This is a genomic window from Rhizobium sp. 62_C5_N11_2, assembly GCF_051811185.1.
Classification (GTDB): Bacteria; Pseudomonadota; Alphaproteobacteria; order Rhizobiales; family Rhizobiaceae; genus Rhizobium; species Rhizobium leguminosarum.
The window spans coordinates 1-56,752 of sequence record NZ_JBPWPW010000002.1 but is presented as its reverse complement, the minus strand read 5'-3'; the positions used below and the strand labels follow the sequence as shown (position 1 = coordinate 56,752).

Below are 56,752 nucleotides of genomic sequence, written 5' to 3'. Positions count from 1 at the left end.
AATAACTCACTCAATTGAACTCGGTCATATGGCGCGTCCTCTAAGCGAAGAAAAACGGCAAGCCTTGCTTGAGGCGGCATGCGATTTTGTAGCCCGCTTGGGAACTGAGGCGTCGACCGCGAAGATTGCAAAGGCTGCGGGCGTGTCCGAGGGAACGCTGTTCACTTATTTTCCAACCAAGGACGATCTACTCAATCAACTCTTCATGTCGATCGAAATCGATCTGATGGAGCGGATGCTTGCTCCATATCCGGATGGGGACGCTCCTCGCCAAAGGCTAAGACGCGTGTGGGACCGTCTGGTGGATTGGGGATTGACCAATTCGACCGCTCGAAAGGCTGTCAGACAGCTCAAGGTTTCAGATCGGGTAACCGCGCAGAGCAGACAAAAAAGCAAAGCCATGGTCCACGATGCACGGGCAATCGTAGCGGCATGTCTTGCCGGACGTGCCGATCCTGAAAGGATTGACTTCTATATCGATACGGTCCTGTTCGGCCTTGCCGAAATCACGATCAACGCGATAACCGCCAACCCGAAACAGGACAAGAACATCCGACAGGCTGGTTTCGACCTGTTTTGGAAAGGTACTGCCGCATAAAATTTGACTCATTATTGAGTGCCTAAATACTCATTCAAAAGGAAAGCGACATGGCTCATTCTATTGGTTTCACGGAAGCGAGTGTTCCCGACCAAACGGGAAAGACCTTCATCGTCACAGGTGCCAACGCAGGTATTGGCTTTGAAATCTCACAAGTGCTTGCTGCAAGGGGCGCTCGTGTCCTACTGGCATGCCGGGAACGCGCTAGGGCAGAGCAGGCAATAGCGCGGATCAGGCATATCACGCCAAAGGCTGATCTAGCCTGGTTGCCGCTTGATCTGGGCGATCTCGACAACGTTCGAGCTGCGGCTGAAATTGCCGCGAGAGAGCCGCGCATTGACGTGTTGATCAACAATGCAGGCATCATGAACCCACCCTTGACACGCACCGAGCAAGGCTTCGAGTCCCAGTTCGGCGTCAATCATCTTGGCGTTTTTGGGCTGACAACGTTGCTCTTGCCAAAGCTGGCAGAAACGCCGGGATCGCGTGTCGTCGTGACATCCAGCATTGCGCACCTGAAGGGGAGGATCGATTGGGACGACCTCAACGCCGAGAAAAGCTATAACAAGAACGGCCGCTACGGCGGCAGCAAGTTGGCAAACGCACTGTTTTTTTTCGAGTTGGATCGGCGCCTACGGTCGGCAGATTCTCCAGTTACGGCTGTCGGGTGCCATCCGGGCGTTGCGAGTACCAGTCTTGGGCGGCACATGGGGATCATCCAACTCGCGGGTCCGATCGTCGGTCTGCTCCTCAACAGCGCGGCTAAGGGGGCCTGGCCTGCGCTGCAGGCGGCGACAGACAAGGTGATGCCGGGTGGTTACTACGGGCCAACCGGGTTTGGCGGAATTCGGGGTCCGTCCGGTGAGGCGAAACGTGCCCCCGATGCCCAGGATCCAACTCTGTCAAAGCGTCTCTGGGACGTCTCTATTGCGATGACCGGGATCGATCCGGGCTTGGCCCCCGCCTGATAGAAACACTAGCCCGAAGCAGATGCTTCAAGCAGAATGCAAGGGAAAAATCAGGGCCGCACTCACGGAGCCACATCTATGATCGCCGAAGTTTTCGTCCCGCTGCACCTTTGGGGCACGCGTGCAAACAGCCATGTTCTACCTCTCTCGAGGTAGTTCCATAAACTACGTTATGCGATCGATTGATGTTGGGGGGTACATTCTATTTCCAAGTGCGACATGCTTATAAAAACAATGGCTTCGCCTTGGAGATATATGCATGTCCCTTTGCTATTCGCAGCTCACCCTGCCTGATCGCAAGCGTCTTTTTCATCTTAGAGAACGCAAGGTTTCCGTCTCGGAGATTGCCCGCCAACTCGGTCGTCATCGTTCGACGATCTATCGCGAGCTTAAACGCAATACGTTCCAGGATCACGAATTTCCGGAATACAGCGGCTATTACAGCGGTATCGCCAACGACATGAGCAAGGAGCGCCGACGACGGCTGCGCAAACTCAGACGCCATCCGCATCTGCGCGATCTCGTCATCGACCGGCTGAAGGCGCATTGGTCACCTGAGCAGATCGCTGGCCGGCTTCTCGCCGATGGCGTCAGTCCTGTGCGCATTTGCCCGGAAACGATTTATCGTTTCATCTATTGCAAGGAAGATTATCCGCTCGGGCTGTATCAGCACCTGCCGGAACGACGGCGCAGGCGTCGGCGCCGCGGCGCACGCAAACCGCGCGACGGCTTAATCCCGCTCGACTACAGAATCTCCCAACGACCTGATTTTATTGATGATCGATCACAGTTCGGGCATTGGGAGGGCGATCTCCTGATCTTCCGGCGTGAACTCGGAGAGACCAACGTCACCTCTCTCGTCGAGCGCAAGAGCCGCTATACGGTGATGATCAAGAACCGCAGCCGTCACTCGCGACCGATCATGGACAAGATCATCCATGCCTTCTCACCATTGCCGTCTTTTGCACGCCGAAGCTTCACCTTTGATCGCGGCACGGAGTTCTCCGCTTTCAGGGCTTTGGAAGATGGGATCGGCGCCAGGAGCTGGTTCTGCGATCCCAATTCGCCTTGGCAGAAAGGCGCTGTCGAGAACACCAACAAGCGCATTCGACGCTTCATGCCTGGCGATACGGATCTGTCCAATGTCGCTCAGAAGCAACTTGTCGACCTCGCCCATCAGCTGAATTCGCTGCCAAGAAAGTGCTTGGGCTACAAAACACCGGCCGAGGTCTTCATGGCGCATTTGCGTGAATGCGGCTGATCCCCTACCCTTCAAACGCCCATGTTGCACTTGGTGTAGATTCTCCAGGGCTATTTAGTAATGCGACAGTTGGGCCAGTTAGAGATGCGACAGTCTCGCCTCTCGACGTTCTGGTCAATGCCAACGTTGGGAGCAAGGATGACGACCTTCAGCCTGGTCGAGACCATGAGCGGTCGGAGTCGTCATGCCCTGTTTGATCACCATGTCGCAGAAAGAATTGCATCGCCTCGAAGTCATTCAGAAGATCCGTGATCGACGCCTAAGTGTTGTCCAAGCCGCCGAGCTGCTTGGGCTCAGCCGACTACATTCTTGCACAATTGATGCTGCCGAGACATTCGGCCGAGCCCGTCTTGCTGCCCGCCCCTACTGGCAGCAAAGACTGACAATTCCCGGGAACGGCAGCATTGCCTGCCGTTCCCGGCACGCCTGCGGATTGGAGCGCCTGCTCGCTTGTTGGCCAGCAGGTGGAAAGATTCATCGTCGCTATCTGCGGCTGGATGCCTTAATCAGACGGATTCCCTTACGATCTGGCGAGTCCCTGCATGATCCAGGCGAGCATCCCGGTCTGCAACCGAACGTCTCGATGTCAAATATTGACATCGAGGTATGGATACACAACAATTCATTCAGAAATTTGAAGGAAGGTGCGGCATGACCAGCAGCCTGCATGTGAGCTTGCCCGATGAAATGCGCGCCTTTGTCGATATGCGCGCCAACGGGAAGAGCCAGTACACGACCCCGAGTGAATATGTGCGCGCCCTTATTCGCGAAGATATGGCACGCGAAGAAGACCGCCGCTATGCCATCCGATCACTGCTGCGGGCGGAAGGGGAATTCCGGCGCGGAGAAATGCTGCCCCTTTCGGCTCTTGATGCCGTCGACGCGGAACTGGATGAAGAACTGCGCTAGTGGCTCCACGCGTTCTCATCCTGCCGGCCGCACTTGATAACTATCGTTTGGCCGTCCGCGAAACGGCGCGCAAATGGTCCCCCGAACAGGCAAAGGCGTACGGCCGCCTGCTGCGGGCAGGATTTGAAGGCATCCCCGAAGCCTATGCCCGCGTGAGGACAAAGAGCGACGAGCGCGTCGGGAACTCACTCTTCCGATTGCACAAAGTCGAGCACCATTACGCCGTCTACATTGTCGCTGACGATGCAACCTTCGTCATTGCCGCGGTCTTACACGAGCGGATGGACATTCCCGCACAGCTGCGGGCAGTCGAACGATTGACCGACAGAGAGTATGAAACGTTGATGGGACACCCTCGGTCGAAGTCCTGAGGACGGTCGACCATGAGCAGCCCACCGGACACAATAGTCTGGCATGCGCGGCCTCTTCCCTCGTCTGCCTCCGCACGAGCAAAGCGGCGCTCGCGCGCCATCCCCGACGACGATGCCGGCCGGTATAAGCGAGAGATGTCGTCGTTTCCTAATTGACGCCGAGAAATTGCTTCAGCTCGGCCGTCTGCGGATTGGCGAAGACTTCCTCCGGCAGGCCTATTTCGTGAACGCGGCCCTGGTGCATAAAGACGACGCGACTGCAGACATCGCGGGCGAACTTCATCTCGTGCGTTACCATCAGAAGCGTCATTCCCTCGGCGGCAAGCTCGCGCACCACGGCCAGAACTTCGGCGACCAGTTCCGGATCGAGTGCGGAGGTAATCTCGTCGCAGAGAAGTGCGGTCGGCTGCATGGCGAGCGCGCGGGCGATGGCGACGCGCTGCTGCTGGCCGCCCGAGAGCTCGTCGGGATAGGCGTCGAACCTGTGGCCCAGCCCTACCCGCTCCAGCATCTTGCGGGCGGTCGCCTCGGCTTCGGCTTTCGGGGTCTTCTTGACCACGGTCTGCGACAGCATGACGTTGCCGCCGACGGTCAGGTGCGGGAAGAGGTTGAACTGCTGAAAGATCATGCCGACCTTGAGACGCAATGCCTTCAGATGCACTTCGTCATCGAGGAGCTGCGCGCCGGCCACGGAGATCGAGCCGTCGGTGATGGCCTCCAGGCCGTTGATGCAGCGAAGCAGGGTCGATTTGCCCGAACCGCTCTTCCCGATAATGGCGATGACTTCGCCGGCCTCCACATCGAGATTGATGCCTTTCAGCACCTCGGTGGTGCCAAAGCTCTTGCGGACTTCAGTGATTTCGATGAGCGACATTGAGCTTCCTTTCCAGGATCTGGCTGCTTTTTGACAAAGGCCAGCAGAGGGCGAAGTAGATGAGGGCGACGAGCCCGTAGACGGTGAAGGGCTGGAAGGTGGCATTGGTGACCACCGTGCCGGCTTTCGACAATTCGACAAAACCGATGATCGAGGTCAGCGCCGTTCCCTTGACGATTTGAACGGAGAAACCGACCGTGGGCGGTATGGCGACCCTCAGCGCCTGCGGGAGGATGACGTAGCGCATTTGCTGCAACCGCCCCATGCCGAGGCTGGCGGAGGCTTCCCATTGACCCCTCGCCACCGCTTCGACGCAGCCTCGCCAGATTTCGGCGAGGAAGGCGGCGCTCCACAGAGTGAGCGCCAATCCCGCAGCAAGCCAGGCCGGCACATCTATCCCGAAAAGGCCGAGACCGAAAAAAGCGATGAAGAGCTGCATCAGCAGCGGCGTGCCCTGGAAGAGCTCGATATAATATTTCGCAAGCGCCCTGAATGCCTTGCGCTTGCTAATGCGCAGGAAGAGCAGCCCCAGTCCGACCGCACCGCCGCCAATGAACGAGACGAGCGAAAGCAGGACCGTCCAGCGGGTGGCGAGCAGCAGGTTGCGCAGGATGTCCCAGAGTGTGAACTCGATCATCGCGCCGCCCTCCTCGGGAAAATGAACCCGCCGACCACCGCCAGCACCTGCCGGAGCAGGATCGCCAGCACAAGATAGATGGCTGTCGAGACGATGTAGGCCTCGAAGGCGCGGAAGGTTCGCGATTGTATGAAGTTCGCGGCAAAGGTCAGATCCTCGGCGGCGATCTGCGACACGACCGATGAGCCGAGCATGACGATGACGACTTGCGACGACAACGCCGGCCAGATGCGCTGCAGGGACGGCACGAGAACGACATGCCGGAAGGTTTCGAAGCGCGTCATGGCAAGGCTCTCGCCTGCCTCGAACTGGCCCTTCGGGGTTGCCTGGATTCCCGCGCGGATAATCTCGCAGCTATAGGCGCCGAGGTTGACGACCATCGCAAGGTTGGCGGCCGTCAGTTCGGAAAGCTTGAGGCCGAGCGACGGCAGACCGAAAAAGATGAAAAAGAGCTGGATGAGGAACGGTGTGTTGCGGATCAGTTCGACATAGGTCGCAACGACAGGCTTCAGCCAGGCCGGGCCGAGTGCGCGCACCCAGGCACAGAAAATGCCGAGCGAAATGCCGAGCACTCCGCCGATCGCGATGAGCTCCAGGGTGATCAGTATGCCCTTGATGATGTCAGGATAATATTCAAGCAGCCAGCCGAATTCGAAATGGTAACTCAAGGAATTGTCCCCTCTTGCGGTGACGGAGCGTCATGTCATCCCGCGCGCGGCGCGGGATGACATCCGTGAGACCGGGTTCCTTACAGATCCGACGGGAGATCGGCGCCGAGCCACTTCTGCGATATGGCGTTCAGCGCGCCATCGGTTTTGGCCGCAGCGATAATGCCGTTCACCTTCTCCAGAAGGGCTGCCTGTTCCTTGTTGAGACCGATGTAGCAGGGTGAGTTCTTGATGAGGAACTTCATCTCAGGGCGCTTGGGGGGATTTTTGGCGAGGATCGCAGCAGCCACGACGTTGCCGGTCGCAATGGTGTCGACCTGGCCAGACAGGAAGGCCGAGATAGTGCCGTTGTTGTCTTCGTAGCGCTTGATCGTCGCGTCGGCTGGCGCGATCTTCGTCAGCTCGAGATCTTCGACAGCGCCGCGCGTGACGCCGATGCTCTTGCCCGCGAGATCTTCCACCTTGGCGATCGAAACATCGGCCGGCGCGAACACGCCGTTGAAGAAGGGTGCGTAAGCTACGGAGAAATCGATCACCTTTTCGCGCTCGGCATTCTTGCCGAGGCTTGATATGACCAGATCGACCTTATTCGTCTGCAGATAGGGGACGCGATTGGCGCTGGTGACCGGCACGAGTTCGGTCTTGACGCCCAGCTTTTCGGCAATGAGATTGGCGACATCGATATCATAGCCCATCGGCGCCATATCGGTGCCGACACTGCCGAAGGGCGGAAAATCCTGCGGGACGGCGACACGCAGCGTACCGCGCGCCGTGATGTCGGCGAGAGCATCGGCGTGAGACGTGGAGCCGAAGCCAAAGGTTGCAGCCAGGGTCGCGATTGCGAAAAATACTCGTCTTGTCAGCATGTTTTAATTGCTCCTTTGAAGTTGCGGTTTTTTGGGTTTGACAGTTGGGCCGGAGGACACGGCCTTGGGAGGGAGTGACAGGGAACTGCGCAGCTCCGAGAGCGGATCCGGGCGCGTGGTCAGGTCGAGGCCCATTTCCACTTCGTCCAGATGTTCGACGGAGAGCTCCGCAGCCCTGACGAAATCGCCCGCTTGCATGGCCTCGAAGATGCGGCAGTGCCCATCATGGGACTGTGCTGCGTGAAATTCAGACTGATAGAGCATCGAAATAAGGATCGTCCGCGCGGTGAGATCGCGAAGGATATCGACGATGATGGCGTTACCGCTTAATTCTGCGATGCGGATGTGGAAATCACCCATCAAATAGGTCAGGCGCTGGCGGTCGCCCGCAGCCATTGCGGTCTTTTCCTCGTTCAAATGCGCGTCGAGAGCTTTGCGTCCCTCGTCCGTCAATACGCGCATGCTGCGCAGCAACCCGGCCTCGATGACACGCCGTGCCTCATAGACCGCGATCGCCTCTTCAGCGGACGGCTCGACGACAAACCAGCCTCGTCTTGGACTTACATGCACAATGCCGCGTGTTTCCAGGCGCATCATGGCTTCACGAACGCGGGTTCGAGACACGCTGAAGAGCGTTGCCAGCTGGTTTTCGCTGAGACGCGTCCCAGGCCGAATTTTGGCTGAAAGAATCCCGGAGACGATGGTCTCCTCGATGGTCTTCTGCGTGGTCTCAGATGTCTGGCTATCTTGCATACAAGACAGGAAAGCAAAGCTCGTGCCAAAATTCTGCGTTCAGGATTTCCAAGATGTCTCGGATCCCTCCCCCTGGAATTTGCACGCTGGGAATGCAAACTGAGCGCAAATTGAGCGAGCCCACAATGCCTTGCGAACCCAGATCAGCGTCGGCCGCCCAAAGCCGACAAAGCCCCTTCCCTATCGAAAAGTTGCTTGCGGCTAGACCGGTTCGGCTTATATAGTCAGGATAGTCACTATAGTCAGGATAAAGCGAATGCAGCCATCACGACCAGAGGATAAAAGTTGGACCGTCGCCAGTGCGAAGGCCAAGCTGTCTGAGGTTATCGAACGCGCGCAAGCAACGCCGCAAACAATCATGCGCAATGGCAAACCAAGCGTCGTCGTCGTTTCGGCCGAGGAATGGCAGCGGAAGACCGCGCGCAAGGGCACCCTTGCAGAGTTTCTGATGCAATCGCCGCTGCGTGGCGCTGATCTGGACCTCGAACGGCAGCGCGACGAACCGCGTGATCTTCAGCTGTGAGACTTCTGCTGGACACTAATGTGCTTTCCGAGGTGACAAGGCCGCGTCCCGATGCACATGTCCTACAATGGCTGGACAGTCTCGACGAGGATCGCTCATTCATCAGCGTCGTATCGATCGCGGAGATCCGGCGTGGTGTTGCATTGATGGAAAGCGGCCGGAAGCGCGACGCGCTGGCTGAATGGCTTGCCCAGGACCTGCCGCAGCGCTTCGAGCAGCGTGTCATCCCTGTGGATCAGCCGGTTGCGATAGCTTGGGGCGACTTGATGGGGCTCGCAAAGCGAAGCGGGCGCGGCTTGTCGTCAATGGATGGCCTGATTGCCGCCACCGCGATTGCTCACGATCTCACCCTCGCCACTCGCAATATAAAGGATTTCGAGGGCTTTGAGATCGAGCTTGTCGACCCTTGGACCGAGCGCCCGTGACGATCCGCAGAGCGGACCGTCACGGGATCATTCTTTAAGTTTTGTTGATGCAAATCGTTATCCCAAAACCGCTGCGCACTTTTGGGCGACATGCATTAGTTGAAACTCGAGGTTTTGAGGAATTCCGCCAGCCGTTCAGTCTTCGGATGCACGAACATGTCCTTCGGATCGCCCTCCTCGCAGATGACGCCCTGGTTCATGAAGATGACCCGTGACGAAACGTCGTAGGCAAAGCGCATCTCGTGCGTGACGAGCAGCATGGTCATGCCGTCGGCGGCAAGCCCCTTGATCACCTGGAGCACTTCGCCCACCAGTTCCGGGTCGAGCGCGGAGGTCACTTCATCGAACAGCATCAGCCTCGGCGACATGGCGATGGCGCGAGCAATTGCGACGCGCTGCTGCTGGCCGCCGGAAAGCTGTCCGGGATAGTGGTTCGCGCGGGCGGAAAGGCCGACACGATCGAGCCATTTTTCCGCGATTGCGCGCGCATCCGGCTTCGTCATTTTCTTCACCTTGACGAGGCCGAGCATGACGTTTTCAGCGGCGCTCATATGCGGGAAAAGATTGAACTGCTGAAACGCCATGCCGGTCAGCGCGCGTTGGCGTGCAATCTCCTTCTCGCTCTTGCGGCGCCGCGTTGCTCCTTCGGCGCGATAGCCAATCTCTTCGCCGTCGAGGCTGATCGTGCCGCCCTGGAATTCCTCGAGCATGTTGATGCAACGCAGCAAGGTGGTTTTTCCGGAGCCGGACGAGCCGATGATGGAAATGACTTCGCCTTCCTGCACGGCGCAATCGACGCCTTTGAGGACTTCGTGGATGCCGTAAGTCTTGCGCAGGCCCTGGATGTCGAGAATGGTCTTGGCCATCGGGGTGTCTCCTCAGGATGGCAGGGCGGTCTTGCGCTCGACATATTTGCCGAAGTGCTCGATGCCGTAGTTGATGATGAAATAGAGACCACCGGCCAGGAAATAGAACTGGAGGCTCATGAAATTGCGGGAGATGATCTCCTGCGTGCGCAGGAGAAGCTCGGCGACGCCGATAACGGAGAGCAGCGTTGAGGCTTTCACCATCTCGGCCGCCGTATTCACCCAGGCCGGCAAACACTGGCGCATGGCCTGCGGCCATAGCACCGAGGTGAAGGTCTGGGTAAAGGTCAGGCCGATCGCCTTGGCGGCTTCGGTCTGCCCCTTGGGGATCGCCTGAAGCGCTCCGCGCACGATTTCGCCGACATGGGAGGAGCAGAAGATGGCAAGGGCAAGCACGCCGGCCGAGAACGGCCCGAGATCGAGGCCGACGGCGGCAGAGACATAGTAGCTTGCCAGCACCAGCACGAGCACCGGCGTGCCGCGGATGATATCCGTATAGGCGCGCACGGCCAGACGCAAAACAACGCCGCCATAGACGAGCGCCAGACCGACGAAAACGCCGAGTATGGAACCCGCGAGGATGGCCAACAGGGAGATCGACACGGTCACGCCGATGCCGTTCATGATGACGTAGCGGGCGATCCAGAGTTGTTCGAGAAAGGTGTGGGACATCCGGGTTTATCTCGGCAGGGCCAGACGGCGCTCGACGAAGCGCATTACGGCGGCGATGAGGAAACAGGTCGCGACATAAAGGGCTGAGGTGACCATCCAGGTCTCTATGACGCGGAAACTCTCGACATTGATCTTGCGGGCAGCAAAGGTCAGTTCCGGCACGGCGATGGCGGCGGCGAGCGAGGTGTCCTTGAAGAGCGAGATGATCGTCGAGGACAGCGATGGCAGCACGTTGCGCAGCATCAGCGGCGCGATGATGGAACTGCGGATCTGCATCCCCGTCAGGCCGATGGAAAGACCCGCTTCCGTCAGTCCTCTCGGAATTGACAGCAGCCCGGCGCGGAATACCTCGGCCAGATAGGCGCCGGAATAGAGGGATAGAACCAGGACGAAGCTTTTTATCTTGTCGAGGCGCAAACCCATCTGCGGCAGCGCGAAAAAGGCAAAAAGCACCAGGACGAGTATCGGTAGGTTGCGAATGACAGTGACATAGACCCGCGCCGGCACGATCGCAAAACGGCTTTTGGACGTCAGTGCGAAGGCCACGACCAAGCCGATCGCGGCCCCGATCAGGATCGAGATCACCGCAAGACCGAGGCTGAGTACAAGCCCGCTCAAAAGAAAATCGAAATTGCGCCAGACGGCGGCGAAATTCAACGTATAACCCATACGGGCCGCCCTTTCAGACCAGAGCATGATGCCGAAAAGTGTGAGCTCTTTTCGGACAACATCATGCTCTCACTCCTCAACTGAGAACAGGATTCAGATTTTAGGCCGACCCGGCCTGAAATCATCCTGCTAGTGGAGCGGGAGAAAAGTCCCGCTCCACATGGCTGCTACTTGAACTCGACGGGAAAGCCGATCTGCGGCGGCGTCAGATCTTTGCCGAACCAGGTCTTGAAGGACTTGGCGTAAAAGTCGAATTCAACGCCGGTCATGGCTTCGTGCAGGGCGGTGTTGACGAAGTTCAGCCAATCCTGATCGCCGCGCTTGACAGCGCAGGCATAGGTCTGCGGGTTCCAGCCGAAGCCGGCATCTTTATAGCGGCCCGGATTCTGCGTCATGTACCAGGCGAGCGACGACTGGTCGGTGGCGACTGCATCGGCGCGTCCCGATTCCAGCGCCTGATAGATCAGGTCGACGGAATCGTACTGGTCGACAGTCGCCTCCGGCAATGCGGCATGCACCATCGCCTCGGCGTAGACGTTCTGGAGAACCGAGATGGTAACGGAGGAACCGGCCGCCTTGAGGGCTGCGTAGTCGGCATATTTGCCATCCGCCTTGAGCATCAGGCCGACACCCTCGCGATAATAAGGAATGGTGAAGGCAACCTGCTGGGCGCGCTCGCCGGTAACGGTCATGAACTGGCAGGTGATGTCGACTTTGTCGGTGGTGATGTTCGGGATGCGGGCGTCGGAGGACTGGTTCACATACTCGATCTTCTCAGGATCGCCGAAGAGCGCCTTGGCGATGATGTGGCCCATGTCGACGTCGAATCCCTGAAGCTTGTCGTCGGCACTCTTGAAGTGCCAAGGCGCATTGGTGCTGCCCGTGCCGAGGACGAGATGGCCGCGGGCCAGCACTTCATCGAGCTTGCTGCCGTCCGCCAGCGCAGGCGTGGACAACAGAGCGGCGACAGCCAGCGACATCACGCCGGTGCGAAAGGAAATGGTCATGGCGTTCCCCTTATGGATGGTTCCTATTGTTCCAGTATAATGGACGCATGTCTGTTTTACTGGAACAATGTTATGAAGTGCCATCAAGGATGAATTGTCAATGGGTCATGCCGAAAAAACGCGCAGTGGTGCGTGTGGTGATTTTTTCGGCAGTGCAGCATTGTTCTCTTGTTTCAGAGGCTCAACATCATGCCTTCTCGTTCGGCGACCTGACAGCCAAGCCGAGGCGGAAGATGTGGCCTTCAGAGCGAGCGCCTCAGGAACCGCCCGCCTTAGGCGTTTGCGGTCGCAGCGCGGATCAGCGAACCAGCCGCCTCGCCTGCGGCTTCCATATAGGTCGGGTCGCGATGCAACAGAACGACGGCGAACGAGCCATCGAGCAGCAGGACGATCTGCCGAGCGAGCTGCGGCGCTTCCGTCTTGATTCCGGCCGCCTCGAACGTAACCTGCAACCAGGCCTCGACCCTCTTCTTGTGTTCAATCCCGACTTTCATGGCTGGATGGCCAGGCATATTGGCGAGTTCCGCAGAGGTGCGCAGGAAGCCGCAGCCCTTCCATTTCGGATGGCGGGCCGCGCGGGCGAGATTGCGAAAGATGCCTTGCACCTTATCCGCCGGCTCGCCCGTCGTTTCCGCGTACCAGCGCTTGAACAGAGAGAGGTTAGGCTGGTCGCGCGCCTCCAGATAGGCCCCGATGAGATCGTCCTTGCTGGCGAAATGGTAGTAAAGGGTGCGTTTCGTGACACCGGCCTCTTCAGCCACCGCATCGACGCTGACGCTCCTGATGCCCTCGTTGTAAAACAGTTTGGCGGCCGCCGAGATGATGCGTTCGCGCGTCGGGACTGGCTGTGAGATCATGTCGCTATGTATACCGACTAGTGAATATACACAAGCATCGACCGGCGGCATACTTCTCCTGACGCAGCATAGCGGAAAGGAAAACCGAATGGCCGACACTGTTTTGATCGACAGCTACGACGGAATCGCCACGCTCACTCTCAATCGCCCGGAAAAGCTCAATGCGCTGAATTATGCCTTGATAGACCGCTTGCTCGCGATCCTCGACGCCATCGAAACCGACAGTTCAATTCGGGTGATCATCCTCACCGGCGCAGGCGAGCGGGCATTCTCGGCGGGTGGCGATATCTACGAATTCTCGGAAAGCGTGGCGCAGGGCGCCGATGTCGCCATGCGCGATTTCGTCGCGCGCGGACAGCGATTAACTGCGCGGCTGGAAGCCTTCCGCAAACCCGTCATCGCCGCCGTCAACGGCCTTGCCTTTGGCGGAGGCTGCGAAATCACCGAGGCTGTGCCCCTCGCCATCGCCAGCGAACGCGCCCTGTTCGCCAAGCCCGAGATTAATCTCGCAATGCCGCCGACCTTTGGCGGAACGCAGCGTTTGCCAAGGCTGGCCGGGCGCAAGCGCGCCCTCGAATTGCTGTTGACGGGCGACGCATTCTCCCCGCAGCGCGCCCTCGAACTCGGCCTTGTCAACCAGCTTGTCCCGCATGACGCTCTCATGCCGGCCGCCCACGACCTCGCGCGGCGCATTCTGCGTCATTCAGCGCTGGCAGCGGCGAGCATTCTGACGGCGGTGACGCGCGGCATCAACCAGAGCATTGCGGAGGGGCTCCTGATCGAAGGCGAACAATTCGCCCGCATGGCGCCAACCGACGATTTGCGCGAAGGGCTCGACGCGTGGATCGAGCGTCGCAAGCCGAACTATCCCGGCTCGTGGTCGCTCGATTGATTGTCGCCAATACTGCTGAGAATGGCTCAGTCAGAGTAATCAGAACTCTTCCCAATCGGACTTCAGCGCGACGGAGGCTGACCCGTGCTGGATGGATGCGAGGGGCGAAGTACGAACGACTTTCAAAGCCGTCGGTGCGACGGGGTGACGATCGGCCTGCGCAAACGAAGACCTGGATCTCGGCGCATCATTGAAACGGAACTGTTCAAGAAGCTCGAAGAGAGCGGCAGCCTCTCGGGCGAGACCATGGCTCGCAGCCGTCTGCTCCTCGACCATTGCGGCATTCTGCTGCGTTCCCTGGTCGACGGTGTTGATGGACTGGCTGATCCCGCCAAGCGCAGTCGATTGCTCGCGCGCCGCCTCCACGATCGCTGTGACGTTGGTATTGATTTCGTGAACCTGACTGGCGATTTCCTGGAGCGCGGATCCGGCATTCGTCACGAGGGCGACGCCGTTTGCGACATGGGAACCGGACGCTGTGATCAGGCTCTTTATCTCCTTCGCAGCTTTCGCCGACCGCTGCGCCAGCTCACGGACCTCCTGGGCAACGACCGCAAACCCCTTGCCGGCCTCCCCTGCTCGTGCCGCCTCTACGCCGGCATTGAGCGCCAAAAGGTTAGTCTGGAAGGCAATCTCATCGATGACACCGATGATGTTGGAAATTTCGCGTGACGAGTTTTCGATCTGGTCCATCGCTCCGATTGCGTCACGCACCACCTGGCCGGAATGCTCAGCGTGATTTCTGGCGCGCGCCACGAGTTGACCGGCCTCCTCGGCGCGGCGGCTCGAATCCTTGACCGTCGTCGTGATTTCCTCAAGCGCGGCTGCCGTCTCTTCGACGGATGCCGCTTGCTGCTCGGTACGCTTTGCCAGGTCGTCGGCCGCCGTGCGGATTTCGTTGGAACCGGCTGATATCGCCTTGGCATTTTCGGCAACCGTTGCCATTGCGCCCTTCAACTTCTCCGAGGCGCTGTTGAAGTCGGCACGCAGCCTTTCCAGCGAAGGAATGAAAGGCTTCTGGATCGTCTGCGACAGGTCGCCATCCGCAAGGTTCGTCAGGCAACGGGCAAGTTGTTCGACATTTTCGACGCGCGCCGTGACATCGGTTGCGAACTTCACGACTTTGAACACTTTGCCGTTCAGGTCGAAAATCGGATTGTAGGAAGCCTGGATATAGACCTTTCGTCCGCCCTTGCCCACACGCATGAATTCGTCGGCAACCAGCTGGCCGCTCGCAAGTTTCCGCCAGAATTCCTTGTAAGCCTCCGATCTCGAGTAGTCGGCTTCACAGAACATCGAATGATGTTTGCCCTGGATTTCGGCAAGCGAATAACCAAGCGCGGAAAGGAAATTGTCGTTCGCGGTCAGGATTTCGCCGGCCGGCGTGAATTCGATGATCGCCTGAGCCCGGGACAATGCGTCGATCTTGCCCGAATCCTCGGCAGACCTCAGTTTCTGCGCAGTGATATCCGTTGCAATCTTGATGACCTTGACCGGCTTCCCGCGTCGGAAGACGGGATTGTAGGATGCCTCGATCCAGACCTCGCGCCCGCCTTTTCCGACGCGTTTGTATTGTTGTTGATCGAATTTCCCGGCTGCGAGCTTCGTCCAGAAAGCCTTGTATTCCGTTGAGGATGCATAGGCAGGCTCGACAAACATGCTGTGATGTTTTCCGACAATCTCCCTCAACTCGTAGCCGAGCGCCCTGCAGAAGTTTTCGTTAGCGGTGAGGATCCTGCCCGATAGATCAAACTCGATCATGGCTTGCGAATTCGATAACGCGGCAAGAGCCGCGACAGCATTTGCACCACGATCAAGAATACCCACGCGTCATCCCCCTAGATTTCGTCGCCGTCGATCCAGCCATGTCGTGAATATTCGCTTGTCCTTATTAACGGGGATTTAATTATGAATATAACGTGCAGTAAATTTTATTTTCAACCAGCGTTGCGTCCATGAGGCACATCCGTCAGGTTCTCCGGGACCGGCGGCCTACCGGCCACTCAGCCGCTTTTCAATTGCGCCATCGCCAGCAGGGTGTCAGCGCTAATCGTCGCTGATCCGGTCAGGATCGAAAGGGCTGTCGAGGTGGTGCCCGTGCCGTTGGCCATGTCATACATGGCAGTGAAGCGTTTGATCAGATCGTCGACTTTTTCCGGATCCGACAGATCCTTGATGTCGATAAAATTGCTGATCATCTCGGCTTGCTTGTCGACGTCCATGTTCGAAACATAACTGGACAGGTTGAATGTCGTCGTAAAAAACTCGAAGAGCGCGCTATCGCCCAGAATGTCATAGGCGTTCGAGATCTCCGGCGCCTTGCGCTCGAAGTAGAGGGCGAGGCGCACGCCGGTGTTGCTGTCGCCCTGATCATCCTCGAGCGTCAGCCTGACATAGGCGTCGATCGTCTCCAGCACGTCGCCGCGCTGCTGCACCGTCCCGGTGGGCTCGTCGGAAATATTGCCGTCCTGGTCGAAATTGAACGCACCGACGAGTTCGGCGAAACGATTGTCGTCCAGCTTGTTGACATAGCTATCTTCGTCGTCGAGATCGGAAGAAAACATCTTCTCCAACTCCTCCGACGTGACATCATCAGGATCGAGCCCCTTCGCCTCGAGCGCGAAGGAAACCAGGCGATCGTCGGCCAGAAATTCGCTGGCCGTGGTGATCGTCGCCATCTGCTCGCGAAAATAGGTAATCTCCTCGTCCGCCGCGTCGGTTGCTTCCGTCAGCTCGTCGCCTTCGAGGTATCGGATCTTGTTCTGCTTGTAATAGGCAGCATAGTCGTCGATGACGGATTCCGACATGGCCTGCAGCGGAACGGTAACGTCGCCATTGCTGTCGAAGTTGAAGGCCTTGCGAAAGGCTACGAACCGATCGTCGTCGAGGCTGTTGACATAGCTTTTCGAGTCCGAGGGATCGCTTTCGAGAATTTTCCGGACCTCGCTTCTCGAAACGCTGTCCGGGTCTATGTCATAGGCTCGCAACGCCATTTCCCACAGTTCCGGGAGATCGTCGTTGTCGTCATCGTCGTCGTCATCGTTCGAGACCAGGAAATCATCGATCGAAGTGACGCTGGCGATGCGCGTCGTATAGTTGTCGACGGCGTCTTCGGTGTCGGTATTGGCGATCAGCAGCTGATAATTTTCATCGAAGGCCGCCGTGGTCGCGGCCGTCTGTTCCGATGTCTGGGCCGTGTCGCCATCGGCAAGCGCGCCGTCCTCATCGAAATTAAAGGCATCGTGCAGTTCGGATAAGCCGATCGCGTCGGCGACGTCGGCGCTTTTCAGCGCCGCGGAAATGAAGTTATCGGTCTCGCTATCGGTAAGCCCGTAGGCAGTTCTCAGATAGGAAACCAGCTTGTCGTCGCTCATCAACTCATCGACGGAGGTGATGTTTCCAAGTTGTGCAGCGAAATAGGTGTCATAGGCCTCCCCGGTTTCCGAGGAAGCGATCGTCGCCGAGGCCACCGCATAAGCGCTTGTGACCAACGAGAGCTGATCTTCCGACATCACGTCGCCGTCGGTCGAACCATCCTCGTTGAAGTTGAAGGCCTTCGCCAGGTTGACATAGACATCGTCGTCGAGCTGGTTGACGAAACTATCGGCATCGTCGAGATCGCTCGTCAGAACACTCTTCAGGAAGCTGGTTGAGGTGTATTCGGTGTTGAGGCCGAAAGCCGTCAGCACATAGTTCTTCAGCTTCGAGCTCGACAGGAGATCGTCGACCGAGGTGATCGACGAGATATTCTCTTCGAAATAATCCGTCTGGTCTGCGATATCGTCAGCCTCGGTGTCGAAAGATTCCTCATAGGCGTCGAGCAGGCTGTCCCGCTGCGCATCCGACTGGGCTGTCTCCGTCTCGCCGGAAAATTTGAAAGCGGCCGCAAACTCGGCATAGCGGCCATCACTCAGACTGTTGGCAAAGCTGGATGAATCGCTGAGATCGCTTTCCAGCACCTTCTTCATGAACGCCTTGGCATATGTCATGTCTTCAAGGCCGTAGGCCTTCATGGCATAGGAGTAGAGCTTATAATCGCCCATGAATTCATCGACTGTCGTGACCTTGCCAATGTTTTCCTTGTAATAGCTGCTGTCGCGGGCAACCGTTGCCTGAGAAGCTACACTCGAGAGACTGGCGCCCAGATTTCGCGCGACCGAGAGATAGCTCACATAGGTGGAAACCAACTTCTGTCCCTTTCATAAGCACGCGCGCGCGAAAGCCTGCCGGCAGCCACGGTTGAAACTTTTCATATTTGCTGAGATCTTGCCGCCGCTCATGGCGCATACGGACCGCACTCATGCGGCCGAATCAATTTAATAGAACTATATGGTACTATAATTCGTCCAAAATGCAACAGGACGTCAAAAGTCGAGGGATCGCGGCTTTATCGGGTCAGGCGGCGCCGACGCCCGCGGCAAAGATGGCAATGCAGCGCCGGAGATGGGCAAGCAGCGCCGCCCGGTCGGGCCAGGCCTGAGCGCGTCCTTCCGGCGGTCCCATGCCACCAAAGATCATATCCATCAGCATGCGGGCTCCGCTGGCCGGATCGTCGAGCGACAAACGGCCTTCCGCCCTACGGTCGCTCAGCCAGTTGGCAAGTTGCTGCCGGCTGGCAAGCATGCCTTCGCGCTGCAGAATGTCCACGAGTTCGGGAAACTGCCCGGCTTCGCGAAAGACGAGCTGCAGGAAACCGGCACGATCCGCATCCTTGTCCTCATCCATATCGATCATGAAGATGCGTTCGAGGCTCTCGGCGATCGAGAGATCTTCCGGAGGCCGAGGCAGATCGAGCATCATGCGTCGATGAGCACCGACCACAGCGGCAAACAGCTCTTCCTTGCTCTGAAAGAGCTTGTAAAGCGTCTGTTTTGAAACTCCCGCCTCGGTGGCGACGACCGCGGTCGTGCTTCCGGCATACCCGTATTTTACAAAAACGCGGCGGGCAATCTCGACGATATGCACTCGCTTGTCATCGTCGCTCGAGACTTTCGGCCGGCCCCGTCTGCGCGGCTCATCTACAGGCTCGTCGGCAACATCCATGATGGTCTAGACCGCCCCGTTAAAGCACAAGCCGACAGCCGCAGAAAGGAAACTACGATTTCTGAGGGACGATTTTTTCGGTTGTGGCATTAGCAATTTCGATTTAGAGAACTCATCAGTTCTGTAATGCGTTGCATCCCCACCCTCTAGCGATGGAGCGCTTATGACGACCATTTCCGCCGCAACATCAATTTCTTCCTATTCCTATAGCAAGAATTCGACGTCAGCATCCCAGGACGCCCTATCCTGTAATACGATTTCGGCAAAAAAATCAACCACAACCCAGCAGCTCGACGAAGACGCGACCAACAGCGCCGAGAAACTCATGTCGCAGTTGATGTCGCTGACGATGAACGGCCTCGCCGGTCAGTCCGGCTCCGGCGAGCAGCAGGACGGCGGCGCAGACATGGACGTTGCGCAGCTGGACAGCGATGGCGACGGCTACGTGAGCAAGGCCGAGTTCGTCGCAGCCCGGCCGTCGGATGTGTCGGAGGATCAAGCCGGCACGCTGTTCGACAGCTTCGATAGCGAAGGTTCCGGCTCGCTATCTCTCGATGCGCTGACCGATGCCATGTCCGCCCAGCAGTCGGAACGTGCCGAGGGGCCGCCGCCCCCGCCACCCTCCGACGATGACGACCTTGCATCCCTGCTCTCCGATCTCGATACCGACGGCGACGGGCTTGTGAGCAAAGCCGAGTTCGTTGCAAGTCGGCCGTCCGATTTGAGCGAGGAGCAGGCCGGCACGCTGTTCGACAGCTTCGACAGCGAAGGTTCCGGTTCGCTATCGGTCGATGCGCTGACCGAGGCCATGTCAGCTCAGCAGTCGGAACGTCCCGAAGGACCGCCGCCGTCCGCTGACGACGACCAGTTTGCATCTCTGCTCTCCGATCTCGATACGGACGGAGACGGGCTCGTGACATTGGACGAATTCATGGCGGGTAAGCCGGACGACGTCACCGAAAGCCAGGCAAGCCAGCTCTTTAGTCTGCTCGACACGTCAGGCACCGGTTCATTGTCTGCACAGTCCGCGAGCTGACGGTCGTTAAGCCGTCGCCATTGCGGTCGCTGGAGGATCTGCACTGAGACGGTTTGAAAGCGACCCGGCAGTCGAGCCGGCAGAGCCTTCAGTCGGGTCGCTACTGACATGTGGAACCACTCGAATGGTGCGCCGTCACAGGCGCACGGATAACTAGCGCGCGGATGAGCCGAAGCGCCTATCGCCATCACGGGGTTAGTCCAGGCAATCAGATCATCGACCGGTGTCGGCCTTTGCCCGGCGCCCGCGATGTCGTGCGCCCGCCATCCGGGCTCTGGAAGCCCCTCGTCACATGGCATGTTCCCAAACCTTAAAGGATCGAGCCATGAGCATTTTTGGAAGCATGAAAACCGCCGTCTCCGGCATGAGCGCCCAGGCAAACCGGCTGAGCACGGTTTCCGACAATATCGCCAATGCGAACACCACCGGCTACAAAGCCGTTTCCACGTCCTTCTCGTCGCTGGTTTTGCCCTCTTCCTCGGGCAATTATAATTCCGGCGGCGTCCAGACATCCGTGCGCCAGGCGATTTCTCAACAGGGCGACATCTCCTATACGACCTCCGATTACGACCTGGCGATATCAGGAGACGGCTTCTTCATCGTGGAAAGCGCCGACGGCACGCCGGTGCTCACCCGGGCCGGCGACTTCTCGGTCGACAGCGACGGCAATCTCGTCAACGGCGCCGGTTTCACGCTCATGGGATACTCCTATGATTCCGGCGTACCGGCGGTGGTGGTCAATGGCTTCGACGGCCTGGTGCCGGTCAACGTATCCCAATCGGGCTTGAGCGCTGTCGCTTCGAGCAGCGCCTATTTCAGCGGCAACCTGAATTCCGAGGCAACTGTCGTCACCGATACCACGACGCTGCCGAGCGCCAACACGGCGAGCGTCACCGACGACACGCAGAAGATGTCGCTGGTTGCCTATGACAGCCTCGGCGGCACCGTCCAGTACGACTATTACTTCACCAAGACCGGCGTCACGACGGACGCGGGCGGCGCAGTCACCGGCAGCACCTGGGAGGTCGCGGTTTACCGCAATGCCGATGCATCCACCGGCAGCACGACGTCCTTTCCCTACTCTTCCGATGCCGTCAGCGTCGCGACGCTCTCCTTCGACGCCGACGGGCAGCTCACCTCCGCGACCGACACTGATATCGTCGATCCGGTGACGGCAAAGACGATCACCATGGACTATTCCGATTTCACCCAGCTCGCCTCCGACTTCTCGGCGACGGGCTCCGCAGACGGCCAGGCCGCAAGTGCCGTGAACTCGGTGTCTATCGGTGCGGACGGCGTGGTGTCGGTCTCCTATGCAAACGGCGCGACGAAGGCTCTCTATCAGATCCCTCTCGCGACGGTCGCCAGCCCCGACAATCTGACGCTGCTCAGCGGCAACGTCTACAGTGCCAACGGATTGTCCGGGGTAACGGTCACCGGCTTCCCGCAGACGAACGGGCTTGGTTCCATCCAGTCCGGTGCTCTCGAAAGCTCGAATGTCGATCTCGCCGGTGAACTGACGGAGATGATCGAGGCGCAGCGCAGCTATACCGCCAATTCGAAGGTGTTCCAGACCGGCTCCGATATCATGGATGTCCTCGTCAATCTGAAACGATAGGGAGGACGCCGGCATGTCGCTCACCTCCGCCTTGAACAGCGTGCAAAGTATTTTCAACACGACCGGCCAACAAAGCAGCGTCATCTCGACGAATATCGCCAATGTCGGAAATTCCGACTATGTGAGACGGGAGGCGTCGGTTACGACGTCTCTTTCCGGCGCCCAAGTTGTCAGCATCAGCCGGGCGCAGGAAACGGCGCTGCTTGCCCAGTATCTGCAAACGAATGCCAAGGACAGCGCCCAGCAGACGCTGGTGACCGGCCTCGAAAGCCTGAAGTCGCTGGTGGGCGGCAATGACTACGAGACCTCGCCGAGTACCTATCTCACAGCATTCCAGCAGGCGCTCCAGACATTCGCCACATCCCCGAGCAGCACGACATCAGCGCAATCGGCCGTGACCGCCGCGCAGGATCTTGCCAATTCGTTGAATACCGCAAGCGACGGCGTCCAGTCGATCAGAGCCGAGGCGGATGCGGAGATCGCCACACAGGTCTCCACCCTGAACACGCTGCTGTCGCAGTTCGAGGCGGCCAACAATGCGGTCAAGCTGGCGACATCGACCGGCACCGATACATCCTCGGCGCTCGACGAGCGTGAAAAGCTCCTGAAGCAGATCTCCTCGATCGTCGGCATCACCTCCACCGTGCGCGACAATAACGACATGGCGCTCTATACCTCTGATGGCACCGTGCTGTTCGAGACCATTCCCCGCACCGTCACGTTCGCGTCGACGGCAACCTACGTTGCCGGAACGGAAGGCAATTCCATCTATATCGACGGCGTTGCACTCGACGCCGGCGAAGGATCGACGACGAGTGCATCGGGTAGCCTGCAGGCGCTGCTGCAGCTTCGCGACGAAATCGCCCCGACATTCCAGGACCAGCTCGACGAGATCGCCAAATCACTGGTCCAGATCTTCTCGGAAACCGACGGCAGCACGAGCGCACCGGGACTTTTCGTGTGGACGACGGCGTCGGGCACAACCGGGGGAACACCTGCTGCTTCCGACGATACGACAGGGATCGCCTCCACTATCTCGGTCAATTCAGCCGTCGTCACAAGCGAGGGCGGCGATGCGACGAAGCTGCGCGACGGAACGATCAGCGGCATCACCGATCTCAACACCTCGGGAGACAGCGGCTTCTCGGACAATCTCGACGCCCTGTATCAGGCGCTGACGGAACAGCGTTCGTTCTCTTCCGACGCAGGTCTCTCGACGTCGCAAAGCCTGACGGACTACGCCAGCGCCTCCATCGGCTGGCTCGAACAATATCGAAGCGATGCAACGGCGGCTTCCGAAACCACAGCTGCGGCCTTGTCACGCTCCGACGAGGCCTATTCCAACGAAACGGGCGTCAACCTCGACGAGGAACTGACGCTACTTCTCGACATCGAACAATCCTACAAAGCAGCGACGAAGATCCTGAACGTCATCGACGAGATGTTCCAGTCGCTCCTCGACATAGCGAGCTAGTCATGAAAGCATCTTTTGTCTCATCATCGGCGATGCAGAATGTTTTGCGGCTCACCATCAGCCAGTCCCAAAACAAGCTGCAGCAGGCCTCGACGGAAGCGACCACAGGAACCTACGCCGATATCGGCGTATCCCTCGGCGCCGGCGCTGCAAAGTCGATCAATCTCACCAGCGCCATCGCCCAGGCCGCCTCGTTCAAGACGAGCAATGCCGTCGTCGAATTGCGCATGAACGCATCGCAAACCGCCCTTTCGAGCCTGAAGGATGCCGGCGACAGCCTGGTCTCGAACCTGACCGCGCTCCAGGCGAGCCAGGATACGACGAGCATCGCCGTTGCCCTGCAGACGGCGAGCGCCACGATTTCGCAGCTGGTCTCGACGGCAAACACGTCGGTCAATGGCGAGTTCCTGTTCGGCGGAACCAACCTCGACAGCCAGCCTCTGACCGATCAATCCTCGGCGGTCTCGGATACGATCGTTTCGGCTCTGAACGATTATGCAACCGGTCTCGGAAAAGACGTCAACGAGTTGACAGGCGAGGAAATCGGCAGCTTCATCACCGACACGGTCGAGCCGATGTTCTCCGAGAGCGCCTGGACGGACGCTTCCGAAGGCTGGTCCACCGCTTCCAGCACCGACATGACGAGCCGGATCAGCGGATCGGAAACCATCACCTCGTCGACCAATGCCAATTCCGAAGGCATGCGCTATCTCGCTCTTGCCTCCGTCGTCGTCTCCGCCCTCTTCGGCCAGGATCTCAGTTCCGACGCGCAGAGCACCGTCGCATCCAAGGCGATCGCCTATGCGGCTCAGGCCACCGCCGGCATCGTGACGCAGCAAAGTGAGCTCGGCCTTTCACAGGAGCGGCTCGAAAAGGCAAATGACGCCCTCGACGCTCAATCCACTCTGCTTCAGGGAAACCTTGTCGATCTCCAGGGGGTGGATGCCTACGAGGCTTCGACGCTCGTCAACCAGCTGCAGACGCAACTGGAGACAGCTTACACGCTCGTCTCGAAACTCCAGGGTCTGAGTCTGGTCAACTATCTCTGACGGGTTGAACATGCGGGAATTCAAGCGGATGCAAATACCGGCCCTAACGAGGGAACCCAACACGACGTGTTCCGAAATCGTGGCGGAGGCGGCCTTCGCGCTCGCCTCTGGCATCATCGATACGATCCCTTTCGTCGGCAGCAAACTCGACGAACAACAGACGCGGGCATGGCCGCGATCGGGTGTCTTCACGGATGACGGCGTCGAGATGACGGGTACGCCCCCTGAAATATTCGAGCTTTGCGAGTTGCTGGCAGCCCATATCGAGAAAGGCACGTCATTCGACGTTTTCGAGGTTTTCCACAAGATTGCGCGCATCGACCGGCTGATCGACTGGCGCCATGGCGCAGTGCTGTCGCCCGAGCCGCATCCGGTAACTCATTAACGGAACACGCTAAAATCTCTTCTCAAAGGCGGCGCTATACGGCCGCGCCGCTCGGGAGCATGGCATAGGCTGGGCTTGCATGTGGCTTGTCCGTTGCGGCAGTCTGGACTTTACCATAGGGAGGCTGAGGGCGACTGCCGAAGTCTGCCGGCAATGGTCTTTCAGAGACCGAGTGTGTTGTTAATGTCAAAGCCGCGCGCGAAGCTTCCATTCTCCGAAGAGACTTTGCAGGCCATGCTGATCCGCGTGCTTCGCCCGCTGGTCAAGCTCGCACTCGCCTCCGGCTTCAACTTCATCTCCTTCTCGACCGTTCTTCGCCGCCTCTATATCGAGGTTGCGGAGAAGGAGTTCGCGCTACCGAACAAGCAGCAGACGGATAGCCGCATCTCGCTTCTGACCGGCATCCACCGCAAGGACGTCAACCGGTTGCGTGGACAGGCACTCACGGCATCGTTTCTGACCGTCGGCGTTTCACAGACAAGCCGCATCCTTGCAAGATGGCTTGCCGATCCGCTTTATTGCGATGCGGAGGATAGGCCAAGCGCCCTGCCCCGGACCTCCAGCGACGGCGGTCCGTCATTCGAGAGCCTGGTGAGCGACATCACCAAGGACGTTCATCCCCGCTCCATCCTGGACGACTGGCTGGATAAAGGCATTGTCGTTCTCGATCAGGACGGCCAGGTCCAGCTCAACCTCTCATCAATTGTTCCGAATGCCGGTGACGAAGCCCGTCGGCACTATTTTACACGCAATCTTCGTGACCATGTGCAGGCAGCGGTCATCAATCTGATGAACGACCCTCCCCCCTACTTCGAACGCGCGGTTCACTACGACGGGATATCCCCTGAGCTGGCGGCCCAACTCGACGAGATTGCGCGTGAGGAAGGGATGGCGCTGCTCCTGAAGCTCAACAAGATCGCCCATCGGGCCATCACGGATGATCCCGGCGGCAATAGCCGCTGGATTGCGGGGGTCTATGTCATGCCCGAGGCGGCTGAGGCCGATCTTCAGCCAGACGCCGCTTCCAGGACGGAGACAGACGAATGAGCCCGTCAATGATCTCCAGGAGGCAATTTCTGCTGGGCGGCATCGCACTTCAGATCGTGCGACCGGAGACCGTAGCCGCGCAACCGACGGGGACCAGCGATCATGGAATCGGCGGGTCCGGTCTTTCCATTCAGGGAGGTGGGGAGAACGAAGATCACGGGATCGGCGGAACCGGCATCGTCGGGACCATCCAGGGCTTTGGAAGCATCATCGTCAACAACGTCCACATACCTTTCAGCGCGACGACCCCGATCGAGATCGATGGACGGCGCGCTCCTGCAAGCGCGATGAAGGTCGGTCATGTGGCCCGGGTGCTGCTGACGGGAAAGCGTGCTGCCCGCATCGCGATCGTCAGCGAGGTTCAGGGCCGCATCGACCGGATTGACAAGACCGGTATCACCATATTGTCGCAAACCGTCGACACGACAGGTTTGGTGACGAAGGGCTTGCGAAAAGGCAATCGCGTTGCCGTGTTCGGCATCCGTAAACCGGATGGCACCATCATTGCTCGGCGTATCGAGCCTCGTTCCGTTTCCGATGGCGCCCATGTCCGAGGCGTGCCATCGAAGAGCGGTCATCGCGTCCGGATCGGCGGCCTTTCGCTTGGCAACACGCATGGATATCTGGTCGGCAAGCAAACGCTCGTACGTCTTCAGACAGTCGCCGACCGATTGATGATTATACGCATTCAGGCCGAGCCTGTGGTGCCGGGTCTGAAACGCGGCATCGTCAACGTCGAGACCTTCAGGTCCGCGGACAAAGGCGGGGCTGGCTCGGGACCCGGGGGCTCAACGCCTTACGGCTCGATGCGAATGTCCCCTGACGGCCATGGGTTTGTCGACGTCACCGTACGCGATTCAAGCAGAATGACGGGCTTTGCGGACAGGCAGGGCCCAGACGGCTTTGGTCCTCGCCCGCCGGATGGCCCTCCGGACGGGCCGCCGCATGATCGCCCCTCCTTCGGCAGAGGCGGGCCTGGTGGAGATTATCCCGACCCGAACAGGCGAGGTCCGCCACCGGGGGATACCGCGCCTCGCGGCCCGCCGCCTCCAGATTTTCCAGGTCCCCGCTGAAAGGCTCAGTCGAGCACATTGACATATGGGAAAATTTCCCATTTATTGTTCCTGCGATTCCTGATTTGGATTCCCAAGAAGGACTTGCCGATTGTCTATCGGGTCCGCCCCACACCCGACAGACAATCGTTTGATTTTCAATCGCTGCTGACTGCCGAACCAACCCACCATCGCCAAGAGGAATCAGGAATTGCTTTTGCTGGAACGCGAACCGGACATGTCGATGGGAATGGACCAACCGACGGTCGTTGCAACCTGGGAAAACCGTACGCAAATCATCGAAATCATGGGCATCGCGCTACAGACGAGCCAAGAATTTCAACATCTTTGGAAAAGCAGCGGCGGAACGGGCCGGCTCAGTCAAGACGACACGGATAAGTTGGTCGAACTGCTCCGCCAGATCGGCAACCTGAATGAAATGCTCATGCGATTGGCCTGAAAGGTGTCGATACCCAAGTACCAGCGCCCACGCATTTCCGAGACGTCAAAACTCCCATGGCGAGATCAATTGAAGACCTGAGGTCGCAAAATTGCCCAGATTTCGCGTCGCAAGTCGCCCACCATTGACCCGCGCGATAGCGGCGATCATGCCATCCGGCACTGACATCCCGCGCCCCTGACGAGCGGCCAAACCCATAATGTCACCATAAGCAAGAGCGGCCTCTTCGGTCAGGCCAAAAATCCGGGCTGCAAAGCGACGACGCCAGTCGGACAGTCCCTGCTCGAGGCGTTCGGCTCGCTGATCAGGCCGGATCTTCTGGATACCGAAAGCGATCTCGGCAATCGTTACTGTCGGCAGCGCCAATTCAGCATCATGGCGGACGAGCCATGAGATCACAGCTTCATTGGGTGATTTTATCAAAGTTTCCGAAACAATGTTGGTATCGAGAAAAATCAAAGCTCGATGCCCTTATGAACCTGCCTGCCTTCGTTGATAACGGCTTCGAGGTCGATATCCGTCCCGCTTTGCTGCGAAAGCCCTGGCATAGAAGGACACAGCCGGCTCTCTTCCGGCTTCGCGTATTTCATACGATTCGAGGGCCCTTTCGACAATGTCGGCTATCGAGCGGTTTTCACGGCGGGAAAGCCGGTGAGCAAGATCACGCGCTTTTGCGCTCCGTACAGAAAGCTGAGGTTCGGCCATGCCGATCTCCTTTGCGATAGGATATAAAGGCAGCGTTAGCCATCAAGATGGCAAGTGATGGCTTGATACCATTGCTTTTCGTAAATCATCAACCCAATAATGGACGGCTGCCGCTAAGCTCCAATGTCAGAATAATTAACCACATTTCAGTGTTCTTGCGAAATAATGCCATACGTAGATCAGGTCTCTCGAAGTAGAGAAGCCAAAGTTATTTGGAGACAGTCTTGGCATTTACCATTGCTCGCAGTTTGGTGGCGTTCGGCGTCGCCGTTTCAGTCGGTCTTTTCATGTCGATCGGATTGCAGCAATCGGCGCTCGAACGGCTCAAGGTCAACGGGCCGGTTTACGAGCAGGTCGTCTACGGCAAGGATTTGATTGCCGATATTCTGCCGCCGCCGCTGTTTGTGGTCGAATCCTACATGCTCTCCTTCGAGGCGAGCAAATTTCCCGAACTCACCGACACCAATCTTGCCAAGATCGCAAATCTCAAGGCCGCTTACGACGACCGCCGCGCCTATTGGAAAACCACCCGGCTGCCGCAAGCCTTGAAGGACGAGCTTGAAAACGATGTCATCGCCAAGGGCGATGAATTCTGGGAAGTGATGAACCATGAGATCATCCCGGCCTTGAATGCCAGGGATGAAGACAAGGCGCACGGTGCAATCGAGCAGTTGCGCGTCGCCTTTCATTCGCACCAGGACGCGGTCGAGAAACTCGTTGCCAATTCCGACGCCTTCCTGAAGGGTGAGGAACGCAATGCAGCCTCGGAGATCGTGACCTGGACGATCTATGCGGGTGCTGCGGGCTTCGGATCGTTCGGCCTATTGCTGGTGGGACTGTATCTCTTGCGTCGCCGGGCGATCGTGCCCCTGGATGGCATGAAAGCCTATATGGGCAATCTTGCCGAAGGCGATTTTTCGACCGACGTTCCCTACGCCAACCGTTCCGACGAGATCGGCGCCATGTCCAAGGCCGTCGCGGTATTCCGCCGCAACGCACTCGAGCGGCAGGACGCACAGAAGCGCGAGACCGCACTTCGCGATGCGGAATTCGAGCGTGAACGCAGTCAGCTGGCCGAAAGGGCCGCAGAGGAGCAGATCCGCGAAACGGTGATCGATCAGCTGACATACGGACTGGAACAGCTATCGACCGGCAACCTCGATTGCCGGATCAAGACACCCTTTGCCGCTGCCTACGAGACTTTGCGCGCGAAGTTCAACGATAGTATGGACGCGCTTTGCGCTTCGATGGCGGAGATCGCCCAGACCTCCAAGCAAGTGGGCAGCTCCTCGGCCGGCATCACCGATGCAGCCGACAGTCTTGCGTCGCGCACGGAACAGCAGGCCGCGATGCTCGAAGAGGCCACAGCCGCGCTCGATGAAATGAATATCAAAGCCAAAGACGCCTCCGACCATGCCGGCAAGGCAACCGGCATGATGGCGCAGACCCGCACCAGCGCCGAACATTCGGCAGCCGTCGTTCGCGAAGCAATCGCCGCCATGGAAAGGATCGAAGGCTCGTCCTCCCAGATTGGCGCCATCGTCAACGTCATCGATGAAATCGCCTTCCAGACCAATCTTCTGGCGCTCAATGCCGGGGTTGAAGCAGCGCGCGCGGGCGAAGCAGGCAAGGGTTTTGCCGTCGTGGCGCAGGAAGTGCGTGAACTTGCCATGCGCTCGGCCAACGCCGCCAAGGAGATCAGAGCTCTGATCTCCACCTCCTCGGCCCAGGTCTCCACCGGTGTGGAACTCGTCAACCGCACCGGCAAGGCGCTCCTGGAAATCGAGGGCCAGGTCGAGCAGGTTGCCGGCCTGATCGCCCGCATCGTTTCGGTATCCTCCGAACAGGCGGTAGCGATCGGCGAGATCAACACCTCCGTCAACGCCCTGGATCAGGTAACCCAACGCAACGCTGCCATGGCCGTCGAAACTGCCTCGGCCTGCCGCGCCCTCGGTAGCCAAACGCAGACACTGGAGGGGGTCGTCAACCGCTTTCAGGTCGATGCGGGAGCCAGCACGTCCAGACCGCAGAAAGCTGCTTGAGGCGGGAGCGGCAACGGAAGCCCCTGCTCTTTCGGCAACCTTAGTCCAAGACAATCGCCACGACGGCAACGCAATCGCCGGCCTTGAAATTGATCGTGGTTCCCGACGAGAGATGATCCTTGCTTTCGCGGCGAACCTTATCGGGTTTGCAGCGTTTCACGGCAATGGAAAATCATGATGGCACCGGCCTTTCGTTGCGTCGGACTATTTCGCGGCAATGCGACCAAATCGCTCCCACGCCCCTCTTCGAGGGGGCGGAGCGATCGTTCGTGCCAAAAGGCTGCTGATGCCAGCTTCCGCCAGCATGAAACACCTGACGTCCGTGGAAATTGGAAAAATTCGGCGCGCTGTCGGCATAGCGCGCATGATGGATACTGCGGTCAGATTGCCTGTCATCGGCGTGCGGATCGGCGCGGACTCAATTCTCGGCCTTATCCCGGCCGTCGGCGACATTGCCGGATCTCTGATCGGTCTTTTCATCATCGATGAGGCAAGACGCCTCGGTGTTCCCACCCATAAGCTCGCCCGTATGGCCGTCAATCTCGGGATCGACGCCGCCGGCGGAACGGTTCCCCTCCTCGGCGATCTTTTCGACGTCTATTTCAAGTCTCATCGCCGAAACGTCGGTATCATCCTCGACCACTTTGGGATTAGCGAAGACGAGCTGAATCGGCACATCTGACGAAGCCGATCGCTTCGCCGGTCTGGATCACGTCCGAGCGCCCTTTCTCGTCAGAAACGCCAGGGCCGCCGCGCCGACGAGGCCAGAGTTCTGATCCAATGCTGCCAGCATCACCTTGACGTCCTTGAATGCCGGCATGGCCCATTGCGTGATGTAGGCTTGAATGCCCGGTTGCAGCCGATCGAACTCGTGGGAAAGCCCGCCTCCCATTACAATGATATCGGGACTGAAGATATGGATCAGGCTGGTGAAGCCGCGGCCGAGAATTTCTGCTTCCTCGTCAACCAGTTGATTTGCCAGACGATCGCCATTTCTAGCGGCCGCGAAGATGCTGCGGCTGTCGATGGCACCGCCATCGCTGCCTATCGTCGTCCCGCTAGATTCCATGGCCCTTATGCGGGCGCGTCGTGCAAAAGCCGGTCCGGATCCATAGGCCTCGAAGCAACCCCTGTTGCCGCAAGGGCAAGGCTCGCCGTTCGGCACGACCGACATGTGGCCGACATGAGCCGCCATGCCCTTGCGGCCGCGCACCACGCGACCATCCGAGATAACGCCGCCGCCGATTCCGGTGCTGACCGTGACATAGACAAGGTTATCAAGCCCCTTGCCGATACCGAACTGCCACTCACCAATGGCAGCGGCAATAGCATCATTCTCGAGGTCGACAGGAAACGGAAACCGCTTCTGCAACTCCGCCTTCAGCGGAAAATCGACGAAGCCGGAGAGGGTCGGGATATCAGTCGCGACACCGGCAACCGTATCGAGTGGGCCCGGAGCGGATACGCCGACGCCCACCACCGAAGCCGGGTTCGATGCTGCAAGCAGTCCATCGGCCAGGCCGCAAATCTGGGCGAGCACGCGGTCGGGACCCGCCAGCGCATCCGTCGGTTCGGCTGCGCGCGCCAGAATCCGGCCTTGCTCGTCGACAAGGGCAGCGCGTACCTGCGTCCCACCGAGGTCGATTCCAATGGCAACCTGCTGCATGTGAAGACCATCAGTTAGAGTGCGCGGACCCATGCCATCCGCTCGTCGAGCGACGGCGCATTGAAAGCCAGGGAACCGAGAACGACCGTCTCCGCACCCGATTGGCGCAGGTGAGGCACGGTGTGCTCGCGAATACCGCCGTCGGCCGCAAGCACGATCCGATGCGCCGCGCCGCAGCCGGCGATGATCTGCTTGGCCTGCTGAAGCCGGGCGCCGGCCTTTTCGTCGAGGCCCTGGCCCTTCACACCGATCGCCGTGCCGAGCAGCGTCACGAAACTCAGCCGGGAAACGTATCTTTCGACCCGCTCGACGGGAGTATCGACTTTGAGGACCATGCCGGCGGCGACGCCGCGGCGATCGAGGAGATCGAGCGCCTGGTCTGCGACGCTTTCGTTTTCAACATGCAGGCTAATCAGGTCGCTGCCCGCATCGGCGAACTGCTCGATCTGCGACAGGATGATGCTGTCGGCGACCATCAGGTGAACATGGATCGGGCGTGCGGAAATTTTGCGCACCCCGGCGACGAGATCGGGGAAAAACAACATTGCCGGCGCGAAATGACCATCGGCGACATCGATATGGAGGATGTCGACGTGCGGATCGACACGCATCAGATCATCGGCGAGACGCACAAGATCGGCCGACCAGATGGAGAATTCAGCAATCAAGCGATCCTTCGGAAGATCAGCGATCCAGGTCTTGGAGGGGGTCGTCATTGTTTCAGAGCTCCTTCAGAAAATGGCCCATGGCAAGCCGGAAGTCGGCGACATATTGCGGACGGCTCACAGTCTTCGATGTGATCTGCACGAAACGCGCGCCGGCAATGCGCTCGGCAAGAGCACATGCGTGGCCAAGAGGATGAATGCTGTCCCGATCATGGCCGATGATGAGCGTCGGTACGGCGATATTGCCGACCTCCTCGTCGGTCACATCAGGACCGTCATTTGAGATCCTGGTGAGCAGTTCGGCGGTCACATCCAAAGGCGTGCGGGAGAAAAAGCCGGCGAGTGACGCCAGATTGTCCGGAGCCTCGGCGGCGAGCCGCACGCCCACCGGCCCTGCCAGGAACGTAGTCTTTGCCTCATCCGGCGGCAGAGTTTTCAAAAGCCGCCCGACTTCGGCATTGGGCGCCATATTCTCCGGCTCGGGTGCCGTCAGCCAGGCCGGCCTTGCGATGATCAGAGCCTTGACAAGATCGGGCCGCTTGACCGCGAGACGTAAGGCGATCGCAGCACCCATCGAGATGCCGCCGATCACGATCGGCGGCGTAAGGTTTTTCTCGATATAGGCGGCGATGTCATCGCAGAAGGTCGCGATCGACAACCGCTCCAGATTGCCGGCTTGGGAGTGGCCGTGGCCACGCGCTTCGATCGTTACCCGGCGAAAACCCGCTTCGAGCGGAAAGACTTCGTCGGTCTGCGCCGCGTCTCCGCATAAGCCATGCTGGAATATGGCGGACGCGCCCTCGCCCGCCATATCCACATTGAGAATGGTCCCGTCGCTGGTTTCGAACGGTCGAGCCCGTCTCATCTTCCTGCCCCCGCAGAATGACCGTCGAGGCTATTCTTCAGGAAGGCCGCCACACCGGCCGCCTCCGAAGCCGAAAGACCATGCGTGACGAGACTGCCCTCGAAGCCGATCGCCTTGAGACGGCCGAGATAATGCGCGTAGTCGAGGACGCCCTTGCCGGCGGTCGCGAAACTACCGTCGCGATTGCGGTCTTTCGCATGCGCCATGACGATCCGATCGGCCAGAAGGTCGATGGCGGAAGACACGATGCTCCGCTGCTCATCCAGCGTCGCGAGCTCGAAGAGATTGGCCGGATCGAGCACGATCTTGATGCGGGGGCTCTTTAGTGCCGTGATCAGCCGATGGGCTTTCTCAGCCGAGTTGACGACATTGGCAAGCTCGGGCTCGATGCCGAGATCGACATCGTAGCGTTCGGCGATCTCGATGGCCGTTCCCATCGCTTCGAGGAGGTCCCGCCAGGCCTCCGGCGTATTGTTGTCGGCGTGGGCCTTCCACTGGTCGATGGGATCGCGTGTGCCGGTGCAGAGCGTGATCAGGGCGGTCGAAATGCCGGTGCTGCGCTTGGCCAGCGTCGCGAGGTTACGAAGGCCGGCCTCGCGAACGGCAGGATCCGGGTGGATCATGTTGAAAGTGCCGGAAACGGCAACGATTTCGACGCCGCTCTCGCGCGCGGCTTCGGCGACCGAGCTGGCCTGGGCTTCCGTAATGATCTCCGGCATCGGCGCAAGGCCCGAGCAGGCCATATTATATTGGGCGCAGGTGAACCCGGCCGCGGCGACCGAGTTGAGAACGCTTACCGGTTCCGTTCCCTCGAAGGTCTTTGCGAAAATGCCGAGCTTCATCACACGCCACCCGTGACGTCGGCCAACGCAACCGCCTTACCGCTTTCGGCCGAACGCGCGACGGCGACCATCGCCCGTACGGATGCCAGGCCGTCATCGATGTCGGCGCCTTCCATCACGGCGCCATCCAGAATGGTGCGGGCGAAGCCTTCGACCTGACGGCGATAGAAATGGCCGTCGGCACCGAGAACTCGATGGGTCGCGCCGTCCGCCTCTCGGAAAATGTCCACCTCGCTGGTCTTGTAGTACCACGGGTTATAGGTCTTGCCCAAAATGCTGCCATTCTTGCCATAGATCTGGAAGCCTTCGTGCCAGTCCATGCGCACCTGAACGGTGAGATCGAGATGGCCGAGCGTGCCGGAGACAAATTCCACGTCCACGAACCAGCACCAGATACCGGCGCGCTCCGACAGGCGAGCGTTGACGGAAACGATGTCGCCGGCGAAATAACGTGCGGTGTCGATCAGATGGCAACCGTGGGCAAGCATGTAGTAGCGCCGCAGGTCGGCTTTCGGATTGGCGGTGGGCTTCCGCGCATTGGCGCTGGTGACGATCAGGGGTTGGACCGCATCGGTCATTGGATAGCGGTGCGTGCTGTCGCAATACCATGCTTTCAGAGCAACCATTTCGCCCATTTCATCGCGGATGAAGGACTTGGCAGCCTGGAGCCCCGCGTCGAAACGCTTCATATGCCCGACCTGAAACACCTTTCCCGCCCCGTCGACTACAGCTTTCAGTTCAAGGCATTCCTCGACGGTGACACCGACGGGTTTCTCGCACAGGACATGTTTGCCTGCCTGAAGGGCGCGAATGGAAGCCGGGACGTGAAAGGCATCGGCGGTCGCGATCACCACGGCATCGAGGTCAGGATCGGCCAGCATCTTATCGTAATCGTCATAGGTTTTTTCCACCCCGTGGGTGATTGCCATACGCTCACGGAGATCCTCGGCAACGTCGCAAATCGCATAGAGGTCGGCATTGGCTGCCTTCGTGCAGCTCTCGAAGTGCGCGGCCTGGGCAATCTGGCCCGCTCCCAATACGCCGATGCGGAGACGTCGTTCCTGTTTTGCTGGCATCGAAAAGCCCTTCGGGTCGGATATTGAAGTGAACGCCGGTTTCGGCGTCGGATGGAATGCTTTCAAACGTCAACGACGTCTTCTGGCCGGGCCGCCACCAGCGCCGCCCGCTGCTCCCTCGTCAATTCAGAGCGCCATATGCGTTTGAGGATGGAAAAAGTGCAGTTTCGCCGGGTCGATCGCCACATTGATCGATTGGCCTGTCTCGACCGCACTGACAGCCTCGAACCGCGCAACGGCGTTGGCGGCCCCGCTCAAGTCCTCGACAGCATCGGGGTCGCCTGAGTCGATCCGGACCGCGTCGATCTTCAAATGCACGATCAACTCGGAGCCTAGCTCCTCGATCGACTTCACGACAACCGGGATCGTCGGATGGGAGGCACCCGACGGCAACCGGCTGTCGTAGAGGTCCTCGGGCCTGACCCCAAAGATCAGGGCCTTTCCCTCGAAGGCGGAAAGACCGGGAGCGCGTTCGAAGGCGCCGTCGGACAACGGAATGGAGAAGCCCGGCAGATGGATCCGCCCGCCCTCCAGACGCCCTTCGAAAAGGTTCATCGACGGCGAACCGATGAAGCCGGCGACAAACGCATTGACCGGGCGGTGATACAGAGCCTTGGGCGTATCCACTTGCTGAAGCACGCCGCCCTTCAGCACCGCAACCCGATCGCCCATGGTCAGCGCTTCGGTCTGGTCGTGCGTCACGTAGATCGTCGTCACGCCCAGCTGTCTCTGCAGGCTGGCGATCTCCGCCCGCATCTGAACACGCAGCTTCGCATCAAGGTTCGAGAGCGGTTCGTCCATGAGGAATGCCGCGGGCTCACGGACCATGGCGCGGCCCATCGCAACACGCTGGCGCTGGCCGCCGGAAAGCTGTGCGGGCTTGTTGCCCAGCAAGGATTCCAGCTGCAGGATCTTGGCGATCTCATGCACGCGTTTGGTGCGTTCGGCCTTGTTCTTTCCGGCCAGCTTCATCGAAAAGGCGATGTTGTCGAACACGGTCATGTGCGGATAAAGCGCATAGCTTTGAAAGACCATGGCAATGTCCCGGTCCTTGGGCGCGAGATCCACGACGTCCTGACCGCCGATGCTCAATGTTCCGCTGCTGATTTCCTCGAGCCCGGCAATCATGCGCAGAGCGGTCGATTTTCCGCATCCGGACGGCCCGACCAGAATCAGAAACTCGCCATCATGGATCGTCAGGCTCAGATCCTTGATCGCATGGTAGCTGTTTCCATAGGTCTTGCAGATTTTGTCGAGTACAACCACAGCCACGTCTCGTCCTCCCGTACCAGTCCGGATCACATCTTGAACGGCGCTCCCCGCCGTCTCCGATCCTTTTGACAAGAAAGCTCAGGCCTGAGCGTCAAAGTCAACAAAAGAATCGAGGGGAATTCATCACAATCTATCGGAAACAAATCGTATCTAGTTGAAAAATATCATCATTCCATATGAAACGAATATTCATTTGCGGAATTATATTTTTTATCGCGCGTAACTTTTATGGCCAACGCCATGACTGTCAATAGATCTCGCAAGGCGCTTCAATTGCAGATCAGCGACGCACCGCTCGGCCGGTCGACCAGTGTCGACACCGGTCACACCTGCGCTCACTTTTGGCATCCCGACATCGGGAGCGGCGCAGGTGCATTCTCCGCCGCCATCCATGCCAGACACGTCCGGTGATCCGGCAGGCCTCGGCGCCCTCCCCGTGCGGTCACGGAAATGGCGGCCGCCGCCGTGGCATAGGCAGCGCAATCAAGCGGGCGCTTACCCCTAGCGAGGGCAAGGGCGTAGGCACCGTGAAAGCAATCACCGGCGCCGGTCGTATCGACCGCCTGAACCTGATAGGCCGGCACATGCCACCTGACGGTATCGCCCTTCTGGCGGAGATAGGTTCCTCGTTCGCCATCAGTAAGGACAACCGCGGACCGATCCCCGGACCAGAGCTTCTCCAGGATCATCGTGGGATCACCTTCGCCGGTGTATTCCTGCGCAAAGGCGAGCGGCAGCACCAGATGATCGGCAAAAGCCAGGATCCGGTCTGTCGCGGCACCGACCGTCCATTCGATATCGGCAATCACGGCCAGACCCAGGGCGCGTGCGCGCGCCACGACACTTTCCGCGTGCGTGGCATAGCCATCGATCAGCAGGACCGGGGCCTGCATCAGAACATCGTCGGGCAGTGCATCGGATGTCCCGTGCAGCACATCGTCGTCATAAGCGATGAACCGGGCGCCGTCGGGACCGACCGTGATCACGGAGCGGATTGGCGCGGCATCAGCGTGGCGGGGAGCCAGCGATATGTCGACGCCGTCCCGCTCGAGTTCGCTACCCGCCACATCGGCCGTTGGCTCATCGCCGAGCCAGCCTATGAAGCCGGCCCGCCCACCAAGCCGGGCGGCGGCAACCAGGGCCGTCGCCACGTTGCCGCCATGGTCCGTGGCACGCTTAATCACTTTTCCCTTGCCGGCCGTCAGCCCCCGATCGACATAGATGATGTCATCGATTGCCAGGGCGCCGAAGCCCAGAACCTGGAAAGGGCGCGACACGTCTCAAGCACCGGCCGCCGCCAGCGCATCCTCCGGCGTCATGCCTTTATGAATGACGAACTTGAAGGCACGCGCAGCCATGGTCGTATCGCCGTGGCCCCAAAGGTTGCGACCGACGACCGCACCTTTGGCTCCAGCGCGCAATGCCTCCGAGGTCTGGACGAGCGCTCCGAGCAGCGTTTCGGTCTTGGGGCCGCCGGCGATCACGACCGGAATCGGGCAGGTCGCAACGGTCTCGCGGAAGGATTCGAAATCGCCGGTATAGCCGACCTTGATCACGTCGACTCCGGCCTCGAATCCGATGCGCACCGCATAGGCAATCTCATCCGGGGTGAACACGATCTTGCCGCCGTCGGAGAAATCACGGGGATAGACATGAGCAACGACCGGCATCTCGAAGCGGGCGGCGGCGTTGACCGTATCGGTGAGCCAGCGGATATATTCTCCTTCGGTGGCGCCGCGCACGGGAATGGCGACAGCCAGAGCGTCCGCACCATAGCGCACCGCGTCTTCCGGGGTCGCAATAAGCTGGCGAATGCGGTCGTCAGCGGTGAAGCAACCACCCTGAATGACGAGCGCTGCCTTTCCGGCATATTCCGACCAGAGGTGGCGCGCCGCGCCAGGCTGGATGCTGATGTAGTCGGGTCCCCCCGCCATGACGCGTCTGAGCGCACCCGGCAGGTCGGCAAGCCCGCCCTCACGCACATTGCCATAACCGACAAAATGATCGACGGCGCCTCCGAACAGATGACCCGATGGGTTCGAGAACAGGCGTGCGAGGCGGACTTTGGTTCCGAGACCCATGGCGATACTTCCTTCGTGATTGCCGGCTTTGCGATTGCTGGCGCCGATGCTGAAGAAACCCTAACTCGAAAACAAACAAATATTCAATATTTCGATTTCTTTCGTTTTTACATGGATGATGAATTTTTGACGTGCATTTTCGTCATCATGCGGCTATTTTTGCAGCAAGAGCCGTAGGATAAGGCGGCGAACTTTCGTTTTTCAAAAGTCATATGGTCGCAAAAGGCGACAGGTCGGGATCACAAATGCTTGCAGAGCAGAGGCGGCAGCAGATCATGCTGGAACTTCAACGGGTCGGTCAGGCACGCACCCGCCAGCTCGCGGAATTCTTCGAGGTCTCGGAAGTGACGATCCGCTCCGACCTCGAAATCATGGACGCGAAGAAGCAACTGATCAAAACACATGGCGGGGCAATCGCCCTGCCGTCCGACTCGCCAGCGGCGGCCTTTGAGGAACGCATGCAGCGCAATTTCGATGCGAAGCGACGCATCGCCCAGATGGCTGCGCGGCAGATCATCGACAATCAGTCAATCGTCTTCGACAGCGGTTCGACGCTGTTGCAAGTGGCCATGCAGATGCCCCCGGTCAACAACGTCGTGGTTGCGACGACGGCGATGAACATCGCGCAGCATCTGATGTACCGTCCAGGGCTCGACGTGCACATGATCGGCGGCCGCGTATTTCCCAGCACCGTGAGCACGATTGTGTCGGACTCCGACAAGGCGGTCGGCGGCCTCGTCGCCCACCAGGCCTTTGTCAGCGCCCACGCGATCGATCAGGCCTTCGACGTCGTCGATGTCTCCGAGGATATTGCGCGAACCAAGCGCAACCTGGTTCGCATGGCCCGGCGTGTCGTCCTCGTGGCGGATTCGAGCAAATTTGACATCGGCGCCTCCTCCAAAGCCTTCTCGCTATCGCGCGTCGACCTGATCATCACGGACAGCAACATGCCGCACAGCATTCGCCACCGGCTGGACAAGCTGGGCGTGGAGGTTCGCTACGCGTGACCTGCAGTCCACCTCTCCAATTTACAAGAGAGACAGGAGAGGCTTTGGCGTCGACGGATGGCTTTGGCCGACGCCATGGAATACGAGAAGGGCTAAAATCCCAGACGTCGAAGGGTCTCGCGGTTCGCGCGAACGGCCGCGGCAGGATCGGTTCCGGCATGGTCCGATTCTTCCTCGACCACGATCCAGCCGATAAAGTTCGGCGCATCCCGAACGGCCGAAATCACGGCAGGCACGTCGCAGACGCCTTCCCCCAGCATCGCCCAGGTCCCGCCGGCGTCAACATCCTTCAGATGCACGTAGCGGATCCGGTCCCGGTGGGCCGCCAGCGTATCGCCGATCTGCTGGCCGCCACGCAGGATATGGCCGGTATCCGGCACCCAACCCACGCCTGGATCCAAGAGAGCAAAGAGGCGATCATAGTCGTTGCGGGTGAAGAGGAGCGTGTTGTGGTGCGAGGAAGGATGGACCGCAACGGCGACGCCAGCCGACTGTCCGATCTCGGTCGCACGATTGTAGCACTCGGCCGCAATGGCGAATTTCTCATCGAGTGGACCATCCGAGACGACCGTCGCCGATCCCATCGATACCATCGCACCGGGAAAGTTCGCCGCGAAATCGACCCATCGCCGCGCCGCGTCGAGATCGGAGGCAATCTTTTCCGCCATGGTGAAGCCGCTGGCGGAGCCGAAGGCAAAGGAAACCAGCGCCAAACCGGCATCCGTCAGGGTGCGGGCAAAGTCGGCAGGCTTGAGCGCGTAGTGACCGATCATCGTGTCGGTGATTTCGATACCGGCATATCCGCCATCGGCAATGGCGCGCACCAGATCGTCCGGACCGCCGCTCCAACCGGTACCCAGCATCTCCCAGGTGAATGTTTGGCAGCCGATCTGCAGCTCAGCATTTTTCATGTCTCGGTCCTGACCTATTCGTTGATGACAGCCGGTACCGAAGCCGGCGGCTTCCCTGCGCGAGCAATCCCCGTGGCTTCGCCGGCCTTGCCAAACCCCTTCCGCCCGGAGAGGCGGCCGAACACCGGAACGGCGGGCTCTTCAGCGGGGATTGCGACGCCACGTCTTGCCATTACCTACGGTCAAATGTTACCGTGCGTCAATATATTTTATTCCTTGCGATTAAAATGTAACGCACCTCAACCCTTCACACCGCAACGGCAAAATCAGGTTCTTCGATGACACAGACCAATGGTATGAAACTCAGGATAGGCGTTGTGGGATGCGGCAATATTTCGCTCGCCTATATGCGCAACGCGCCGCTGTTCCGCGACGTCGAAATCGTCGCCTGTGCAGACCTCAACGCAGATGCCACCAAGCGCCGCGCGGCGGAATTCGATCTGCGGGCAGCTGACGTCGATAGCCTCATTGACGACAAGAACATCGACCTGATCCTCAATCTGACGATCCCGGCTGCGCATTTTGACGTTTCGATGCGGGCGCTGTCGGCAGGCAAGCATGTCTTCACGGAGAAGCCGCTCGGCGTCACGGCCGCGGAAGGACGCCGGCTGGTGGATGCCGCCGCCGGCCAGGGCCTCATGCTCGGCTCGGCGCCAGACACGTTCCTGGGAGCGGCCGGACGCCATGCCCGGCGGCAGATGGAAGGCGGCGCCATCGGCAAGCTGGTGACCGGAACAGCCTTCATGATGGGGCGCGGCATGGAGCACTGGCATCCGGATCCCAGCTTCTACTACCAGGCCGGCGCCGGCCCGGTCATGGATATGGGACCCTACTATCTCACGATGATGGTCAATCTGATGGGGCCGATCCGCCGTGTGCAGGCCGTCGCCACAAGCGGGCAGGAAGAGCGGCTCATCACCGCCGAGGGGCCGAAACAGGGCACCACATTCAGGGTGGGCACGCCGACCAGCGTGCTTTCGCTGCTTGAATTCGATTGCGGCGCCACGTGCACCTTCGGCAGTTCCTGGGACGTCTTCCGCCACTCCAACCACCCCATCGAGCTCCACGGTACCGAAGGCTCGCTGCGCCTGCCCGACCCCGACAATTTCGGCGGCTCCGTCGGACTCTCCAGCCGTGGCGCTCCCTGGCAGGAAACGGATACATCAGCCGAACTCTTCGGTGCCGTCAACTGGCCGATCGCAGCGCCGGATCGTGCCAACTACCGCATGCTTGGCCTTGCCGATCTCGCGCGCGCAATCATCGAAGGCCGTGCGCCACGCGCTTCGGGCGATCTCGCCCTGCATGTGCTCGAAGTCATGGAAGCGATCCTGCGTGCAGGTGAAACCGGTATCGCGCAGACTATTGCGGGTATCGTCGCACAGCCAAGAGAATTGCGGGAAGACGAAGCAAGGAGCTTGCTGGCATGACGCAACTGGACGAATCCGCCAAACGCGCCCTTGCCTGGCCGGGCGATCCGGAAACGCCGGTGGAAAGTTGCACCCCGGCGCAGGCGCGGCTGCAGTATCTGGACAGTTTCGCAGACATCCAGTGGCCACTCGAGGACGTGGCCGAGATGTTGGAAAGCCATGTGGGCGCCATCAGGTTGAAGATATGGCGCGGTCGGGCCGCGCCGCGCCAGGGTGCACCGGCCTTGCTTTATCTCCATGGCGGCGGCTTTGTGATCGGCGCGCCGGAAACCCATGAGGATATCTGCCGGACGCTTGCCAATATGGCAGGCGCCGTCGTGGTTTCACCCGACTATCGCCTGGCCCCGGAACACCCCTTTCCGACCGCGATCGATGATTGCGCCGCAACACTCGTCTGGATGACCGATCAAGCTGATGCCCTCGGCATCGATCCCTTGCGGATTATCGTCGCCGGCGATAGCGCCGGCGGCAATCTGGCCGCCGTCGTCGCCCTCCTGGCGCGGGACGGACAGGTGCCGGCTGTCATCGGACAGGTGTTGATCTATCCAGTGACCGACCAGTCGCAGGCAAGCGACAGCTACTTGCGTTATGCGGAGGGTTTCGGTCTGACGGCCGCGGCGATGAAATGGTTCCGAGACCACTATCTGCCGGAAGCCGCGAGCGGGGCGGATTGGCGCGCCTCGCCGCTCAGCGCAGCGTCGCTGGCGGGGGTGGCGCCAGCCTTCGTGATCCTTGCCGGATACGACGTACTATTTGACGAAGGGGCGGCCTATGCCGAGCGGCTGAGCTTGGAAGCGCAGGCCACAAGCCAGACCTGGCCCGGACAGATCCATGGCTTCGTATCAAAGAGACGGGCCATTCCGGAGGGGCAAGAGGCCCTCGAAGCCATTGCAATGGCATGGCGCGCCATGGACCCTGCGCTTGCCCGTTGAAGCGGGAACCCGCCCAGTCTCAAGCCGAGTCGCGCATAACAAGCGTCGCCTCGAGGATCACCCTGTTGGTCACAGGGGTCGTCCCATCATCCTCGCTCTCGATGTGCGCCAGCAAAAGCTCCACGGATTTCGCCGCGATCTCGGGCGCGTTCTGGGCCATGGTCGTCAGCGACGGACAGGTATATCGGCTCAGCGGGTGATCGTCGTGCCCGGCGATGCGTACGTCACAAGCGTCGCTCCGGCCGATTTTCAGTCCCGAAGCGAATGCGGCTGCCATCGCGCCGAAAGCGAAGCGGTCGTTGGCGCATAGCAGCGTTTTGCCGGGAAGACCGCCATTCGCAAGAATTCTCTGCATCTGCTCGTATCCGAGACGCTCGAATTCCCAGGAAGGTGGTGCGTCGCAATCAATGACGAGCGGGGAATGCCCTTCCCTCGCCATGGTCGCGCGGTAGCTCGCCTGCCGCTCGCCGGCATTTTCCGTCAAATGCGGAATTTCCAGGAATATCGGTGGCTCACCGGATCGGCAGAGATATTGCACAATGGCTGCCATGCTTTGCGCGTTGTCGTTGCCGACATAAGGAAGGTCAGCGCTGGCAGGGTTGTCGAAGCAGACGACGGGGATTGCGTCGCTTAGTCTTTCCAGCGCAGAACGGCGAGAACCGGCCCCGAGCGGCGCCACGATCGCACCTGCAACCTTCAGCGAGAGCAGGGTCCGCACGGCCTCCGCCTCCAGCTCTGGCCGCGTGTGCGAAGATATCTGGACGGGCCAGAAACCCTTTTCGCGCAACTCCAGCTCGATCAGCGACACCACCTGCACATAAAAGGGATCCGACATGGTCGGGACCAGAATCCCGATATTCCTGGTCCGCTTGCGATTGAGATGCCGCGCGAAAAGGTTCGGCTCGAAATTCGACTTCTTGAGAGCCGCCTCGATACGCTTGCGGGTGACCTCCTTGATCAGCGAGGGATCATCGAAATATTTCGACAATGTCGGACGCGATACGCCGGCGGCGGTTGCGAAGTCATCCATCGATTTATAGCTTTTCTTGGCCATTCAATTCCTTATTGGCGGGACGACAACTGGTCAGGAATGATTTCTCACTCAACGGCAGGTCCACTGACGCGCCAAATCACGCATTCGGCAATTTGTACAGGGTGAACTTCGTTTTCCGGAATCGTCGAAAACCAACACGTAAGCCGGCGTGATCCGTCATTTTGGTGCGGGCCATCCCCTCCTTTCGAAAATCGAAATGTTCCCTTCATCTGCGACTTGCGCAGTCTGCGCCGCGTGGTTGCAAAAGGCGCTTGTTTCAGCGCCTAAATTCGAAAATTTACAGTGAAGACTGCCGGGCGCCACTCTTTTCATTTTGTTGGGTAAACTTTCATTTGTTTACGAAAGTAAAGAAAAAATGCGTCACAAGCAACACAAATGCTGCAGAAAAATACCGATGATGTCAATCAATTTTATTATTTTCTATCAATGATTTAACTCAACCGACTTCGTGAATGCCAGCCTCCCATCCTTTCCCGATCACAGTTCTTCATTGACAGATGGGGGCTTCAGGGAACCTACTTTGCCTACGATCTTGAGGAGGATCGATTAACTGACAATCTTTGGGAGGCACAGATGAATATCAGAAAATTCGGCGTGACCATGCGGGCTGCCGTAGCGGTATGGGCGCTCTGCGCCACATCCGCGTTTGCCGACACCACCATCGAATTCATTCAATGGTGGGAACCCGAAATGCCGTCCGGCGCCTTGCGCGGCATTATGAACGATTTCGAAGCCAAAAATCCCGGCATCAAGGTGACGCTGGTCAGCGGTCCCTATGCCACGACGCGTGACCAGATCGTCGTCGGCGCCGCCTCGGGAACGCTGAGCGACGTAGTGGGGCTGGATGGTGCCTGGGTAAACGGGCTCGCCAAGCAGGGCGCAATCGCCTCGATGGACGAATTGATGGAGAAGGCCAAGTACGACAAGAGCCAGATCACCGATATCGTCAAGGTCGATGGCAAGAGCGTGATGTTCCCGCTCGCATCCTTCGTCTATCCCGTCTTCGTGAACCTCGATATCGCCAAGGCATCCGGCGTCGACAAGCTGCCGACGACCCGCACGGAATTTGCAGACGCCGCAAAGAAGATGACCGACGCCGCGAAGAACCAGTATGGCTGGGTTCTGCCGCTCTCGCTGCAATCTCCGAGCGGAATCCAGAACGACGTGATGTCCTGGGTCTGGGCCTCCGGCGCCTCGATGCTAAAGGACGGCAAGCCTGACCTCGAAAATGACGCTGTTGTCGGAACGCTCGACTATATCGCTTCCCTCAATAAAGAAGGCGTTATTTCTCCCGGCATTTTCGCCAAGAAGGAACAGGACAAGGTCGAGGAATTCGTCAACGGCCGCGTCGGCATGATGGTGGATTCCCTCGCCCATGTGACCCTCATCCGCGAGCGCAATCCGAAGCTCAATTTCGGCATATCAGCCTTGCCGGCCACTGACGGCTACACCGGCAAGCGCGGCATGCCCTATGCGTCCTGGGGCATCGGCATCAGCGAAGGCAGCCAGCACAAGGAAGAGGCCTGGAAGCTCGTCGAATATCTGATGAGCCCTGACGTCAACGGCCGTCTGGTCTCGATTGCCAACGCCTTCCCCGGCAACGTCCACGCCAAGCCGGATTTCGTGGCCTCGGACCCGATTTTCGCGGAAGCTTTCAAAATCTTCCAAAGCGGTTATCCTGCCAACGAATTCGTCGGCCTTCCGGTCGCCGAAGAGCTGATGCGCGACATGAACGTCGAAGTTCAAAAGATGTTCGATGGGGGGCAGTCAGCCAAGGACGCGGCTGCCAATACCCAGAAGGCGTGGCTCGCAAAGTTCTAAAGCACGTCGCTTTCACGGATCACCGGCAGCGCGCCCTGGCGCTGCCGGTGCAGTCGTCAAATCTCGGCAGAATGGAAGTCACAGCTCATGAATCATTCCGCTCCGGCTCTGGTCGCTGCGCACGCCAAAGCGCCAAGAAAAGGATGGCTTCGTTACAGCACCTTGAGGAAGCTGGTGCCGTATTTCTACGTTTCGCCGGCGACCCTGCTGCTTGTTCTGCTGATGCTGTTCCCGATGGTGATGGTCTTCAAATATTCATTGATGGACGGCGCCATCATGAAAAAGGACGCTGCCTTCGCGGGGGTGCAGAATTATCTGACCATCTTCGAGAATCCGGTCTTCTGGCAGTCGGTGGTGCAGACGCTTTATTTCACGATCATGAGCGTCGTCTTCCACTTCATCATCGGCCTGGCCTTCGCGCTGCTGTTGAACACCAATCGCGTCGATCCGCTCATCCGGAGCATCCTGCGTGTGCTCTTCATCCTGCCTTGGCTGTTCACGGCCGTCATCATCGCCATCATCTGGCGCCTGCTGCTCGACCCCAACGGCGTCGTCAACAGCGTGCTGATGGCGCTCCATATCATCAACTTCAAGGTCGAGTGGTTTTCGTCCACGCGCACAGCCATCCACGCTTTGACCTTCGCAAATATCTGGGCAGGCTATCCGCTCTACATGGTCAGCCTGCTCGCCGGCCTCCAGGGCATTTCGAAGGAGCTTTACGAGGCAGCCGGTATCGACGGCGCCAACGAACTCGAAAAATTCTGGTACATCACCATTCCGCAGTTGATGCCGATCATCATCAGCATCGCGCTTCTCGACTTCATCTGGACGATGCAGGTTTTTCCACTCGTTTGGATGACGACGGGCGGCGGGCCGATCTATTCGACGGAAGTGCTCTCCACCTTCACCTACAAGCTCGCCTTCTCCCAGTACGAATTCTCGTTGGCTTCGGCGAGCGCGATGATCATCCTCATCATCTCGATGAGCGTCACCTACTTCTACATCAAACACCAGCAGCGCAGGTGATCGCCATGGCAAAGCGTTCCTTCAAGAGCTCGGTATTGCCGACCATCCTGACCTATCTCGGCCTGGGGATCGGCCTGGTCTTTTCGGCCTTTCCGATCGTGTGGATGTTTTTCAGTTCGCTGAAATCGAATACGGAAATCTTCGCCCTTCCGCCGCGGCTTTTTCCGCAGGATTTTACGGTGGCCGCCTATCTGACGATCTTCAACGATCCGGTGAAAGTGCGGTTCTTCATCAACAGCTACTTCGTTGCCGGCGTCGTCACCTGCCTGACCCTCGTCGTCGCCATCGTGACCGCCTACGGCTTCAGCCGCTATCAGTTCCGGTTCAAGAACACCTTGAACATCTTCATCATCAGCACCCAGACCGTTCCGCCGATCACCCTTCTCATCCCCTATTTCGGAATGGTGGTCGCCTTCAGGATCTTCGATACCTATCTGGCGCTGATCCTGACCTACATGGTCTTCACACTGCCCTATGCCGTCCTGCTGATGACAGGCTATCTCAACACCTTGCCGAAAGAGCTGGACGAGGCCGTCCTTGTCGACGGCGGCTCGAGCTGGACGGCGCTCTGGCGCGTCATCGTTCCGGTCTCGATCCCGGGGATCGTCGCCACGGCGGTCTACACGTTTCTGCTGGCCTGGAACGAATTCCTCTTCGCGCTGACGCTGACGAAATCGATGGATCTTAGAACCGTTCCGATCGGCATCCAGCTTCTGATGGGCCAGCACGCCTTCGAGTGGAACGAGATGATGGCGATGAGCGTGCTCGGTTCGCTTCCCCTCCTGGTCCTTTACCTGGTCGCTCAACGCTACTTCCTGGCAGGCATGACCGCCGGCTCGGTCAAAAGCTGATGCAGCGCTGATCCTAAACTGGCTTTGAGAACGCATACTACAGGCAGATCACTTCTCCGATCTGCCTGCCCGCCACGACTACCGCCCAGCGCTCCAATCCCGCAGGGCATCGCAGACTTCGGCTCTGGTGGGCGCACCGATACGTCCACCGAATACCTGGCATTTGAGTGCTGCCGCCATGGATGACAACCGCATCGTCTCTTCGATCGGCAAGCCTTCCGCAGTAGCCAGCGCAAAAGCACCATGGAAGATATCGCCGGCCGCGAGCGTGTCGACGGTCCTCACCTTCGGAGCGGCAAGATGGACAATTTCGCCGGTTCGGTCGTCGAACCAGAAGCAGCCATTTTCGCCAGCCGTGACGCTGATGAAGGCATGCTCGAACTTTCGCTTCAGAACGCCGACGACCTTCAACAGCTCGGCTGTCCCGACAAGCCGTTCGGCGGCCGGCTGCGAGAACACGATATGGCTGGCGGCCGGTGCCAGCATCTCGATCACGCCATCGCCTGCAACGTCACCATCGAGAATGGCCGGCTTGCCCGCCTCTTGGGCCGCCGACAGCGCCCGCAGAGCAAGCTTCGGCCACCGGACGTCGACCAGCACCGCATCGAAAGCAGAAACGTCCTGTATTGTGACCGGCTTGACCGTTTCGTGCAGGCCGGCATCGTAGAAAGGCACGATCAAGCGCTCGCCCTGGTCATCGACAAGGATCGTCGAGACGGCCGAGCGGGCGCCTGCCACACGCACCATGCCGCTCGTGTCTATGCCGCTGTCGCTGAGGTCGGCGATGATGCGGTCGCCGGTGGCGTCACCGCCGACTGCGCCCCAGAGGCTGGCATGGCCGCCCAGCCGGGCGACCGCAAAGGCGGCGCTCGATGCCATGCCTTCGGCAATCTGCAGCATATCGTAAGGCAGAATTTTTCCCTGGCCGGTCGGTAACGAGCGCACGCGAAACAACGTGTCCATAACCGCCGCGCCGACACACAAAACGCGGCGCGCCTGACCGGGCGGCGGATCGAAGGCAGAAGTCGTCAAAACCGTTGTCTCACCCGCTCACTTGACGGCCCCGGCCGTCAGGCCCGCCACGATCTGCCGTTGCGCAAACACCGTCAATATCAGCACGGGCAAGGTGACAATCAACGCCGCCGCCGCCAGCGGACCCCAACTGACCTGCTCGAACGAGAGCATGTTGTAGACTGCGACCGGAAGCGTGCGTGTCTCGCGGCTGGCGAGCACGATGCCGAAGACGAAGTTGTTCCACGAGAAGATGACTGACAGGATGAAGGCGACCACGATGCCCGGCCTTGCGATCGGCAAGGCGACCAGCCGGAAAACCTGCCAGGGTGTTGCGCCGTCGATGCTTGCAGCCTCTTCCAGCTCCATCGGCGTCGTCTCGAAATAACCGATCATGATCCACACGACGATCGGCACGGTGACCACGAGATGGATAATGATCTGCGGCATGAGCGTGCCGAGCAGATTCAGCCACTGGAACAGCAGGAAGAGCGGGATCAGGAAAGAAAGGCCGGGCGTCATGCGCGCGATCATGATGACCATCGCGGACTTCTCCGCCTTCAGCCGCGCGATGCCATATCCGGCGGGCACGCCGATCAGCAGCGCCAGAAGCGTGGCCGCACCCGTCACCAGCACCGAATTCCAGAGATAGAGGAAGAAGTTGTTCTCTTCGAAGACCTTCAGATAGTTCGACCAGGCCAAGCGCTCCGGAATGAAGATCGGCGGATAGGCGCCGTTGTCGATCTCATATTTCAGCGACAGCGAGATCATCCAGAGGAAGAACAGGACGACAGGCGAGATCATCACCAAAGCAACAAACAGCAGTCCGATGCGATCGAGTGTCTTGCGCTTCATCAGCGTGCCTCCCCGTCCGACCAATTTACGCGCTGCCGGAGCATCATAAGGACGAAGGAGAGCAGGACGATGAGGATGAAGAAGACAACCGCCATGGCCGAGCCATAGCCGATGTCGTAGTAGGCGAAAGCCGTGTTGTAGAGATAGATGTTGATCGTCTCCGACGCCGTGCCGGGGCCGCCTTGGGTCATGGCATAGATGATGTCGAAACTTTTCACCGCATCGATGCTGCGGATAATCACGGCAATCATCAGGAACGGCGCGATCATCGGCAGCGTCAGATAGCGGAATTTCTGCCAGACATTGGCTCCGTCGATTTCAGCACTTTCATAGGGCTCGCGCGGAACCGCCGCCAGACCGCCAAGCACGATCAGCATGATAAGCGGCGTCCACTGCCAGGTCTCGACCAGCACCAGCGACGGGATGACGCTGCTCTGATTATAGATCCACTCCTGCGGGCCGATGTCGATGAAGGAGAGGAGATAGTTAAGGACGCCGAGCTGCGGATGGAACATCATCGTCCAGACGAGTGCGATGGCGACCGGTGTCGCCATCATCGGCATCACGAATATGCCGCGTATAAGACCGCGCAGTGGAAATTGAGCATCGAAGATCAGCGCCGCGAGCGTCCCCAGAAAAAGGGGAACCACCACCGAGAGCGTCGTATAGAGCACCGTATGCCACAGCGACTCCCAAAAGCGCATGTCGGTGGCGAGGCGCGCGTAATTGTCCAGCCCAGCAAAGACCTGCGATTGGCCGAGCGTCCAGCTGTTGACGCTCATCCACACAGTAAACACCCATGGAAAGACGATGACCGCGGCTATGACGATGAGCGCCGGGATGACAAAGGGCCAGTAGTTGGGAGCAAACCGATCCGGTTTGCTCCTTCCTTTCGACCTCTTGGCCACTGCGGTCGTTTCGATACTTGTCGAGGCCATTATCCCTCGCTTTTCGCCAGGACGGGTTCGAACTGTGCCGTCGCTGCCTTCAGTTCGGTTTCAGGATCGGCGCCGCCGATCATGTTGGTAAGACCGACGCCATAAACGTCACGGAACTCGGTGACCGGAATGATGACCGGCAGCGCGAGCTTCGAGATCTTGCCGGAACCGACGACGGCATCAAGCCATGCGCTCGGCATCTTGACACCTTCACGGACTTTCGCATCCTCGAGGACAGACTGGCGGAAAGGAACGCCGGCGCCGGCCTGCAGCAGACGTGCGCCCATTTCATGCGAAATCGCCCATTGGCAGAAGAGGTACCCGGCCTCTTTTTTCTGGCTTGCCGCGACGACGCCAAGCCCGTCGCCGAAGGTGCCTGCGGCCTGTGCCTTCGGACCTTTCGGCATGATGCCGTAACCGACCTGGCCGACGACGCGTGACTTTTCCGGATTCTCGATCGGCGGCGCAAAACCGACGCCGTCCAGCCACATGCCGATCTTGCCCTGCAGGAAGGCCGACTGCGCCTCGGCCCAGTTGAAGCCGGAGACGCCGGGAGGGGCGGTCTTGGTCATCAGCCTTTGGTAAAGCTTGGCCGCATCGATCGCTTCTTGCGATGTTGTGCGCAGCTTGCCATCAGGGCCGAGCGGGCTCGAACCATAACCGAGCAGCAGCGACGTCCAGACCGGCGTATTGGCGTTCTTCAGGCCGCGGGCGACGAAACCGTAGGTGTTGGTGGAAGGATCGGTGAGCGCCTCCGCAGCACTGGCGAGTTCTTCGAACGTCGTCGGGTAGGCAAGCCCCTTCTTCTCGAACAGCGCCTTGTTCCAATAGATGATCCAGTAATCGACCGAGAATGGAAGCGAACGCAGAACGCCGTCCGGATCTTTGGCAAAAGTCAGGCCGGCTTCGGCGAAGTCGCTTTCAACCAGAGACGGGTCGGTCAGAGAGGGGTCCTTGAGGAAACCGCTGATATCGGCAAGCCAGCCGCCCTTTTCGAACTGCCGCTTCTGGACATGATAGCTCATGTGCACTACGTCGAAGCTCGGCTTGCCGGAGCTCAGCTCGATGGTCGTCTTCTGACGCTGCTGTTGTTCGGGAGTCGCTTCGGCATTGACCTTGATGCCGGTGAGCTCCTCGAATTCAGGCAGGTACTTCAGAAGTATTTCGCTGCGAGGGCTCTTGACCAGGTTGACTTCGAGCGTCGTGCCGGCAAAGCGCTTCCAATCGACCGCAGCCGATGCCAGCCGCACGCCGAGCATGCTGCTGGCCCCAAAAGCGGCCGTACCCGCCAGAAAGCCGCGTCTCGTCGGATTTAAAAACGATGACATGTGATTCCTCCTCCTTTTGCCGGCGATCTCCTCACCCCCGGCTGTTTATTTCCGATTATATCCTGAGCGCACGATCTCTTGCATGATTGATGTGTGCGACAAGGCTGTTGACGGCGTCCTCCGCCGATCGTCGTTCGATTGCCTCGAGCACCTTGAGGTGCTCGCCCATGACAGGTCCGACGTGACCATCGATGCGAAAACGATCCTGACTGATCAGGCGCATCTTGATCGAGTTCACCCGGTAGGCGTTCGAGATGATGGTATTTCCTAAAGCATCGATAAAGGCGTCGTGCATGCCCCAATCGACAGCTTGCGCGTGCACTTCCAATTCGTGCGATCCATCGCCGTTTCGAATGGCATCGGCAATATCCCGATGCTGTTTCAAAAGCTTGGCGATCGTCTCGTCAGACGCGGAGCGGGTGAAAAGCGCAACAGCTTCCTTCTCCAGGAAGACGCGCAGCTGAAACGCCTCGCGAATGAGGTTAAGGTCGATATGAGCGATCTGCAAACCCCGCTGGGGCACTGTCTTGATCAGCCCTTCGGCTTCGAGCCTCGGGATAAGTTCGCGGATGGCGCCAAGCGTCAGCCCCGTCAGCTCGACGAGGCGACGCTGCGAAACGAACTGGCCGGGGCGCACATCACGCGCAAGAAGGTGGCGTGTGAAGCTTTCATACGCCTTTTCCCGCAGTGTCGGCTGCTCGTCGGTTCCGTCCATCGCCTCTCCCAGAAACATGTCCGCCCTATGCCGCTTTCGAGCGGAAAAGAGTATCGAAGGCACGAAAGAGTTGCGCCTGCCCTTCTGCGGATATTGAGACGAGTGGCGGACGAACCGCAAGCCAGATTTCATCCGACGTCACGTGAGTGACCATGGTTTTGACGGCCGCAGTCACCGGAAATTTCAGCAGTTCCTCCACGAAATCCTCGATGCGGGAATCGTCCATGCCTTCCTCCGCCATCAGCTTGACCTCGCGTGGCACGAAATTCGCCATGCCGGAGATCGCACCCTGGCCGCCAAGCCGCACGCCCCTCGCCAGGTGACGTTCGTCCCCCACCAGGATGACGAGATCGCCATGCGCCTTCAATAGTGCTTCCGTGAAAGGCCAGTCGCCGGAGGAATCCTTGACGCCGATAACGATGTTGGGAAAGGCGGTCCGCAGCCGGGCGATCAACGATACGGTCAGCGGAACCATGGTGAGCGAGGGAATGTTGTAGACGATAATGTCTCGCGCCTTGTCGCCGAGGATGGCGAATACAGCCGAAAACCACTGGAAGACGCCGTCATCACTCACGTTCTTGAAATAGGAAGGGGGAGCAAGGAGGATATTTCGGGCTCCTTTGGAAAGCGCGTGACCTGCCAGCATCGCGGCATCCTCTGCCGCGTCGACCAGCACGCCGACGATGATTTGCTTTGCTGCTATCCCGCTATCAAGCATGGAAGCGAAGACACGTTCACGTTCCTGCGTTCCGATGGAAGAGCCTTCACCCGTCGTCCCGAACAACGTAACGCTCGAGCATCCGGCCGAGAGGCTGCGCCGCGCCTGCTCGATCATCGCCTCGATCGCGATATCGCCATTGCTGTCGAACGGTGTCGCAAGCGCGACCGAGAGCCCGAATTTCTGTGTCAACTATGCTTCCTCCCAATTACCGCGTCAGACGTAGCAGACTAACATGTTAGCTGTAAAGAGGTGATTACACACCGCCTCGTTACGCGATTGTCGCGGCCGTAGCTTCCTTACGATCAACTGGCGTGCCTTGCTGCCGGTCCGTTCGCCCGAACGAGCGCCATCAGCATCGGGCCGATTGCAAACTCGCCCCTTTCGGTCCTTCGGGACAGATCCCTGAGGTAACCACCGGGCGAGTTAATGTGCCCTCCCCTTTCCAGGATACAGGCGATCACGGTTGCGGCGTTTTCCGGCCCCATACCGGAGCAGGCTTCCTCATAGGCCGAGGGACTGACGCCGAGCATCGAGCGGACAACGACGGCGGCCGACATCAGGTCTCGCCAGTTACCGATGGTTCCGCCTGGCCCGTAGTCGAGAATACTGGGGCAGGCCTGGAGGACGAGGCCGAGCGGGAAGGATTTCAGGCTTGGCCCGGCCCCTGGATCGACCGCGCCTCCCGCCCTGTTGCCCATCCCGCCGGACAGCTTCGGCTGTTTCAATCTTCGCTCGTCCGGCGGCCCGGCGTTCGGTTCATCATCGGCTGCTGCCTTTTCGCCCTGCTTCGTTTCGAAGCTTGGTTCAAGTTCATAAGTGGAGTCGGGATTTGAATTCTGTTTGTGACGCTCAATTTGAGACTCATTGGCGTCTATTTTTTTCGTTTTTATCCGTCTTTCCAGCACGTTGACGATCTCGGTACGCAGCAGCCCCATCTCGTCAAGCAACGGTGCCAGTTCTTCTGCGGTCGCCACGCGCGGAATCCGGGCAAGGAGCGTTCGAAACATCGCCGAAATGCCTTCCCAATCACCGGAAACCCCTTCTTCGATAGCCGTCGCGATCAGCTTGGAGACATCGCGCCGGCCCACCGTCAGGCGTTCCCTGGTCACCCGCAACAGTTCCCGGTCGGCAACCGCCTGGGCGGCCAGGCTTTCGATCTCGACCGCACGCGCCAGAAGCGGCGCGACGCTGAAGCCAAAGGCCTCGCCGATGGCCCCTGCCCTATCGCGGCGCGCATAGCGCTTTCCGTTCGGACTGTCCTTGCGCAGGATCAGGCCGGCGTCGACCAGGACGGCAAGATGCCGCCTGAGGGTGGCCGGCGTCATGCCGCGAGCACGCAGCGACAGCTGCGCATTCGACGGGAAGACAATCAGGCCCTTCTCCTCGGAAATCTCGTCGTCTGGGTAGAAGGTCAAAAGCGCATCGAGCACCGTCAACGCCCGATCGGTCACGCCGAGCGCCGGCCGCGCCTCACAGATCGCCCTGAACAGCTTCCACTTGCTGCGCTTCATTCCCGGCTCGATGGTCTCGGCCAATTGCTGACTTGCCAGCATGCCAAGCGACATCGGCCGCCGCCCGAAGGGCGTCGTCACATATCCACTCTCCATTTGCCTTCACCTTCGTTCAGGCAAAAGAAAACCATCCACCAATTTGGTGCCTAAGACGCTTGACTGTGATTCGTGGAAATGCGATTCTCGATGTGCTTAAGATCTGAGAAGGGCTTCCACGACGGCGTCGTTGGGGGCCTTTTTCTTTTGCGCTCTACGCTCCTCTGTCCTTGTTGAACTCCTGGAACAGGCCCTTCAGCCGTTCCTGGACGAATTGATCGAAACCGGGCGCGATCTTGCCGTCGAAGACGAAGGTCGCACCGGATACTGTCTTCTTGATCATGACAGGCACGCCAGTAACCTGGGTTTTGGCCACCGCCGGCTTCGGCGCAGCCGTCTTCTTCGTTGCCAGAACGAGTGCCCGCTGAAACCGCTCGTCGCTCGAAATTTTGCGCGTGTCGTCCGCGGACAACTCCGCGATGATCTTCTCGACGTCGGCTTTCTCAAGCCGCTCGCCCAATTCCAACCATCGCCGGCGGCCGATATCAGGTGCCGCACCGATGGCGTTGACGAGCCTCAGGGGGACCTGTCGTATGACGATCAGCATTCTCGACAGCGCCGCCTTGTCCACGCCGAGAGCCGCCATAATGACATCGCGGCCAAAGCTGCGTTCCTCGAGCCGCGATGCAAAGAGCGCGCGCTCGATGTAGGAGAGATTGGTTCGAGCGCTGTTTTCCTGTCCCTGGCTGACGACCAGTTGACCGTCGGTGAGATCGCGGACGACCGCGCGCACCCTGATGCCGATTTCTCGGGCGGCAGCCAGGCGACGATGGCCATAGGCGACTTGGTAGCGTCCCCTGGTTTCGGGATGTGGGCGGACTAGGATCGGAACCTGCTGCCCGTGCTCACGGATTTGCTCGACGAGCTGTGCGAGTTCGGCCGCATCGATCGCCAATCGGTCGCTGACGAAGGAAGCGTCGATCAGGCCGGGATCGAGTTCGACGATGGTCTGGCCGGTGGCAAGCTGCCGTTCCAGTTCACTCGCACGCTCCATTTTCTCGGTAATGTTGCCGAGCGTTTTCGTAATGCCGCCGACAGGCGCAGCACTGCGCTCCTGCGGCACGAATCCGGCGATCGGACGATTGTCGCGTGGTGCGACCGCGTCCATCCTTTCCGGGTTCGGAGCGGAAATTTCGATGAGGTTCTTGCGCGCCATCTATCTATTTCCTTCCCCAGGTCGAGCGAATATGCGCCTCGATCTCGCCATTAACGAGGTTGAGGGATTCCAGCGCCCGATCGTAGGTTCCGCGTGTGAACTGCGACCGCTCGACCTCGTAGAGAGTCTGCTTGGTGACGCCGGCATCGGCGACCGCCGTCGATTTCACCATGGCATTGTGCAGCATTCGATTGCCGAAGATCGCCCGCATGAAGCCGGTCATCTGGCTTTGCGGTCCGTCGTTCGGCTCGAACCGGGTCACGAGATAGCGCATCCAGTCATAGCTGGTACGTCCGCCAGCCTTTTCGACGACCGACATCAGCTCACTCGTCATCGTCAGAAACTGCGACATCGACATGACATCCAGCATCTGCGGGTGGACCGTGATCAAGACCGAGGTTGCAGCGCAGAGCGCCGACATCGTGAGGAAACCCAGCTGTGGCGGGCAGTCGATAACCACGACGTCATAAAGGCTTTCGATCTCCGTCAGGACTTCGCCGATGCGGGCAAAGAACATCGTCTCCGCCGTCCCCGACGCCATCGCCTTCGGCGTCTCGTGCTCGAATTCCATCAGCTCGAGATTGCCCGGAATGAGATGGAGATTTGGCGTGTAGGTGGCGCGCACGATGTCGGCGATGGGGCGCGGCTCCTCATATCGGATCGCACCGTAGATCGTTTCGCCCTCTCCGACGTCGAACTCCGGCTGATGACCGAACAAGGCGGACAAGGAGGCCTGCGGATCGAGGTCGACGGCGAGCACGCGGTAGCCTCGCAGCGCCATGAACTGCGCCAGATGGGCCGCAGTGGTGGTCTTGCCCGAGCCGCCCTTGAAATTCATGACGGAGATGATCTGGAGCTTCTCGCCCGGCCTGCGAGCCGGCACATATTTCGGCGTTCCGTTTCGCTCGTCGAGGACCCGGCGAATGCGATCCATATCCGTTGCACTGTAAAGCCGCCGTCCGTTTGCGAGCGGATCGGGCCCATGGCCGTCGGCGGCCACCTGGCGGAGATAACCTTCTCCGATGCCGATAAAGGCAGCAGCTTCCGCCGGCGAAAATGTTCTGATCGTCTTTTGCGACAGCGGGGGGAAGATTTTTGCCTGATGCTGCTGAAGTTGATAGGATAACTCCTTCGCATCTGTTGCCAGAAGCGATGGGAGGTGCTCTTGATCGTCCTGAACAGCAAGACTCGGCTGCAT

The 56,752-nt window shown here is 59.3% G+C and carries 57 protein-coding genes and 2 pseudogenes; 25 read left to right on the top strand and 34 right to left on the bottom strand.

Going from position 1 to position 56,752, the window contains the following annotated elements; genetic code table 11:
- Positions 1-28 precede the first annotated feature (28 nt).
- The 6 genes and pseudogenes from AB8B31_RS23980 to AB8B31_RS23955 all read left to right on the top strand — a co-directional run bounded on the left by AB8B31_RS23980 (position 29) and on the right by AB8B31_RS23955 (position 4,107).
- Positions 29-598: a TetR/AcrR family transcriptional regulator gene (locus AB8B31_RS23980; protein WP_018516616.1), complete on the top strand. Its 570-nt coding sequence runs from the start codon at positions 29-31 to the stop codon at positions 596-598.
- A 50-nt stretch (positions 599-648) separates the two neighbouring features.
- A complete protein-coding gene (locus AB8B31_RS23975) occupies positions 649-1,566 on the top strand; it encodes an oxidoreductase (protein WP_018516615.1) in 918 nt (305 codons plus the stop codon).
- A gap of 259 nt (positions 1,567-1,825) precedes the next feature.
- Positions 1,826-2,827, top strand: a complete 1,002-nt coding sequence (locus tag AB8B31_RS23970; RefSeq protein ID WP_115156408.1) for an IS30 family transposase — start codon at positions 1,826-1,828, stop codon at positions 2,825-2,827.
- A gap of 293 nt (positions 2,828-3,120) precedes the next feature.
- Positions 3,121-3,210: pseudogene (locus AB8B31_RS23965) on the top strand (PspA/IM30 family protein); the annotation flags it as partial.
- A gap of 268 nt (positions 3,211-3,478) precedes the next feature.
- Positions 3,479-3,736, top strand: a complete 258-nt coding sequence (locus AB8B31_RS23960; RefSeq protein ID WP_018245705.1) for a ribbon-helix-helix domain-containing protein — start codon at positions 3,479-3,481, stop codon at positions 3,734-3,736.
- The gene (locus AB8B31_RS23955) at positions 3,736-4,107 is read left to right on the top strand and encodes a type II toxin-antitoxin system RelE/ParE family toxin (RefSeq protein WP_018245706.1); all 372 of its coding nucleotides are present in this window, start codon (positions 3,736-3,738) and stop codon (positions 4,105-4,107) included. Before AB8B31_RS23960 ends, AB8B31_RS23955 begins: the two co-directional genes overlap by 1 nt.
- Before the next feature lie 148 nt (positions 4,108-4,255).
- Here AB8B31_RS23955 and AB8B31_RS23950 read toward each other — a convergent pair whose 3' ends face one another.
- From AB8B31_RS23950 to AB8B31_RS23930, 5 genes are all read right to left on the bottom strand, one after another.
- On the bottom strand, positions 4,256-4,981 hold the full coding sequence (locus AB8B31_RS23950) for an amino acid ABC transporter ATP-binding protein (protein ID WP_018245707.1): 726 nt from the start codon (positions 4,979-4,981) through the stop codon (positions 4,256-4,258).
- A complete protein-coding gene (locus tag AB8B31_RS23945) occupies positions 4,959-5,618 on the bottom strand; it encodes an amino acid ABC transporter permease (protein WP_018245708.1) in 660 nt (219 codons plus the stop codon). The genes AB8B31_RS23950 and AB8B31_RS23945 overlap by 23 nt, the downstream gene beginning before the upstream one ends.
- Positions 5,615-6,286, bottom strand: coding sequence for an amino acid ABC transporter permease (locus tag AB8B31_RS23940; RefSeq protein WP_018245709.1), 672 nt, complete (start codon positions 6,284-6,286; stop codon positions 5,615-5,617). The genes AB8B31_RS23945 and AB8B31_RS23940 overlap by 4 nt, the downstream gene beginning before the upstream one ends.
- A gap of 80 nt (positions 6,287-6,366) precedes the next feature.
- The gene (locus tag AB8B31_RS23935; RefSeq protein WP_018245710.1) at positions 6,367-7,152 is read right to left on the bottom strand and encodes a transporter substrate-binding domain-containing protein; all 786 of its coding nucleotides are present in this window, start codon (positions 7,150-7,152) and stop codon (positions 6,367-6,369) included.
- Between the two features lie 3 nt (positions 7,153-7,155).
- A complete protein-coding gene (locus AB8B31_RS23930) occupies positions 7,156-7,905 on the bottom strand; it encodes a GntR family transcriptional regulator (RefSeq protein ID WP_018245711.1) in 750 nt (249 codons plus the stop codon).
- Positions 7,906-8,161: 256 nt separating this feature from the next.
- On the opposite strand from AB8B31_RS23930, the gene AB8B31_RS23925 reads away from it, so the two are divergent.
- Entirely contained in the window at positions 8,162-8,428 is a 267-nt protein-coding gene (locus AB8B31_RS23925; RefSeq protein WP_017991284.1) for a type II toxin-antitoxin system Phd/YefM family antitoxin, read from the top strand.
- Positions 8,425-8,853 carry a type II toxin-antitoxin system VapC family toxin gene (locus AB8B31_RS23920; protein WP_018245712.1) on the top strand — a complete coding sequence of 143 codons (429 nt, stop codon included), beginning with the start codon at positions 8,425-8,427 and terminating at the stop codon, positions 8,851-8,853. The genes AB8B31_RS23925 and AB8B31_RS23920 overlap by 4 nt, the downstream gene beginning before the upstream one ends.
- Positions 8,854-8,948: 95 nt before the next feature.
- Here the strand turns inward: AB8B31_RS23920 and AB8B31_RS23915 are convergent, their stop codons facing one another.
- From AB8B31_RS23915 to AB8B31_RS23895, 5 genes are all read right to left on the bottom strand, one after another.
- A complete protein-coding gene (locus AB8B31_RS23915) occupies positions 8,949-9,719 on the bottom strand; it encodes an amino acid ABC transporter ATP-binding protein (RefSeq protein ID WP_018245713.1) in 771 nt (256 codons plus the stop codon).
- Between the two features lie 12 nt (positions 9,720-9,731).
- Complete coding sequence (locus tag AB8B31_RS23910) at positions 9,732-10,391, bottom strand: amino acid ABC transporter permease (RefSeq protein WP_011648868.1); 660 nt, start codon at positions 10,389-10,391, stop codon at positions 9,732-9,734.
- A 6-nt stretch (positions 10,392-10,397) separates the two neighbouring features.
- Complete coding sequence (locus tag AB8B31_RS23905; RefSeq protein ID WP_026188703.1) at positions 10,398-11,060, bottom strand: amino acid ABC transporter permease; 663 nt, start codon at positions 11,058-11,060, stop codon at positions 10,398-10,400.
- A gap of 167 nt (positions 11,061-11,227) precedes the next feature.
- Positions 11,228-12,067 carry a transporter substrate-binding domain-containing protein gene (locus tag AB8B31_RS23900; RefSeq protein ID WP_018245715.1) on the bottom strand — a complete coding sequence of 280 codons (840 nt, stop codon included), beginning with the start codon at positions 12,065-12,067 and terminating at the stop codon, positions 11,228-11,230.
- A gap of 272 nt (positions 12,068-12,339) precedes the next feature.
- Positions 12,340-12,924: a TetR/AcrR family transcriptional regulator gene (locus AB8B31_RS23895; RefSeq protein ID WP_026188704.1), complete on the bottom strand. Its 585-nt coding sequence runs from the start codon at positions 12,922-12,924 to the stop codon at positions 12,340-12,342.
- An 88-nt stretch (positions 12,925-13,012) separates the two neighbouring features.
- Between AB8B31_RS23895 and AB8B31_RS23890 the strand changes: the two genes are divergently transcribed.
- The gene (locus tag AB8B31_RS23890) at positions 13,013-13,816 is read left to right on the top strand and encodes a crotonase/enoyl-CoA hydratase family protein (protein WP_018245717.1); all 804 of its coding nucleotides are present in this window, start codon (positions 13,013-13,015) and stop codon (positions 13,814-13,816) included.
- Positions 13,817-13,855: 39 nt separating this feature from the next.
- Here AB8B31_RS23890 and AB8B31_RS23885 read toward each other — a convergent pair whose 3' ends face one another.
- From AB8B31_RS23885 to AB8B31_RS23875, 3 genes are all read right to left on the bottom strand, one after another.
- The gene (locus AB8B31_RS23885) at positions 13,856-15,643 is read right to left on the bottom strand and encodes a methyl-accepting chemotaxis protein (RefSeq protein ID WP_018245718.1); all 1,788 of its coding nucleotides are present in this window, start codon (positions 15,641-15,643) and stop codon (positions 13,856-13,858) included.
- Between the two features lie 176 nt (positions 15,644-15,819).
- Complete coding sequence (locus tag AB8B31_RS23880; RefSeq protein ID WP_018245719.1) at positions 15,820-18,003, bottom strand: DUF1217 domain-containing protein; 2,184 nt, start codon at positions 18,001-18,003, stop codon at positions 15,820-15,822.
- Between the two features lie 208 nt (positions 18,004-18,211).
- Entirely contained in the window at positions 18,212-18,859 is a 648-nt protein-coding gene (locus AB8B31_RS23875) for a TetR/AcrR family transcriptional regulator (protein WP_018245720.1), read from the bottom strand.
- A 163-nt stretch (positions 18,860-19,022) separates the two neighbouring features.
- Between AB8B31_RS23875 and AB8B31_RS23870 the strand changes: the two genes are divergently transcribed.
- The 8 genes from AB8B31_RS23870 to AB8B31_RS23835 all read left to right on the top strand — a co-directional run bounded on the left by AB8B31_RS23870 (position 19,023) and on the right by AB8B31_RS23835 (position 26,980).
- Entirely contained in the window at positions 19,023-19,895 is an 873-nt protein-coding gene (locus AB8B31_RS23870; RefSeq protein WP_018245721.1) for an EF-hand domain-containing protein, read from the top strand.
- 325 nt (positions 19,896-20,220) lie between these two features.
- On the top strand, positions 20,221-21,513 hold the full coding sequence (locus AB8B31_RS23865) for a flagellar hook protein FlgE (RefSeq protein ID WP_018245722.1): 1,293 nt from the start codon (positions 20,221-20,223) through the stop codon (positions 21,511-21,513).
- Between the two features lie 13 nt (positions 21,514-21,526).
- On the top strand, positions 21,527-22,987 hold the full coding sequence (flgK, locus tag AB8B31_RS23860) for a flagellar hook-associated protein FlgK (RefSeq protein ID WP_018245723.1): 1,461 nt from the start codon (positions 21,527-21,529) through the stop codon (positions 22,985-22,987).
- Positions 22,988-22,989: 2 nt separating this feature from the next.
- Complete coding sequence (locus AB8B31_RS23855; protein WP_018245724.1) at positions 22,990-24,036, top strand: flagellar hook-associated family protein; 1,047 nt, start codon at positions 22,990-22,992, stop codon at positions 24,034-24,036.
- 10 nt (positions 24,037-24,046) lie between these two features.
- Positions 24,047-24,421, top strand: a complete 375-nt coding sequence (locus AB8B31_RS23850) for a hypothetical protein (RefSeq protein WP_018245725.1) — start codon at positions 24,047-24,049, stop codon at positions 24,419-24,421.
- A 153-nt stretch (positions 24,422-24,574) separates the two neighbouring features.
- A complete protein-coding gene (locus AB8B31_RS23845) occupies positions 24,575-25,468 on the top strand; it encodes a DUF6502 family protein (RefSeq protein WP_018245726.1) in 894 nt (297 codons plus the stop codon).
- A complete protein-coding gene (locus AB8B31_RS23840; protein WP_130729658.1) occupies positions 25,465-26,541 on the top strand; it encodes a DUF5666 domain-containing protein in 1,077 nt (358 codons plus the stop codon). The genes AB8B31_RS23845 and AB8B31_RS23840 overlap by 4 nt, the downstream gene beginning before the upstream one ends.
- Before the next feature lie 190 nt (positions 26,542-26,731).
- Complete coding sequence (locus AB8B31_RS23835) at positions 26,732-26,980, top strand: hypothetical protein (protein WP_018245728.1); 249 nt, start codon at positions 26,732-26,734, stop codon at positions 26,978-26,980.
- Positions 26,981-27,025: 45 nt separating this feature from the next.
- On the opposite strand, the gene AB8B31_RS23830 is transcribed toward AB8B31_RS23835, so the two are convergent.
- A complete protein-coding gene (locus AB8B31_RS23830) occupies positions 27,026-27,439 on the bottom strand; it encodes a type II toxin-antitoxin system VapC family toxin (RefSeq protein WP_018245729.1) in 414 nt (137 codons plus the stop codon).
- A pseudogene (locus tag AB8B31_RS23825) lies at positions 27,436-27,685 on the bottom strand (plasmid stabilization protein). The gene AB8B31_RS23830 and the pseudogene AB8B31_RS23825 overlap by 4 nt, the downstream one beginning before the upstream one ends.
- A gap of 224 nt (positions 27,686-27,909) precedes the next feature.
- Here AB8B31_RS23825 and AB8B31_RS23820 point away from each other — a divergent pair.
- Together AB8B31_RS23820 and AB8B31_RS23815 are read left to right on the top strand one after the other, a co-directional pair.
- On the top strand, positions 27,910-29,727 hold the full coding sequence (locus tag AB8B31_RS23820) for a methyl-accepting chemotaxis protein (protein ID WP_113543062.1): 1,818 nt from the start codon (positions 27,910-27,912) through the stop codon (positions 29,725-29,727).
- Between the two features lie 286 nt (positions 29,728-30,013).
- Positions 30,014-30,409 (top strand): DUF4112 domain-containing protein, encoded by a 396-nt coding sequence (locus tag AB8B31_RS23815; protein WP_130729657.1) that lies wholly within the window; start codon positions 30,014-30,016, stop codon positions 30,407-30,409.
- Positions 30,410-30,436: 27 nt separating this feature from the next.
- Here the strand turns inward: AB8B31_RS23815 and AB8B31_RS23810 are convergent, their stop codons facing one another.
- The 8 genes from AB8B31_RS23810 to AB8B31_RS23775 form a co-directional block, all read right to left on the bottom strand.
- Positions 30,437-31,393, bottom strand: a complete 957-nt coding sequence (locus AB8B31_RS23810; RefSeq protein ID WP_130749002.1) for an ROK family protein — start codon at positions 31,391-31,393, stop codon at positions 30,437-30,439.
- Positions 31,394-31,407: 14 nt separating this feature from the next.
- Positions 31,408-32,109: a ribulose-phosphate 3-epimerase gene (locus tag AB8B31_RS23805; RefSeq protein ID WP_018245733.1), complete on the bottom strand. Its 702-nt coding sequence runs from the start codon at positions 32,107-32,109 to the stop codon at positions 31,408-31,410.
- Positions 32,110-32,113: 4 nt separating this feature from the next.
- Complete coding sequence (locus AB8B31_RS23800) at positions 32,114-32,923, bottom strand: alpha/beta fold hydrolase (RefSeq protein ID WP_018245734.1); 810 nt, start codon at positions 32,921-32,923, stop codon at positions 32,114-32,116.
- Positions 32,920-33,765, bottom strand: a complete 846-nt coding sequence (locus tag AB8B31_RS23795) for a sugar phosphate isomerase/epimerase family protein (protein ID WP_439007530.1) — start codon at positions 33,763-33,765, stop codon at positions 32,920-32,922. The genes AB8B31_RS23800 and AB8B31_RS23795 overlap by 4 nt, the downstream gene beginning before the upstream one ends.
- A complete protein-coding gene (locus tag AB8B31_RS23790) occupies positions 33,765-34,841 on the bottom strand; it encodes a Gfo/Idh/MocA family protein (protein WP_026188705.1) in 1,077 nt (358 codons plus the stop codon). The genes AB8B31_RS23795 and AB8B31_RS23790 overlap by 1 nt, the downstream gene beginning before the upstream one ends.
- 126 nt (positions 34,842-34,967) lie before the next feature.
- Entirely contained in the window at positions 34,968-36,113 is a 1,146-nt protein-coding gene (locus AB8B31_RS23785) for an ABC transporter ATP-binding protein (RefSeq protein WP_020572891.1), read from the bottom strand.
- 335 nt (positions 36,114-36,448) lie between these two features.
- Positions 36,449-37,390: a PfkB family carbohydrate kinase gene (locus AB8B31_RS23780; protein ID WP_018245738.1), complete on the bottom strand. Its 942-nt coding sequence runs from the start codon at positions 37,388-37,390 to the stop codon at positions 36,449-36,451.
- A gap of 3 nt (positions 37,391-37,393) precedes the next feature.
- On the bottom strand, positions 37,394-38,194 hold the full coding sequence (locus tag AB8B31_RS23775) for a class I fructose-bisphosphate aldolase (RefSeq protein ID WP_018245739.1): 801 nt from the start codon (positions 38,192-38,194) through the stop codon (positions 37,394-37,396).
- Between the two features lie 245 nt (positions 38,195-38,439).
- Between AB8B31_RS23775 and AB8B31_RS23770 the strand changes: the two genes are divergently transcribed.
- Entirely contained in the window at positions 38,440-39,201 is a 762-nt protein-coding gene (locus AB8B31_RS23770) for a DeoR/GlpR family DNA-binding transcription regulator (RefSeq protein ID WP_018245741.1), read from the top strand.
- Positions 39,202-39,293: 92 nt separating this feature from the next.
- Here the strand turns inward: AB8B31_RS23770 and AB8B31_RS23765 are convergent, their stop codons facing one another.
- Complete coding sequence (locus AB8B31_RS23765; protein ID WP_018245742.1) at positions 39,294-40,112, bottom strand: sugar phosphate isomerase/epimerase family protein; 819 nt, start codon at positions 40,110-40,112, stop codon at positions 39,294-39,296.
- Between the two features lie 278 nt (positions 40,113-40,390).
- Between AB8B31_RS23765 and AB8B31_RS23760 the strand changes: the two genes are divergently transcribed.
- Entirely contained in the window at positions 40,391-41,539 is a 1,149-nt protein-coding gene (locus tag AB8B31_RS23760; protein WP_018245743.1) for a Gfo/Idh/MocA family protein, read from the top strand.
- Positions 41,536-42,471 carry an alpha/beta hydrolase gene (locus AB8B31_RS23755; RefSeq protein ID WP_018245744.1) on the top strand — a complete coding sequence of 312 codons (936 nt, stop codon included), beginning with the start codon at positions 41,536-41,538 and terminating at the stop codon, positions 42,469-42,471. The genes AB8B31_RS23760 and AB8B31_RS23755 overlap by 4 nt, the downstream gene beginning before the upstream one ends.
- 19 nt (positions 42,472-42,490) lie before the next feature.
- On the opposite strand, the gene AB8B31_RS23750 is transcribed toward AB8B31_RS23755, so the two are convergent.
- The gene (locus AB8B31_RS23750; protein ID WP_018245745.1) at positions 42,491-43,525 is read right to left on the bottom strand and encodes a LacI family DNA-binding transcriptional regulator; all 1,035 of its coding nucleotides are present in this window, start codon (positions 43,523-43,525) and stop codon (positions 42,491-42,493) included.
- A 573-nt stretch (positions 43,526-44,098) separates the two neighbouring features.
- Between AB8B31_RS23750 and AB8B31_RS23745 the strand changes: the two genes are divergently transcribed.
- The 3 genes from AB8B31_RS23745 (at position 44,099) to AB8B31_RS23735 (ending at position 47,223) form a co-directional block, all read left to right on the top strand.
- Complete coding sequence (locus AB8B31_RS23745; RefSeq protein WP_018245746.1) at positions 44,099-45,346, top strand: ABC transporter substrate-binding protein; 1,248 nt, start codon at positions 44,099-44,101, stop codon at positions 45,344-45,346.
- Positions 45,347-45,433: 87 nt separating this feature from the next.
- Positions 45,434-46,372, top strand: a complete 939-nt coding sequence (locus tag AB8B31_RS23740; RefSeq protein WP_018245747.1) for a carbohydrate ABC transporter permease — start codon at positions 45,434-45,436, stop codon at positions 46,370-46,372.
- A gap of 5 nt (positions 46,373-46,377) precedes the next feature.
- Complete coding sequence (locus AB8B31_RS23735) at positions 46,378-47,223, top strand: carbohydrate ABC transporter permease (RefSeq protein ID WP_020572890.1); 846 nt, start codon at positions 46,378-46,380, stop codon at positions 47,221-47,223.
- Between the two features lie 78 nt (positions 47,224-47,301).
- Here AB8B31_RS23735 and AB8B31_RS23730 read toward each other — a convergent pair whose 3' ends face one another.
- From AB8B31_RS23730 to repA, 9 genes are all read right to left on the bottom strand, one after another.
- Complete coding sequence (locus AB8B31_RS23730; protein ID WP_018245749.1) at positions 47,302-48,255, bottom strand: sugar kinase; 954 nt, start codon at positions 48,253-48,255, stop codon at positions 47,302-47,304.
- Positions 48,256-48,273: 18 nt separating this feature from the next.
- Positions 48,274-49,089, bottom strand: coding sequence for a carbohydrate ABC transporter permease (locus AB8B31_RS23725; RefSeq protein WP_003550140.1), 816 nt, complete (start codon positions 49,087-49,089; stop codon positions 48,274-48,276).
- Positions 49,089-50,027: a carbohydrate ABC transporter permease gene (locus tag AB8B31_RS23720; protein WP_018245750.1), complete on the bottom strand. Its 939-nt coding sequence runs from the start codon at positions 50,025-50,027 to the stop codon at positions 49,089-49,091. Before AB8B31_RS23720 ends, AB8B31_RS23725 begins: the two co-directional genes overlap by 1 nt.
- Complete coding sequence (locus tag AB8B31_RS23715; protein ID WP_018245751.1) at positions 50,027-51,355, bottom strand: ABC transporter substrate-binding protein; 1,329 nt, start codon at positions 51,353-51,355, stop codon at positions 50,027-50,029. The genes AB8B31_RS23720 and AB8B31_RS23715 overlap by 1 nt, the downstream gene beginning before the upstream one ends.
- Positions 51,356-51,410: 55 nt before the next feature.
- Positions 51,411-52,088: a GntR family transcriptional regulator gene (locus AB8B31_RS23710; protein ID WP_018245752.1), complete on the bottom strand. Its 678-nt coding sequence runs from the start codon at positions 52,086-52,088 to the stop codon at positions 51,411-51,413.
- A gap of 7 nt (positions 52,089-52,095) precedes the next feature.
- Entirely contained in the window at positions 52,096-52,980 is an 885-nt protein-coding gene (locus tag AB8B31_RS23705; protein WP_018245753.1) for a dihydrodipicolinate synthase family protein, read from the bottom strand.
- Positions 52,981-53,093: 113 nt separating this feature from the next.
- On the bottom strand, positions 53,094-54,398 hold the full coding sequence (gene repC, locus AB8B31_RS23700) for a plasmid replication protein RepC (RefSeq protein WP_018245754.1): 1,305 nt from the start codon (positions 54,396-54,398) through the stop codon (positions 53,094-53,096).
- Between the two features lie 154 nt (positions 54,399-54,552).
- Positions 54,553-55,554 carry a plasmid partitioning protein RepB gene (gene repB, locus AB8B31_RS23695; protein ID WP_018245755.1) on the bottom strand — a complete coding sequence of 334 codons (1,002 nt, stop codon included), beginning with the start codon at positions 55,552-55,554 and terminating at the stop codon, positions 54,553-54,555.
- A gap of 4 nt (positions 55,555-55,558) precedes the next feature.
- The coding region (gene repA / locus AB8B31_RS23690) for a plasmid partitioning protein RepA (protein WP_018245756.1) at positions 55,559-56,752 on the bottom strand (1,194 nt) is incomplete at its 5' end.

Coding starts and splice junctions, on each gene's coding strand:
- AB8B31_RS23725 (WP_003550140.1), bottom strand. CDS start 49,089: ATGAAGCGCAAGACACTCGATCGCATCGGACTGCTGTTTGTTGCTTTG.
- AB8B31_RS23905 (WP_026188703.1), bottom strand. CDS start 11,060: ATGGGTTATACGTTGAATTTCGCCGCCGTCTGGCGCAATTTCGATTTT.
- AB8B31_RS23790 (WP_026188705.1), bottom strand. CDS start 34,841: ATGCCAGCAAAACAGGAACGACGTCTCCGCATCGGCGTATTGGGAGCG.
- AB8B31_RS23925 (WP_017991284.1), top strand. CDS start 8,162: ATGCAGCCATCACGACCAGAGGATAAAAGTTGGACCGTCGCCAGTGCG.
- AB8B31_RS23760 (WP_018245743.1), top strand. CDS start 40,391: ATGACACAGACCAATGGTATGAAACTCAGGATAGGCGTTGTGGGATGC.
- repC (WP_018245754.1), bottom strand. CDS start 54,398: ATGGAGAGTGGATATGTGACGACGCCCTTCGGGCGGCGGCCGATGTCG.
- AB8B31_RS23875 (WP_018245720.1), bottom strand. CDS start 18,859: ATGGATGTTGCCGACGAGCCTGTAGATGAGCCGCGCAGACGGGGCCGG.
- AB8B31_RS23895 (WP_026188704.1), bottom strand. CDS start 12,924: ATGATCTCACAGCCAGTCCCGACGCGCGAACGCATCATCTCGGCGGCC.
- AB8B31_RS23770 (WP_018245741.1), top strand. CDS start 38,440: ATGCTTGCAGAGCAGAGGCGGCAGCAGATCATGCTGGAACTTCAACGG.
- AB8B31_RS23870 (WP_018245721.1), top strand. CDS start 19,023: ATGACGACCATTTCCGCCGCAACATCAATTTCTTCCTATTCCTATAGC.
- AB8B31_RS23710 (WP_018245752.1), bottom strand. CDS start 52,088: ATGTTTCTGGGAGAGGCGATGGACGGAACCGACGAGCAGCCGACACTG.
- AB8B31_RS23910 (WP_011648868.1), bottom strand. CDS start 10,391: ATGTCCCACACCTTTCTCGAACAACTCTGGATCGCCCGCTACGTCATC.
- AB8B31_RS23970 (WP_115156408.1), top strand. CDS start 1,826: ATGTCCCTTTGCTATTCGCAGCTCACCCTGCCTGATCGCAAGCGTCTT.
- AB8B31_RS23865 (WP_018245722.1), top strand. CDS start 20,221: ATGAGCATTTTTGGAAGCATGAAAACCGCCGTCTCCGGCATGAGCGCC.
- AB8B31_RS23950 (WP_018245707.1), bottom strand. CDS start 4,981: ATGTCGCTCATCGAAATCACTGAAGTCCGCAAGAGCTTTGGCACCACC.
- AB8B31_RS23775 (WP_018245739.1), bottom strand. CDS start 38,194: ATGGGTCTCGGAACCAAAGTCCGCCTCGCACGCCTGTTCTCGAACCCA.
- AB8B31_RS23720 (WP_018245750.1), bottom strand. CDS start 50,027: ATGGCCTCGACAAGTATCGAAACGACCGCAGTGGCCAAGAGGTCGAAA.
- AB8B31_RS23845 (WP_018245726.1), top strand. CDS start 24,575: ATGGTCTTTCAGAGACCGAGTGTGTTGTTAATGTCAAAGCCGCGCGCG.
- AB8B31_RS23980 (WP_018516616.1), top strand. CDS start 29: ATGGCGCGTCCTCTAAGCGAAGAAAAACGGCAAGCCTTGCTTGAGGCG.
- AB8B31_RS23765 (WP_018245742.1), bottom strand. CDS start 40,112: ATGAAAAATGCTGAGCTGCAGATCGGCTGCCAAACATTCACCTGGGAG.
- AB8B31_RS23735 (WP_020572890.1), top strand. CDS start 46,378: ATGGCAAAGCGTTCCTTCAAGAGCTCGGTATTGCCGACCATCCTGACC.
- AB8B31_RS23890 (WP_018245717.1), top strand. CDS start 13,013: ATGGCCGACACTGTTTTGATCGACAGCTACGACGGAATCGCCACGCTC.
- AB8B31_RS23745 (WP_018245746.1), top strand. CDS start 44,099: ATGAATATCAGAAAATTCGGCGTGACCATGCGGGCTGCCGTAGCGGTA.
- AB8B31_RS23850 (WP_018245725.1), top strand. CDS start 24,047: ATGCGGGAATTCAAGCGGATGCAAATACCGGCCCTAACGAGGGAACCC.
- AB8B31_RS23975 (WP_018516615.1), top strand. CDS start 649: ATGGCTCATTCTATTGGTTTCACGGAAGCGAGTGTTCCCGACCAAACG.
- AB8B31_RS23755 (WP_018245744.1), top strand. CDS start 41,536: ATGACGCAACTGGACGAATCCGCCAAACGCGCCCTTGCCTGGCCGGGC.
- AB8B31_RS23815 (WP_130729657.1), top strand. CDS start 30,014: ATGCCAGCTTCCGCCAGCATGAAACACCTGACGTCCGTGGAAATTGGA.
- AB8B31_RS23915 (WP_018245713.1), bottom strand. CDS start 9,719: ATGGCCAAGACCATTCTCGACATCCAGGGCCTGCGCAAGACTTACGGC.
- AB8B31_RS23855 (WP_018245724.1), top strand. CDS start 22,990: ATGAAAGCATCTTTTGTCTCATCATCGGCGATGCAGAATGTTTTGCGG.
- AB8B31_RS23945 (WP_018245708.1), bottom strand. CDS start 5,618: ATGATCGAGTTCACACTCTGGGACATCCTGCGCAACCTGCTGCTCGCC.
- AB8B31_RS23840 (WP_130729658.1), top strand. CDS start 25,465: ATGAGCCCGTCAATGATCTCCAGGAGGCAATTTCTGCTGGGCGGCATC.
- AB8B31_RS23740 (WP_018245747.1), top strand. CDS start 45,434: ATGAATCATTCCGCTCCGGCTCTGGTCGCTGCGCACGCCAAAGCGCCA.
- AB8B31_RS23795 (WP_439007530.1), bottom strand. CDS start 33,765: ATGAAGCTCGGCATTTTCGCAAAGACCTTCGAGGGAACGGAACCGGTA.
- AB8B31_RS23715 (WP_018245751.1), bottom strand. CDS start 51,355: ATGTCATCGTTTTTAAATCCGACGAGACGCGGCTTTCTGGCGGGTACG.
- flgK (WP_018245723.1), top strand. CDS start 21,527: ATGTCGCTCACCTCCGCCTTGAACAGCGTGCAAAGTATTTTCAACACG.
- AB8B31_RS23930 (WP_018245711.1), bottom strand. CDS start 7,905: ATGCAAGATAGCCAGACATCTGAGACCACGCAGAAGACCATCGAGGAG.
- AB8B31_RS23800 (WP_018245734.1), bottom strand. CDS start 32,923: ATGAGACGGGCTCGACCGTTCGAAACCAGCGACGGGACCATTCTCAAT.
- AB8B31_RS23750 (WP_018245745.1), bottom strand. CDS start 43,525: ATGGCCAAGAAAAGCTATAAATCGATGGATGACTTCGCAACCGCCGCC.
- AB8B31_RS23810 (WP_130749002.1), bottom strand. CDS start 31,393: ATGCAGCAGGTTGCCATTGGAATCGACCTCGGTGGGACGCAGGTACGC.
- AB8B31_RS23900 (WP_018245715.1), bottom strand. CDS start 12,067: ATGACCATTTCCTTTCGCACCGGCGTGATGTCGCTGGCTGTCGCCGCT.
- repB (WP_018245755.1), bottom strand. CDS start 55,554: ATGGCGCGCAAGAACCTCATCGAAATTTCCGCTCCGAACCCGGAAAGG.
- AB8B31_RS23805 (WP_018245733.1), bottom strand. CDS start 32,109: ATGACGACCCCCTCCAAGACCTGGATCGCTGATCTTCCGAAGGATCGC.
- AB8B31_RS23960 (WP_018245705.1), top strand. CDS start 3,479: ATGACCAGCAGCCTGCATGTGAGCTTGCCCGATGAAATGCGCGCCTTT.
- AB8B31_RS23935 (WP_018245710.1), bottom strand. CDS start 7,152: ATGCTGACAAGACGAGTATTTTTCGCAATCGCGACCCTGGCTGCAACC.